Source organism: Streptosporangium sp. NPDC049644, from assembly GCF_040675205.1.
Classification (GTDB): domain Bacteria; phylum Actinomycetota; class Actinomycetes; order Streptosporangiales; family Streptosporangiaceae; genus Streptosporangium; species Streptosporangium fukuiense.
The window spans coordinates 1-54,908 of sequence record NZ_JBFAOJ010000045.1 but is presented as its reverse complement, the minus strand read 5'-3'; the positions used below and the strand labels follow the sequence as shown (position 1 = coordinate 54,908).

Annotated in this window: 59 protein-coding genes, 2 pseudogenes and 1 riboswitch (1 of these 62 running past the window's edge); of the genes and pseudogenes, 32 read left to right on the top strand and 29 right to left on the bottom strand. The window is 69.5% G+C overall.

Annotated features, from left to right (window positions below; genetic code table 11):
• From AB0J58_RS24430 to AB0J58_RS24420, 3 genes are all read left to right on the top strand, one after another.
• On the top strand, positions 1 to 1,675 hold the end of the coding sequence (locus AB0J58_RS24430; RefSeq protein ID WP_364219121.1) for a hemopexin repeat-containing protein. 11,264 nt of this gene lie to the left of the window's left edge; the window shows 1,675 of its 12,939 coding nt (coding positions 11,265-12,939); its start codon lies off the left edge, out of view; it ends in the stop codon at positions 1,673 to 1,675.
• A gap of 416 nt (positions 1,676 to 2,091) precedes the next feature.
• Entirely contained in the window at positions 2,092 to 2,298 is a 207-nt protein-coding gene (locus tag AB0J58_RS24425; protein ID WP_364219118.1) for a hypothetical protein, read from the top strand.
• Positions 2,295 to 4,748 (top strand): hypothetical protein, encoded by a 2,454-nt coding sequence (locus tag AB0J58_RS24420; protein ID WP_364219115.1) that lies wholly within the window; start codon positions 2,295 to 2,297, stop codon positions 4,746 to 4,748. Before AB0J58_RS24425 ends, AB0J58_RS24420 begins: the two co-directional genes overlap by 4 nt.
• A gap of 27 nt (positions 4,749 to 4,775) precedes the next feature.
• Here AB0J58_RS24420 and AB0J58_RS24415 read toward each other — a convergent pair whose 3' ends face one another.
• Entirely contained in the window at positions 4,776 to 5,099 is a 324-nt protein-coding gene (locus tag AB0J58_RS24415; protein WP_364219160.1) for a hypothetical protein, read from the bottom strand.
• Positions 5,100 to 5,481: 382 nt separating this feature from the next.
• Between AB0J58_RS24415 and AB0J58_RS24410 the strand changes: the two genes are divergently transcribed.
• The gene (locus AB0J58_RS24410; protein ID WP_364219112.1) at positions 5,482 to 6,003 is read left to right on the top strand and encodes a hypothetical protein; all 522 of its coding nucleotides are present in this window, start codon (positions 5,482 to 5,484) and stop codon (positions 6,001 to 6,003) included.
• 1,165 nt (positions 6,004 to 7,168) lie between these two features.
• Positions 7,169 to 8,335: a hypothetical protein gene (locus AB0J58_RS24405; RefSeq protein ID WP_364219109.1), complete on the top strand. Its 1,167-nt coding sequence runs from the start codon at positions 7,169 to 7,171 to the stop codon at positions 8,333 to 8,335.
• Here the strand turns inward: AB0J58_RS24405 and AB0J58_RS24400 are convergent.
• Positions 8,301 to 8,897 carry an ATP-binding protein gene (locus tag AB0J58_RS24400; protein WP_364219169.1) on the bottom strand — a complete coding sequence of 199 codons (597 nt, stop codon included), beginning with the start codon at positions 8,895 to 8,897 and terminating at the stop codon, positions 8,301 to 8,303. The genes AB0J58_RS24405 and AB0J58_RS24400 overlap by 35 nt on opposite strands.
• On the opposite strand from AB0J58_RS24400, the pseudogene AB0J58_RS24395 reads away from it, so the two are divergent.
• The 3 genes and pseudogenes from AB0J58_RS24395 to AB0J58_RS24385 all read left to right on the top strand — a co-directional run.
• Positions 8,818 to 9,000: pseudogene (locus AB0J58_RS24395) on the top strand (RHS repeat-associated core domain-containing protein); the annotation flags it as partial. The gene AB0J58_RS24400 and the pseudogene AB0J58_RS24395 overlap by 80 nt on opposite strands.
• 13 nt (positions 9,001 to 9,013) lie before the next feature.
• Positions 9,014 to 9,832: a hypothetical protein gene (locus tag AB0J58_RS24390; protein WP_364219166.1), complete on the top strand. Its 819-nt coding sequence runs from the start codon at positions 9,014 to 9,016 to the stop codon at positions 9,830 to 9,832.
• 162 nt (positions 9,833 to 9,994) lie between these two features.
• A complete protein-coding gene (locus AB0J58_RS24385) occupies positions 9,995 to 10,531 on the top strand; it encodes a hypothetical protein (RefSeq protein WP_364219106.1) in 537 nt (178 codons plus the stop codon).
• Here AB0J58_RS24385 and AB0J58_RS24380 read toward each other — a convergent pair.
• A complete protein-coding gene (locus AB0J58_RS24380) occupies positions 10,507 to 11,238 on the bottom strand; it encodes an HAD family hydrolase (RefSeq protein WP_364219103.1) in 732 nt (243 codons plus the stop codon). The genes AB0J58_RS24385 and AB0J58_RS24380 overlap by 25 nt on opposite strands.
• Positions 11,239 to 11,338: 100 nt before the next feature.
• Complete coding sequence (locus AB0J58_RS24375) at positions 11,339 to 11,674, bottom strand: hypothetical protein (protein ID WP_364219101.1); 336 nt, start codon at positions 11,672 to 11,674, stop codon at positions 11,339 to 11,341.
• Between the two features lie 191 nt (positions 11,675 to 11,865).
• Here AB0J58_RS24375 and AB0J58_RS24370 point away from each other — a divergent pair, with 191 nt between their 5' ends.
• Entirely contained in the window at positions 11,866 to 15,024 is a 3,159-nt protein-coding gene (locus AB0J58_RS24370) for a Tn3 family transposase (RefSeq protein WP_364219098.1), read from the top strand.
• A gap of 62 nt (positions 15,025 to 15,086) precedes the next feature.
• On the opposite strand, the gene AB0J58_RS24365 is transcribed toward AB0J58_RS24370, so the two are convergent.
• Entirely contained in the window at positions 15,087 to 16,088 is a 1,002-nt protein-coding gene (locus AB0J58_RS24365) for a tyrosine-type recombinase/integrase (protein WP_364219096.1), read from the bottom strand.
• A gap of 150 nt (positions 16,089 to 16,238) precedes the next feature.
• On the opposite strand from AB0J58_RS24365, the gene AB0J58_RS24360 reads away from it, so the two are divergent.
• The 4 genes from AB0J58_RS24360 to AB0J58_RS24345 all read left to right on the top strand — a co-directional run bounded on the left by AB0J58_RS24360 (position 16,239) and on the right by AB0J58_RS24345 (position 19,395).
• Positions 16,239 to 16,601 (top strand): antibiotic biosynthesis monooxygenase, encoded by a 363-nt coding sequence (locus AB0J58_RS24360; RefSeq protein WP_364219093.1) that lies wholly within the window; start codon positions 16,239 to 16,241, stop codon positions 16,599 to 16,601.
• 95 nt (positions 16,602 to 16,696) lie between these two features.
• Positions 16,697 to 17,356 carry a DsbA family oxidoreductase gene (locus tag AB0J58_RS24355; RefSeq protein WP_364219090.1) on the top strand — a complete coding sequence of 220 codons (660 nt, stop codon included), beginning with the start codon at positions 16,697 to 16,699 and terminating at the stop codon, positions 17,354 to 17,356.
• Between the two features lie 58 nt (positions 17,357 to 17,414).
• Complete coding sequence (locus tag AB0J58_RS24350) at positions 17,415 to 18,272, top strand: LLM class flavin-dependent oxidoreductase (RefSeq protein ID WP_364219087.1); 858 nt, start codon at positions 17,415 to 17,417, stop codon at positions 18,270 to 18,272.
• 250 nt (positions 18,273 to 18,522) lie between these two features.
• Positions 18,523 to 19,395 carry a hypothetical protein gene (locus AB0J58_RS24345; protein WP_364219084.1) on the top strand — a complete coding sequence of 291 codons (873 nt, stop codon included), beginning with the start codon at positions 18,523 to 18,525 and terminating at the stop codon, positions 19,393 to 19,395.
• 337 nt (positions 19,396 to 19,732) lie between these two features.
• On the opposite strand, the gene AB0J58_RS24340 is transcribed toward AB0J58_RS24345, so the two are convergent.
• On the bottom strand, positions 19,733 to 20,359 hold the full coding sequence (locus AB0J58_RS24340) for a LysE family translocator (RefSeq protein ID WP_364219081.1): 627 nt from the start codon (positions 20,357 to 20,359) through the stop codon (positions 19,733 to 19,735).
• Positions 20,360 to 21,147: 788 nt separating this feature from the next.
• On the opposite strand from AB0J58_RS24340, the gene AB0J58_RS24335 reads away from it, so the two are divergent.
• Together AB0J58_RS24335 and AB0J58_RS24330 are read left to right on the top strand one after the other, a co-directional pair.
• Positions 21,148 to 21,723, top strand: coding sequence for a PadR family transcriptional regulator (locus AB0J58_RS24335; protein WP_364219078.1), 576 nt, complete (start codon positions 21,148 to 21,150; stop codon positions 21,721 to 21,723).
• Positions 21,720 to 22,565 carry an SGNH/GDSL hydrolase family protein gene (locus AB0J58_RS24330; RefSeq protein ID WP_364219075.1) on the top strand — a complete coding sequence of 282 codons (846 nt, stop codon included), beginning with the start codon at positions 21,720 to 21,722 and terminating at the stop codon, positions 22,563 to 22,565. Before AB0J58_RS24335 ends, AB0J58_RS24330 begins: the two co-directional genes overlap by 4 nt.
• Positions 22,566 to 22,580: 15 nt before the next feature.
• On the opposite strand, the pseudogene AB0J58_RS24325 reads toward AB0J58_RS24330, so the two are convergent.
• Positions 22,581 to 22,793, bottom strand: a pseudogene (locus AB0J58_RS24325) (hypothetical protein); the annotation flags it as partial.
• Positions 22,744 to 23,028, bottom strand: coding sequence for a DNA-binding response regulator (locus AB0J58_RS24320; protein ID WP_364219072.1), 285 nt, complete (start codon positions 23,026 to 23,028; stop codon positions 22,744 to 22,746). The pseudogene AB0J58_RS24325 and the gene AB0J58_RS24320, both read right to left, overlap by 50 nt.
• A 116-nt stretch (positions 23,029 to 23,144) precedes the next feature.
• Here AB0J58_RS24320 and AB0J58_RS24315 point away from each other — a divergent pair, with 116 nt between their 5' ends.
• From AB0J58_RS24315 to AB0J58_RS24285, 7 genes are all read left to right on the top strand, one after another.
• Positions 23,145 to 23,369: a hypothetical protein gene (locus AB0J58_RS24315; protein WP_364219069.1), complete on the top strand. Its 225-nt coding sequence runs from the start codon at positions 23,145 to 23,147 to the stop codon at positions 23,367 to 23,369.
• 378 nt (positions 23,370 to 23,747) lie between these two features.
• Complete coding sequence (locus AB0J58_RS24310; RefSeq protein WP_364219157.1) at positions 23,748 to 26,063, top strand: xanthine dehydrogenase family protein molybdopterin-binding subunit; 2,316 nt, start codon at positions 23,748 to 23,750, stop codon at positions 26,061 to 26,063.
• The gene (locus AB0J58_RS24305; protein WP_364219066.1) at positions 26,053 to 26,520 is read left to right on the top strand and encodes a (2Fe-2S)-binding protein; all 468 of its coding nucleotides are present in this window, start codon (positions 26,053 to 26,055) and stop codon (positions 26,518 to 26,520) included. The genes AB0J58_RS24310 and AB0J58_RS24305 overlap by 11 nt, the downstream gene beginning before the upstream one ends.
• Complete coding sequence (locus AB0J58_RS24300) at positions 26,517 to 27,335, top strand: FAD binding domain-containing protein (protein WP_364219063.1); 819 nt, start codon at positions 26,517 to 26,519, stop codon at positions 27,333 to 27,335. The genes AB0J58_RS24305 and AB0J58_RS24300 overlap by 4 nt, the downstream gene beginning before the upstream one ends.
• 112 nt (positions 27,336 to 27,447) lie before the next feature.
• Positions 27,448 to 28,650 (top strand): DUF4158 domain-containing protein, encoded by a 1,203-nt coding sequence (locus AB0J58_RS24295; protein WP_364219154.1) that lies wholly within the window; start codon positions 27,448 to 27,450, stop codon positions 28,648 to 28,650.
• The gene (locus tag AB0J58_RS24290; protein ID WP_364219060.1) at positions 28,593 to 29,618 is read left to right on the top strand and encodes a Tn3 family transposase; all 1,026 of its coding nucleotides are present in this window, start codon (positions 28,593 to 28,595) and stop codon (positions 29,616 to 29,618) included. Before AB0J58_RS24295 ends, AB0J58_RS24290 begins: the two co-directional genes overlap by 58 nt.
• Positions 29,531 to 29,728, top strand: a complete 198-nt coding sequence (locus AB0J58_RS24285) for a Tn3 family transposase (protein WP_364219151.1) — start codon at positions 29,531 to 29,533, stop codon at positions 29,726 to 29,728. The genes AB0J58_RS24290 and AB0J58_RS24285 overlap by 88 nt, the downstream gene beginning before the upstream one ends.
• A gap of 13 nt (positions 29,729 to 29,741) precedes the next feature.
• Here the strand turns inward: AB0J58_RS24285 and AB0J58_RS24280 are convergent, their stop codons facing one another.
• The 5 genes from AB0J58_RS24280 to AB0J58_RS24260 all read right to left on the bottom strand — a co-directional run bounded on the left by AB0J58_RS24280 (position 29,742) and on the right by AB0J58_RS24260 (position 33,048).
• Complete coding sequence (locus AB0J58_RS24280) at positions 29,742 to 30,008, bottom strand: hypothetical protein (RefSeq protein ID WP_364219058.1); 267 nt, start codon at positions 30,006 to 30,008, stop codon at positions 29,742 to 29,744.
• Positions 30,005 to 30,397 (bottom strand): recombinase family protein, encoded by a 393-nt coding sequence (locus tag AB0J58_RS24275; protein ID WP_364219055.1) that lies wholly within the window; start codon positions 30,395 to 30,397, stop codon positions 30,005 to 30,007. Before AB0J58_RS24275 ends, AB0J58_RS24280 begins: the two co-directional genes overlap by 4 nt.
• 431 nt (positions 30,398 to 30,828) lie before the next feature.
• Positions 30,829 to 32,064: a sigma-70 family RNA polymerase sigma factor gene (locus AB0J58_RS24270; RefSeq protein WP_364219052.1), complete on the bottom strand. Its 1,236-nt coding sequence runs from the start codon at positions 32,062 to 32,064 to the stop codon at positions 30,829 to 30,831.
• A complete protein-coding gene (locus AB0J58_RS24265) occupies positions 32,061 to 32,384 on the bottom strand; it encodes a YciI family protein (RefSeq protein ID WP_364219049.1) in 324 nt (107 codons plus the stop codon). The genes AB0J58_RS24270 and AB0J58_RS24265 overlap by 4 nt, the downstream gene beginning before the upstream one ends.
• A gap of 52 nt (positions 32,385 to 32,436) precedes the next feature.
• Positions 32,437 to 33,048, bottom strand: coding sequence for a dihydrofolate reductase family protein (locus AB0J58_RS24260; RefSeq protein WP_364219046.1), 612 nt, complete (start codon positions 33,046 to 33,048; stop codon positions 32,437 to 32,439).
• 602 nt (positions 33,049 to 33,650) lie between these two features.
• Here AB0J58_RS24260 and AB0J58_RS24255 point away from each other — a divergent pair.
• Positions 33,651 to 33,899, top strand: a complete 249-nt coding sequence (locus tag AB0J58_RS24255; protein WP_364219043.1) for a DUF1772 domain-containing protein — start codon at positions 33,651 to 33,653, stop codon at positions 33,897 to 33,899.
• Between the two features lie 59 nt (positions 33,900 to 33,958).
• Here the strand turns inward: AB0J58_RS24255 and AB0J58_RS24250 are convergent, their stop codons facing one another.
• Positions 33,959 to 34,762, bottom strand: a complete 804-nt coding sequence (locus tag AB0J58_RS24250; protein ID WP_364219040.1) for a helix-turn-helix transcriptional regulator — start codon at positions 34,760 to 34,762, stop codon at positions 33,959 to 33,961.
• A 120-nt stretch (positions 34,763 to 34,882) separates the two neighbouring features.
• On the opposite strand from AB0J58_RS24250, the gene AB0J58_RS24245 reads away from it, so the two are divergent.
• The 3 genes from AB0J58_RS24245 (at position 34,883) to AB0J58_RS24235 (ending at position 37,052) form a co-directional block, all read left to right on the top strand.
• Complete coding sequence (locus tag AB0J58_RS24245; protein WP_364219037.1) at positions 34,883 to 35,305, top strand: hypothetical protein; 423 nt, start codon at positions 34,883 to 34,885, stop codon at positions 35,303 to 35,305.
• A gap of 8 nt (positions 35,306 to 35,313) precedes the next feature.
• Positions 35,314 to 36,342: an NAD(P)-dependent alcohol dehydrogenase gene (locus tag AB0J58_RS24240; RefSeq protein ID WP_364219034.1), complete on the top strand. Its 1,029-nt coding sequence runs from the start codon at positions 35,314 to 35,316 to the stop codon at positions 36,340 to 36,342.
• Positions 36,343 to 36,650: 308 nt separating this feature from the next.
• Entirely contained in the window at positions 36,651 to 37,052 is a 402-nt protein-coding gene (locus AB0J58_RS24235; RefSeq protein ID WP_364219031.1) for a hypothetical protein, read from the top strand.
• Between the two features lie 245 nt (positions 37,053 to 37,297).
• On the opposite strand, the gene AB0J58_RS24230 is transcribed toward AB0J58_RS24235, so the two are convergent.
• Positions 37,298 to 38,197 (bottom strand): LysR family transcriptional regulator, encoded by a 900-nt coding sequence (locus AB0J58_RS24230; protein WP_364219028.1) that lies wholly within the window; start codon positions 38,195 to 38,197, stop codon positions 37,298 to 37,300.
• Positions 38,198 to 38,268: 71 nt separating this feature from the next.
• Here AB0J58_RS24230 and AB0J58_RS24225 point away from each other — a divergent pair, with 71 nt between their 5' ends.
• Positions 38,269 to 39,177, top strand: a complete 909-nt coding sequence (locus AB0J58_RS24225; protein ID WP_364219025.1) for a dihydrodipicolinate synthase family protein — start codon at positions 38,269 to 38,271, stop codon at positions 39,175 to 39,177.
• A gap of 52 nt (positions 39,178 to 39,229) precedes the next feature.
• On the opposite strand, the gene AB0J58_RS24220 is transcribed toward AB0J58_RS24225, so the two are convergent.
• The 8 genes from AB0J58_RS24220 to AB0J58_RS24185 form a co-directional block, all read right to left on the bottom strand.
• Positions 39,230 to 40,105: a GNAT family N-acetyltransferase gene (locus tag AB0J58_RS24220; RefSeq protein WP_364219022.1), complete on the bottom strand. Its 876-nt coding sequence runs from the start codon at positions 40,103 to 40,105 to the stop codon at positions 39,230 to 39,232.
• A gap of 150 nt (positions 40,106 to 40,255) precedes the next feature.
• The gene (locus AB0J58_RS24215; RefSeq protein WP_364219019.1) at positions 40,256 to 41,047 is read right to left on the bottom strand and encodes an isocitrate lyase/phosphoenolpyruvate mutase family protein; all 792 of its coding nucleotides are present in this window, start codon (positions 41,045 to 41,047) and stop codon (positions 40,256 to 40,258) included.
• Positions 41,044 to 41,835, bottom strand: a complete 792-nt coding sequence (locus AB0J58_RS24210) for a cytochrome P450 (protein ID WP_364219016.1) — start codon at positions 41,833 to 41,835, stop codon at positions 41,044 to 41,046. The genes AB0J58_RS24215 and AB0J58_RS24210 overlap by 4 nt, the downstream gene beginning before the upstream one ends.
• Positions 41,836 to 42,216: 381 nt before the next feature.
• Positions 42,217 to 42,468 (bottom strand): site-specific integrase, encoded by a 252-nt coding sequence (locus tag AB0J58_RS24205; protein WP_364219148.1) that lies wholly within the window; start codon positions 42,466 to 42,468, stop codon positions 42,217 to 42,219.
• Between the two features lie 57 nt (positions 42,469 to 42,525).
• Positions 42,526 to 43,488: a hypothetical protein gene (locus AB0J58_RS24200; RefSeq protein WP_364219014.1), complete on the bottom strand. Its 963-nt coding sequence runs from the start codon at positions 43,486 to 43,488 to the stop codon at positions 42,526 to 42,528.
• Entirely contained in the window at positions 43,485 to 44,330 is an 846-nt protein-coding gene (locus AB0J58_RS24195; protein ID WP_364219011.1) for an ABC transporter ATP-binding protein, read from the bottom strand. Before AB0J58_RS24195 ends, AB0J58_RS24200 begins: the two co-directional genes overlap by 4 nt.
• The gene (locus AB0J58_RS24190; protein ID WP_364219008.1) at positions 44,327 to 44,719 is read right to left on the bottom strand and encodes a GntR family transcriptional regulator; all 393 of its coding nucleotides are present in this window, start codon (positions 44,717 to 44,719) and stop codon (positions 44,327 to 44,329) included. Before AB0J58_RS24190 ends, AB0J58_RS24195 begins: the two co-directional genes overlap by 4 nt.
• A gap of 59 nt (positions 44,720 to 44,778) precedes the next feature.
• Positions 44,779 to 45,024 (bottom strand): hypothetical protein, encoded by a 246-nt coding sequence (locus AB0J58_RS24185; protein ID WP_364219145.1) that lies wholly within the window; start codon positions 45,022 to 45,024, stop codon positions 44,779 to 44,781.
• Positions 45,025 to 45,063: 39 nt separating this feature from the next.
• Here AB0J58_RS24185 and AB0J58_RS24180 point away from each other — a divergent pair, with 39 nt between their 5' ends.
• Positions 45,064 to 45,939 carry a LysR family transcriptional regulator gene (locus tag AB0J58_RS24180; RefSeq protein ID WP_364219005.1) on the top strand — a complete coding sequence of 292 codons (876 nt, stop codon included), beginning with the start codon at positions 45,064 to 45,066 and terminating at the stop codon, positions 45,937 to 45,939.
• Positions 45,940 to 46,490: 551 nt separating this feature from the next.
• Positions 46,491 to 46,919, top strand: coding sequence for a nuclear transport factor 2 family protein (locus AB0J58_RS24175; RefSeq protein ID WP_364219002.1), 429 nt, complete (start codon positions 46,491 to 46,493; stop codon positions 46,917 to 46,919).
• A gap of 38 nt (positions 46,920 to 46,957) precedes the next feature.
• On the opposite strand, the gene AB0J58_RS24170 is transcribed toward AB0J58_RS24175, so the two are convergent.
• Genes AB0J58_RS24170 through AB0J58_RS24155 form a run of 4 tightly spaced genes read right to left on the bottom strand, consistent with a single transcriptional unit; the run spans position 46,958 to position 50,785 of the window.
• On the bottom strand, positions 46,958 to 47,821 hold the full coding sequence (locus tag AB0J58_RS24170) for a bile acid:sodium symporter (RefSeq protein ID WP_364218999.1): 864 nt from the start codon (positions 47,819 to 47,821) through the stop codon (positions 46,958 to 46,960).
• A gap of 22 nt (positions 47,822 to 47,843) precedes the next feature.
• Complete coding sequence (locus tag AB0J58_RS24165; protein WP_364218996.1) at positions 47,844 to 49,181, bottom strand: Dyp-type peroxidase; 1,338 nt, start codon at positions 49,179 to 49,181, stop codon at positions 47,844 to 47,846.
• A gap of 22 nt (positions 49,182 to 49,203) precedes the next feature.
• Positions 49,204 to 50,223 carry a hypothetical protein gene (locus tag AB0J58_RS24160; RefSeq protein ID WP_364218993.1) on the bottom strand — a complete coding sequence of 340 codons (1,020 nt, stop codon included), beginning with the start codon at positions 50,221 to 50,223 and terminating at the stop codon, positions 49,204 to 49,206.
• Between the two features lie 28 nt (positions 50,224 to 50,251).
• Entirely contained in the window at positions 50,252 to 50,785 is a 534-nt protein-coding gene (locus AB0J58_RS24155) for a hypothetical protein (protein ID WP_364218990.1), read from the bottom strand.
• Between the two features lie 454 nt (positions 50,786 to 51,239).
• Between AB0J58_RS24155 and AB0J58_RS24150 the strand changes: the two genes are divergently transcribed.
• A complete protein-coding gene (locus tag AB0J58_RS24150) occupies positions 51,240 to 52,181 on the top strand; it encodes a site-specific integrase (protein WP_364218987.1) in 942 nt (313 codons plus the stop codon).
• A 95-nt stretch (positions 52,182 to 52,276) separates the two neighbouring features.
• On the opposite strand, the gene AB0J58_RS24145 is transcribed toward AB0J58_RS24150, so the two are convergent.
• Both AB0J58_RS24145 and AB0J58_RS24140 read right to left on the bottom strand, forming a co-directional pair.
• A complete protein-coding gene (locus AB0J58_RS24145) occupies positions 52,277 to 52,804 on the bottom strand; it encodes a transposase (protein WP_364218984.1) in 528 nt (175 codons plus the stop codon).
• Positions 52,801 to 53,409: a helix-turn-helix domain-containing protein gene (locus AB0J58_RS24140; protein WP_364218981.1), complete on the bottom strand. Its 609-nt coding sequence runs from the start codon at positions 53,407 to 53,409 to the stop codon at positions 52,801 to 52,803. The genes AB0J58_RS24145 and AB0J58_RS24140 overlap by 4 nt, the downstream gene beginning before the upstream one ends.
• A gap of 218 nt (positions 53,410 to 53,627) precedes the next feature.
• On the opposite strand from AB0J58_RS24140, the gene AB0J58_RS24135 reads away from it, so the two are divergent.
• Both AB0J58_RS24135 and bluB read left to right on the top strand, forming a co-directional pair.
• Positions 53,628 to 53,792, top strand: a complete 165-nt coding sequence (locus AB0J58_RS24135) for a hypothetical protein (RefSeq protein ID WP_364218978.1) — start codon at positions 53,628 to 53,630, stop codon at positions 53,790 to 53,792.
• Between the two features lie 82 nt (positions 53,793 to 53,874).
• Positions 53,875 to 54,074: riboswitch (cobalamin riboswitch) on the top strand.
• Between the two features lie 29 nt (positions 54,075 to 54,103).
• Complete coding sequence (gene bluB / locus AB0J58_RS24130; RefSeq protein WP_364218975.1) at positions 54,104 to 54,748, top strand: 5,6-dimethylbenzimidazole synthase; 645 nt, start codon at positions 54,104 to 54,106, stop codon at positions 54,746 to 54,748.
• Positions 54,749 to 54,908: the final 160 nt, after the last annotated feature.

Here is a 54,908-nt window from a genome sequence, read left to right as displayed (position 1 = left end):
GATCAGGGAACTCCAGGTCAAGATCGCCGAAGAGGGCGTCGCCGAGGCCCGCGACGCCAGGACCGCCGCCGAAGCGCGGGTCGCGCACTACCAGAAGCTCATCAACGACGGCATGTCGCCGCTCCAGCAGGCGCAGATCGCGATGATGTCCCTCGGCGCCATAGGCCAGTTCGTCTCGGCCGGCCTGAAGATCGGCTCCGGCATCGCCGCGGCCGTCCCGCAGGCCAAGCTCGGCCCGTTCATCGTCGGCGCCGAGACCGGCGGCCTCCAGCTCAGCAAGGCCCTCGAAGCCGCGGGCGAGGTGTCCGCGAGCTTCGGCGAGGGCTTCAGCATGATCGGCGAGGTCCTCGGCCTCCGGGCCGAGTTCGACAGCCAGGTGGAGGACTGGCGGTTCCAGCTCGACACCAGCCGCTCCGACGTCGTCCAGGTCGGCCACCAGATCACCACCGCCGATCTCCAGCTCGCCATCGCCCGCCGCGAGCTGGAGATCCACGACCGGGAAGCGGCCCAGCACGCCGCCGTCACCGACTTCCTCACCGCCAAGTTCGCCGGCCCCCAGCTGTACGGCTGGATGGTCGGGCAGGTCTCGGGCCTGTACTTCCAGACCTACAAGCTCGCCCACGACATGGCCCGCGCCGCCGAACGCTCCTACGAGAGCGAGCGCGGTGCGTCCCCCGGTCTGATCCGGGCTGCGTACTGGGATTCGCGCCGCAAGGGCCTGCTCGCCGCCGACCAGCTCGCCCTCGACCTCGACCGGCTCGGCCAGGCCTACTACGAGACCGACGCGCGCGGGATGGAGATCACCAAGCGGGTGTCGCTGCTCGGCCTCGACGCGCCCGCCCTGCTCGCGCTGCGCGACACCGGACGCTGCGAGTTCGCGCTCACCGAGACCCTTTTCGACCGCGACTTCCCCGGCCACTACCAGCGGCGGATCAAGTCCGTCAGCGTCGCCTTCCTGACCGCCGAAGGCCCCGTTCCCGTCAACGCGACCCTCACCCAGATCGACAACAAGACGGTGCTCGCGGCCGACCCCAAGGCCGTCCGCTTCCTCCTCGACCCGAAGGGGCCGCCGCCGGAGAGCGTGCGCGGCGACTGGCTGCCCGGGCAGCGCATCGCCCTGTCGGAGGTCCAGGACGGCGAGGACAGCGGCGTGTTCGACCTGCGCTACGACGACCAGCGGCTGCTGCCGTTCGAGGGGACCGGCGCGGTCTCGCGGTGGCGGCTGGAAGCACGGCGCGTCCCCGCCGGGCTCGTCGACGTGGCCGTCACCGTCCGGTACACCGCGCGCGACGGCGGCGAGACCTTCGCCACGGCCGTGCGCGGCATGCTCAAGCCCTACCCGGCGGCGATCCTCCTCGACGTGGAGAGTCGCTTCCCCGAGGAGTGGGAGGCCTTCCTTGGGGACGGTGGCGAACTGCTCCTGCCGATCACCCAGAACCTCTTCCCCGGCATCTCGGGGCGGCAGGTCACCGGGATCGTCGCCCAGTACGCGGCACCGGACACCGAGGCGAGGTTCCTGCTGCACGGCGACCCGGCGCTCGCCCTCGCCGCCGGCCGTCTGGTGCAGACGCCGGGACTCAACGCGGACAACCGCCCCTGGCGGCTGACCGCCTCCGGCGACCCCGCCGGACTCGCCGGCTTCTCCCTCATCCTCCTCTACCGCGCGCTCCCCTAGGAAGGCGACCATGGCCAACGACAAGACCTCCGCGCAGCGCAAGAAGAAGAGGAAGAAGTCCTCCGACGGCGACAGGACCTCCGCACGGGCGGGCTCGCCCATGGACGTCGACGGCTCCTCGTCCGGCACGGACTCCGGCGACGAGTCCGACACGGGCGGCAGCACCGGAAGCAGCGCCAAGAAGCCGCGACTCAGCTCCACGTCCTCCTTTGGTTCCTTCGGCGGCGCAAGCCAGTCCGGATCGCCGGCGTCGCGGCAGAACACCCCGGCACAGGCCGGCGGGACGACGAGCGGCCCCACGCAACGGAGGATCCCGCAGCTCGCCTCGAAACCGACGCTCCCCGCCGCCGGTTCCCGGCCCCCGGCGAACGGCACGCTCGCGGGTCGCGCGGTCACAGGTGCCGCAGGTACCGGGGTTGCCGCAGGCGCTGTGGGCGCCGCAGGTACTGCGGGTGCGGCGGTCGCTGCGGGTGCTGGGGGCACGGCAAATGCCGCCAGTGCTGCGGGCACTGGCGGCGCTGCGGGGGCTGGAGGCGCTGCGGGGGCGGGTGCCGGGGGCGCGGGTGGCGGCGGCGGGAGAGGTGGTGGCGGGGGTACGGGGGCCGGGGCGGGGGCTCCCGTGAAGCGCAGGATCGTGATCCAGGAGGACCCGGGGCTGTCGCCCATGCGGAGGGTGAAACTCGTTCCGCGCGTCAAGCTCGGCGACGGAGTGATCAAGGGCATCCGTTTCGGCCGCGCCCGGACGCCGTCGCCCTTCGGCGGCCCCATGGGCGATCACACCAGTTCGTGGGCGAGTGTGGTGGACTCCGTGCACGCCTCCCTGTACGGCAGATCCCTCCCCGACGCGTTGCAGAAACTCTCGGCCATGCAGGACGCCGTGCAGGAGTGGATGAACAGCGACACCTCAGAAGGCAGCAAGCTGTTCGACACCCTCGCCCCGGAGGACCAGGACAAGCGCGAGAAGGCCTTGGGGCACTACGCCGCCACGGTCAAGCGGCTGGTCGGAGAAGCGAAGCAGCACCTCGGGCAAGCGCCGCCGAACGACCCCGCGGCCCAGTCCGCTGCGCAGGCCGCGGCGGCGAAGCTCCTCGCCGACGCGGTCGGGCACCACCTCGCCTACGTGAACTTCCTGCCGTTCGCCACCGTCCGCGCCGGCAGCGACCGGGGATCGATCGGATCGGGCGAAGGGGAGGCCCGCGCCGCGGTGCTGGACGCGGAATTCGCCAGCGAGGAGAACCTGGACGAGGTCGAGGCCCAGAATCCCGGCCACGGAAGGCACCGCAACTGGCGGGATTCCCTGGTCACGCTGGGAACGCAGAGTCCCGATTTCGTGCTCCGCGCTGAGATCTGGAAGCTGTTCTCGCTGGAGGCGGCGGTGCGTGCGGCCGACCTGGAGCACGTCGTCGCACCGGAGCGGGCGAAGAAGACGGCGGAGAAGCTGGATGCCCTGAAGACCATGGGCGATGGTCTGGGGGATCTGGTCGACGTCCTCCTCGTCGAGGACGGAGTGAAGGGGCCGGACGGAAAGACTTCGAGGCGAACGAAGAAAAAGGACTTCACGTTCCCCGACGGAGGGGTGAAGATCACGCTGCCCGCCCGGACAGGGCAGGGGGCGACAGGGGTGCCGAACGGGCCGGAGGTGGTGGCGATCGGTTCCCTCCAAGATCTGGCGAGAGTGCTGGACAAGATCGAGGGTCGCGCCGTGGCACAGGTGCCGGATCGCAGCGGTGCCCCCGAGCTGTGGCAGATGCGGGTCCAGGTCACCGGGCTCACGAAGAAACTGCGCGGCATCATGGGCGAAGTGACGCCCGGTCTCTCCGACGAGCTGCGCGCGTTCAAGGACGGCATCAAGAGCACGGGCGACGACATGGCGGAGGAGTCCCGCCGCCTGCGGGAGGATCCCGACCGCACGCGGGAGGACCCCGCCCGGATGCTCGCGCACCTGCTGCACGACTTCCAGTCGATCGTGGTCCGCAGCTATCCCGGCGCGGCGTCCAAGGCCGGCTTCCTCGGTGGCAGCGCGGCGGATTCGGCCGTCAACGTGCTCAAGGAGCATCTGGATAAGGCGGGGCTCGCCGTGGAGCCGGCGATGCTGGACGCCTTCCTCGACAAGGTCAAGGAGTTCCACACCGAACTCGGCGAGCCCGAATACGCCGTGGACGCGCGCTGGATCGCCGAGGCCGGCGGCGGCGGCCTCCTCGTCGCGATCCGCAACGGCAAGCTCGAATTCGGGGGCAGGCCCGACGCTCCCGTCGGCATCGCCGGCATGGGGTCGCACACCACGTCGTGGGTGACCGAGTGCGCCGCCGTCGAGCAGTGGTTCAAGGAGAAGGGGGAGGCCGGGATCGGCGACCACCTGCGCAAGCAGGTCATCAAGGATCTCAAGGGCGAGCTGATGACCGACCTCGCCCCCCTGCTGCCCAACGACCAGCTCAGCGCCGACCAGCTCACGGACATCTTCGAGGCCGCCCGGGCGGCGCTGGAGGCCGAGGCCCCCGAGGACACGATCGAGGCATACCTGAGCTTCCGCAACCTTCTGCCCTACGCCACGGTGGACGCGGGCAACCGCGACGGCCAGGGAGAGCGGGCCACCGCGTCCAAGGGCGTGAACTTCGATGAGGAATCGCTGGAGGCCGCCATGGCGCTCAAGCAGGACGAGCTCGACAATCCCGGCACGGCCATCGCCGTGCTCCAGGCCGCGGCCACCTCCCTCAGGAACGTCGCCCCCGACCTGGCCGGCCCCGCGGCCCCGAAATGGCAGAAGGACTTCCTCGAAGCGGTCGACACCACGATCGCCGGGCTCGACCACATCGTGAGGAGGCTGAAGAACTCGGTGCCGCAGAAGGCGCCTGCGGCTCCGCCGACCGACCCGACCGGAAAGACGAAGAAGAAGGAGAAGACCAAGGCCGAGATGAAGAAGGAAAGGCTGGCCAGAAAGGCGAACGACGAGCCGCCGAGCGTCGATGACATCCTTCAGATGCGCGATGCGGAGCACAACGCGGTCTGGAAGGCGGGGCATCCGGGCAAGAAGACGACGCGGCCTGCCGGTGCCGCCGCGCAGAGCCCGCCCTGAGGCCCGTTCTCGTGCGGTGGGCGCGGCTCACCGCCTGAGGGGTTTGCGTTTCCGGAGATAGTCGGTGAGGCGGACGTCGGCCTCGAAGGCCAGGTCGGCGTCCGGTTCGGGGTCGAGCCAGAGTTCGGAGACGCGGTGCCAGGCGGGCGGTCCGAGGAAGGGGCCGGCGACGGGGTCGGGCCCCAGGGCCGGTCGTAGGGGCCGGTGTCCGGATGGCCGAACTCGCCGTCTTCGAGGAACACCTTCACGAGGCCGTGGCCGGTGGCGGAGAGTCTCGCGGGCCTCCCGGACCGCGGCGGGCAGGAGGTCGATCGTGGTCACGGCACCGTCTGTGCCGACGAGGACGTCCAGGAGCGCCGCGTTGTAGCCGGTGCCCGCACCGATCTCCAGGACCCGGTGAACCTGGCCCTCGCGCTGGCCGAGGACCGGTGCCGCGACATCGTCAAGAAGACCAAGGACGGCCTTGAGTCACCCGCCGCCAGGGCAAGGTCGGCGGGTGCCGTCCGGTCGTCGACGACGACAAACGCGCCGCGATCCTCGACCGCCAGCGGCGCGGGGAGTCCATCCGGACCATCGCCGCCGGGGTCAAGGTCTCCATCGGCACCGTCCACAAGACCCTCAAGGCAGCGGCCGAGGACAACCCCACCGACCGACCACAGCCACCTGCCGCATCGGAACGGCCAGTCACGTTAAAAGCCGCCCACCGAGCTCCTTAACGTGACTGGCCGTTCCATTGCTGCTCAAGCCCCGGATCACGCTGGCATCCGGGCTGATCACCTGGGCGGAACAACCCACGCTCGCATCGACCAGCACACCCCGCTCCAGTTGGCGAGCCGACAGAGCGCTTACCCTTCTGCGATTGGTCGTGGCCGGGCTCGCGTGCGGGCTCGTGTTCGGGCCCTTGGTCGGGCCCTTGGTCGGGACCGAGATCAGGATCGGGCTCTCGACCGGGCGCTGGGACTGGGAACAGCTCATGGGCGGGCTCACGATCTGGCTCGCGTTGGGGCTCACGTTCGGGCTCGGGGCCGGGTTCGTGATGAGCAAGCATCATGCGTGGCTGGTCTGCACCATCGCGGTGGCCCGGCTAGCCCTCCAACGCCGGGTTCCCTGGCGGGTCATGGACTTCCTTGACGACGCCCACCGCCTGGGGCTGCTGCGTGCCGTCGGTCCCGTTTATCAGTTCCGCCACGCGGCCCTACACGACCACCTCGCCGCCGCCGACACCTCTGGGGGAGCCTCGAAACCACCGACATGAGGGACAACCTCTGAGCCTTCCCGCCGCATGCCGCCATCCTGGAACACGACCTGGAGGCCCACGCTCACACCGGTGGCACCCCTTCACCGCGCACAGCCTGCGCGTCGGCGGCGCCACCGTCGCCTACGCCGCGGGCGTCCCCGTCTCCGTCATCGCCAAGCACGGCCGCTGGGCCCCCGCCTCCCCGGTCGTGCTGCGCTACATCCGCGCCGTCGACCGCTGGCGCGACAACGCCATGCGAGGCGTCGGCCTGTAGTCCACGCAACAAAACCGGACGACACCACTTGGCCTTCATCGGCCAGACCAGCCAAAACATGCTTGTGACCTGCACCGGTCCGCGTGTTACCCGTTGCCGCCGGCTGGAGGGAGGACCTCGTCGTCGAACGCGAGAGCTGGAGCGAGCCGACCCCTGCGCATCGCGGGGACTTCTCTGAGCGTCCCTGAGACGCGCACGCCATCCCGTCACAGCGGCCGTCGACGCAGGAGAACGCCTCTCCCGACACCGTGCCTCACCCCGGCCCAAGGGGTCGGGTATCGAGCCTGACCAGGTGAAAAGACGGACATCCGAGCCGATGGACCACCCGTCGTCGGCGGAGGCGTCACTGACATCCTGATGACGATTTCCACTGACAGCAGGTGACGAACTCCCAGGTCAGAGCATCTTTCTCCGCGTCATGCCGTCCCGAAAACGTCACGTGACGTCAGTGCCGCCCGGCCTGTCCTGCGCCGACCTTTAGCTCTGTGCTGATGACGTAACGCGCATCCTGCCACCGTTGCCTAGGTCGTCATCGCTGAGCCAAGCCGCGCCTGGGTCATGGTCCTGGCGCTAGGTCGACGGCCGCCAGCGCGACCACACATCCCGCGCAACGCCGACCTTGTAGCCCGCAGGCGCCTCCACCGAAGTGACGCGGCCTCAGAGAAGATCACCGCAGGTGATCACCGGCAGCCGAAAAGTGCCTCTGACCTGCCTACTGACACCTCATACAGATTTCTACTGACATCTAGCTGCAGGTTTGCACACACGCGCCCTGGAAAGCCCGGCCATACCGATCGATAACTTGCGGGAATTTACATTCCCGGTAGTTACCTTCACGCGGGGGAGACGCAACGGATCTCATTTATTGATTTTGAATTTCTGGAAAATCAAAGATGCTACGCTGAGAGCATGCGAGAGTCGGGCGCGGTGACGCCGTGTAAACACTGCGGGACACCGATCGAACAGAAGCCCGGGCGGGGGCGGCCAAGGGCGTACTGCGCCCAGGGAGACTGCCAGGCGGTGGCCAAGCGCGAACGCGAGATGCGGCGGGCGACGCCGGGGCTCGAGGGAGCGCTGGCCAGAGCCGAAGAGTTCTACGAGCGCATGGAGAAGGGAATGATCGCGGCGATAGCGCCGCTGGCGCAGGTGCTGTCCGAGGAGCTGAGCCCCGCGGGAGTGGAGGCCAAGGTGAGCGCGGTACAGGCCGAGGCGCACACCCGGGTGGCGATCGCGCGCACCGAGCGGGAGCAGGCCTTCGAACAGGTACGGCTGGCGCGCGAGGCCTCCGAGCACGCCCGGCGTGAGCGGGATGCGATGACGCTTCAGGTGGAGGAGGCCAATGCCGAACGTGACATCGCGCTGGCCGACGCCGAGACCGCCAGGGAGCAGGCACTGGCCGCCCTGCACGAGGCGGCCAGCACCGAACGCCGGGCCAGGCAGGCAGAACAGGAGGCCACCCGCAGGGCACAGCGGGCCGAGGCGGCCAGGGACGCGGCGCTACGGGAGATGGCCGAGCGGGTGGAGGCCGCCGAGAACGAGGCTCGCCGGGCCGGAGCGCAGGCCGTACAGGATCGACAGCTTGCCGAGCAGGCGCACGCGGAGCGAGAACGGGCACTGGAGGAGAGCAGGATCGCCCAGGACGCCAGGGGCGTCGCCGAACGTGCCGTCGCCGCGGCCTCGGCGCGGGCCGAGGCCGCGGAGGCCGAGCGGGACCGTGCGCTGGCACGTGCCGACGCCGCGGCGACGGCACGTGCCCAGGCTCTGGCCGAAGCGGCCGAGGCACGGACGCGGGTGGAACGGGCGGAAAACCAGGCGGCCGAACTGGAGAAGCGGACGGTGCGCCGGCTGGCCAAGGCCGAGGAACGTGCCGCCGAGAAAATCGCCGAGGCGCAGGATCGCGCGGCGGCCAAAACCACCGAGGCGCTCGCCGAGCGAGACGACACGCGCATGCGGCTGGCCATGGAGCAGATGCGCCTGTCAGATCTACGTGAGCAACTGGAGGCTCTGCGCGCCGAGACCGTCCTGCTCAGGGAACGCGCGATCACCGCGGAGTTGCGAGCACGGGATGGAGGATGAGGGCCAGACGCCCGAGACGTGATCGTCCGGACTCCTGCATCGGGGTGCCGGTAAGGGACGTGTCATGAGCCCCAGTGCCCCACGAAGCGCTGATTTGTCCGTGCGGAGATGAAGGACCACCGCCCTGAGGGGCAGGCGGGGCTCCGCGTCCGTCGTCGCCGACGCGCAGCTCCAGGTCGGCGCCATAGTGAAGTGAGACGTGCGCCATTGCGGGGCCGGCGTGTTTGAGCACGTTGGTCAGGCATTCCTGAAGGATCCGGTAGGCGCACAGGTCGATTCCGGGCGGCAGGGGGCGTACGGCACCGGTGATCGACATCTCCATCGGGACGCCGGCGGAGCGTACCCGTTCCACGAGGTGGTGGAGCCGGTCCAGGCCCGGTGCCGGGTCATAGCCGCCATCCTCGTCGCCGTCGTCGGTGTCGATCCGCAGGACCGCCAGGAGCCGCCGCATCTCTGCCATGACCTCGCTGCCGGTGTCGGCGATGGTGGCGAGCGCCCCGCGTGCGGTGGCCGGGACGGAGCCGAACTGGCCCGGCCAGAAGGGCTTCGTCGGCGGCGTCATCGACGGGTCCACCGCCCTGACCCACCTCGGCGCCCGCGAATACGACCCGGAAACCGGCCGTTTCATCTCCGTAGACCCCCTCTTCGACACCTCGGACCCGCAGAGCTGGAACGGCTATGCGTACGCCGACAACAACCCCGTCACCAACGCGGACGCCGACGGCACTGTGCTACAGGACCCCGGATGGGGTCGACTGCTTCAATGGCGACGGCGGGGACCGCCGCCCCAACAAAAACGGTCACGGATACACGGTCTATCCCCGCCGCGGAAAGCCGGTGCGCTCCGGAGACAGCATCGGGTCACGGACGTTGTGCGATGTGTTCCCGACCTTGTGCATGCTCCCGCCGCCGGTCAAGTACCGGCCGAAGCCCAAGCACGAGACCAAGCTCCCCGTCATCCTCCAGCAACTGGGGCTGGGCCTCAATCCGGCGGGCCGCCACGGCCTCACCGGAGCCTCCGGCTACGTCGCCATATGGCAGTCGATATTCAAAGGGCTCGGGATCGTGATCGTCGACAACGGGCACGTCAAGTACCTGCAAAAGCTCAACAAGTACTCGAAGAGGCCACCCACGAGAGGGAACGACAGAAAGCTCGCCAAGGCCGGCCGAGAGCGCCGAGAAGTGGGGCGGGCTGCCAAGGCCGGACGCTTCCTCGGCAAGGTCGGCGGAGCTCTGACCTTCGCCGACGGTTTCCGTAGCCAATGGGTCGATGACTCAGGTGACCATGGCCTGTCCACCTGGGAAAGGATCGCGCGTGGTTCCATTCGCGGAGGTGGAGCGGTTCTCGGCGGGTATATCGGCGGCTCGATCGGAGAAGGAGTCGGATTCGAGTTCGGAGGCCCGGTCGGCGCGGTCGGAGGCTCGGCCGTCGGTCAGTATGCGGGAGCCGCACTCGGTGGATACCTTGCGGGCGCGGCACTCAGGAAGTGGTGGTGATCGACGTGCCGGCGCCGCTCCGTAACGTGGGGGCCATGGAGACGCGATGAGTCGAGCCGCGCTACTCCCTGACGCCGAGGGGATCGGCTTCCCGGTCGTCACCGTCCTGCTGGTCGGCCTGTCTCTCGCGCAGTTCGCGGGTCAGGCGTTCATCGTGAAGAGATGGCCGACCCGTACCCCCTGGATTCCTTCTTCGCCAGGCGCCGCCGCAGGCTCGTCGACGCCTACCTCGGCGGATCGGGCCAGGCCGCTGACGGGACCGCGCTCTTCGTCCAGCTTCCCGGCGCGGCCGCGACCGGGCTGTGGGGGCTCAGCGCCATCGTCGTCCAGATCGACGGCAGCGGGAACGATCGCCTCCTGCCGCTGGCGCTGGGACTGTTCGTCTTGGGACTCGTGCCGGGAATCATCGTGATCTGGCGGCGCAGGGCCGGCCCCCGGAGAGGATCAAGCCCGTGTGGCTCATCGAGGAGGAACGAGAACGGGAGGCCGCCGGAGAGATCATGCGTTGTGGGCGCGGCCGGGTCCGGACCCGTACGACGCGATAGCGGCCGAGCGGGCAGCAAGGAGGTCCGCCTCGTCGGGAACAGATCAGCCGACTCCTCCAGGCCGAGAGAGGCATCTCCAAGGCCGTCGAGGAGAAGACCGCAGACCACGCCGAGATTCGTGAGAGCCGGTCAGGCGTTCGCGCGTGATAAGTGATCGGAGAGGTCGGTGAGTCGTTCGATGCGGAGCACCGTCTCGTCCGCCGTCGGCGATGGCCCACCGGTGACGAAGTCGATGCCGCGGTCCAGCCAGATGCCGGTGAGCCCGGCGAGGGTGGCCGCGTTCACGTCGCTTTCCAGCATGTCACCTACATTGACCGCCTGCGCGGGATCCGTCCGCATCCACCGGCAGGCAGTGGCGTAGGCGACGGGCTTGGCCGTACCGAGCTCGGTCGGGGTCAGGACGGCTTCGAAGTATTCCAGGAGGCCGAAGCGGGCGAGCTTGGCACGCTGCTGCTCGGGGTCCCCGTTGGTGAGAACGGCCAGACGCGGTCCTCGGGGAAGCCGTTTCAGGGTCTCCAGGCAGGGCTGGACATCGGGATAGCACCGCCAGGACTCCTCGAACACGGTGAGGTAGCGCTCGGCGATCCAGGCGTCCAGAAGGCCGGGACTTTCAGGGACCGGCTCGCCGAGCATCGGCAGGAAGGACCGGAGCCTGCGCCGGTGGTGCTCGGTGAAGGAGCACTGACCGGCCAGGTATTCCCGCATGTGGCGCCCTTCCAGCGTCCACCACAACGTCACCAGTTCCTCCGGTGGGGCCGCCGCGTTCGGCGCGGCCTGGACGATCTGGCCGATCGTTTCCAAGACCGCGCTTCGGTGATCGACCAGGGTGCCGTCCAGATCGAAGAAAATCACATCCGCCATAGGATGATCATCTCGTGACGCCGGTCCCTGACGCCAGAAGGGCCGCGCGCCTTGGCGTCCGGCCTGGCGGACCACGTCGATCCTTCAACCGGGGGTGCCGTCAAGGAGTCTGCGATGAGCCACCGAACCTGGCCTGAGCTGGGATGTCATGACATACGCCGGTGAACACCGATCCTCCGCCGACCGGCATGAGCGCCGTACTGTCCTGGATCACCGCCACTCCGAGCAGGGCCGGCCCGATGACCAGGAGGAGCGCGGCGAGCGCCAGCCCTACCAGGCCGGTGGCCGTGTGTACGTCGACCATGGAGAACGTGTTCGCGATGACCAGGACCGAGACGAAGAGCACGACGCCGGCGAACAACAGCAGCATCACCGACAGGCTGTTCACCCTGTCCAGCTCAAGCGGGAGCACGATGTTCTCGCCCTCGGTGAGCATCGGCAGCAGGTTGAATGCCGGAGGTCCGGGGTTGAGGAACCTGCGGACAGCCGTTGGCGGTACCCGTGAGTAACTTAGCTGGCCGCTTCAGCAGGTCGTCATGCGGTTGATCATTTCCGTTCAAGATCTGGACTTGTGGCGTGTTTCCGGTTGTTACCGGGCGCTAGGTGGCGTGCCTACGGTCGTCGGTCATGCCTGCGGAGTTTTTGTCTGATGAGCAGAGGACGGCGTATTCGACGTTCGGTGAGATGCCGTCGCTGCCGGACATGGAGAAGTTCTTCTTCCTGGACGCCTTCGACCGGGAAGTGATCGGGCGCTCGCGCCAGGATTCACATCGCCTTGGCGTAGCCGTCCAAATCGGGACAGTCCGGTACAAAGGCTTGTTCCTGGAGGATCCCCTGGAGGTGCCGTGGCCGGTGGTGGACTACCTGGCCGAACAGTTGGGCATCGGGGACCCGTCGCAGGTGAAACGGTACGGCGAGCGGCCCAAGACAGTCTATGAGCACGCGTGGATGATCCGGGACGCCTACGGCTACCACGGCTTCGACGATCGGGAGTCGTGGGAGGGCCGGGTGTTGTCGAAGCGGTTCTTGACGTTCTTGCACGGGCGGACGTGGGCGCATGCCGAGGGGCCGACGGCGTTGTTCGATCAGTCGGTGGCGTGGCTGCGCCGGCATCGGGTGCTGCTGCCCGGGGTGACGGTGCTGGAGCGGCTGGTCGGCTCGGTGCGGGAGCGGGCGGATGAGCGTCTGTATGCGACGGTGGCTCGTCAGGTGGAGCGCGCCGATGCGGGGTTGCCGCAGGCGTTGGCGGGGCTGCTGGTGGTTCCTCCCGGGGCGCGGATCTCGGAGCTGGAGCGGCTGCGGCAGGCGCCCAAGCGGCAGTCGGGCACGGAGATGGCCAAGGCGCTCAAGCGGGTGGACGACATCGCGGCGTTCCGGCTGGTGCGGGTGCAGGTGGACAAGGTACCGGTCCGGCGGATGAAGACGCTCGCCAAGTACGGGGCGGGCACCAAGGCGCCGCTGCTGGCCAGACTCCACGAGCCGCGCAAGACGGCCACGATGTTGGGGGTGACCCGGTCGTTGGAGGCCGAGGCGATCGACGACGCGCTGGATCTGTTCGCGCTGCTGATGGCCACCCGATTGATCTCGCCGGCGCGGCGCAAGTCGACGGGCGAGCGGCTGGCGATGCTGCCGAAACTGGAGAAGGCCTCCAAGCTGCTGTCGCGGGCGGGCCGGGTGCTGGTGGAGCAGCTGGACCTGGTCGCCGAGGCGGACACCGATCTGGACGTTGCCGCGTTGTGGACGGCGGTCGCCGCGGAAGCGGGCGCGAGCAAGGAGCAGGTGCTGGCCGCGCTGGAATCGGTCGAAGAGCTCGTGCCGAAAGACGACGGGGCCGCGGAGGCGGCGCTGCGCGCCGCGCTGGTGGACAAGTACAACACCGTTCGGCCGTTCTTGAAGCTGCTGGGCGAGTCGAAGGCGCTGGGGGCCGCGGCGGGCGGCAGCAAGGTGCTGGCCGCGGTGCGCGCCTTGCCGGAGCTGGCGCGCCGGCACGTTTCCCGTAAGCCCCTGCTGCCGAAGGAGATCGACGCCTCGCTGGTGAGCGCGGCGTGGAAACGACCGGTCTTCGCCAACCCCGACCTGCCGGCGGGGACGGTCGATCGCGATGCCTATGTGGTGTGCGTCCTAGAAGGGCTGTTTCGTGCTCTGCAGGTGCGGGACGTGTTCGCCGCCCCGTCGCTGCGCTGGGCCGACCCGCGCGCCCACCTGCTGGACGGCGCTGCGTGGGAGGCGATCAGTGAGGACGTGCTCGCCTCCCTGTCACTCACCGACCCGCTGCAGGCGCACCTGGGCGCCAAGCTGCTGGCGCTGGATGCGGCGTGGCGGCAGATGGCCGGCCGCCTGGAAGAAGCCGGTGACGACGCCCTGGTGCGGGTGGTCACCCCGGCCGACGGGCACGCCCGGTTGTCGGTGGAAAAGCTCGGCGCGCTCGGCGAGTCACCGTCGCTGAAGTGGCTGCGCGGCGCCTGCCAGGCGATGCTGTCGCGCATCGACCTGCCCGAGTTGCTGCTGGAGGTGCACTCCTGGACCGGGTTTCTGGATGCCTATGTGCATCTGGCCGACATCTCCACGCGCATGCCCAACCTGCCGCGGTCGCTGGCGGCGCTGCTGATCAGCAAGGCCTGCAATGTCGGCCTCACCCCGGTGATCAAGGACGGGGACGAGGCGCTGACCCGCAGTCGGCTCTCGCACGTCGACCAGAACTACGTGCGTGCCGAAACCCACGCCGCGGCCAACGCGATCCTCATCAAGGCCCAGCGCGGCGTGCCGATCGTGAAACTGTGGGGCGGCGGGCTGCTGGCCTCGGTCGATGGGCTGCGGTTCGTCGTCCCGGTTCAGACGATCAACGCCGCCCCCTCCCCGAAGTACTTCGGCTACAAACGCGGCCTGACGCTCCTCAACGCGGTAAACGATCAAGTGATGGGGATCGGGCAGGTAGTCGTGCCGGGCACCCCGCGCGACTCGCTGTACATCCTGGACTGCCTGATCAACATCGACGCCGGCCCGCAGCCCGAGGTCGTCACGACCGACCAGGCCTCCGAGTCGGACATGGTGTTCGGGATCTTCTCGATGCTCGGCTACCGGTTCGCGCCGCGCTTCGCCGACCTGGGCGACCAGCGGTTCTGGCGCGCTGAGCTGCCCGACGGGAGCATGCCGGCGTATGGGCCGCTGGAGGCGATCGCCCGCAACAAGATCAACCGGCAGAAGATCCATACCCAGTGGGCGGACATGCTCCGCGTCGCCGGATCGCTGGTGACCAACCAGGTGCGCGCCTACGACCTGCTGCGCATGTTCGCCCGGAACGGCCGCCCGACCCCGCTGGGGCAGGCGTTCGCCGAGTACGGGCGGATCGACAAGACCCTGCATCTGCTGTCCATCCTGGACCCGATTGACGACACCTACCGGCGCAAGCTCAACAAGCAGCTCACCGTGCAGGAGTCGCGGCACCGGCTCGCCCGCAAGATCTGCCACGGCAATGGCGGGAAGATCCGTCAGGCCTACCGCGAAGGACAAGAAGATCAACTAGCGGCTCTCGGTCTGGTCGTCAATGCGGTCGCGCTGTGGAACTCGAAGTATCTGTCGGCTGCCGTTGACCATCTGCGGGCCCTGGGCGTGCCGGTCAAGGATGAGGACGTCGCCCGGCTCAGCCCGCTCGGCCACGCCCATGTCAACGTCCTGGGCCGCTACGCCATCGCCTCATCCGCCCCGGCCGAAGGCCTGCGCCAGCTCGGTGAGATCCCCGACCTGCCCGACGGCGAGGGCACGGTGGTGGAGGAGGAGGGCGTGTAGATCGGCCTTCGAGGAGGCTGAGTGCAGAAATTAGCGGTAGCGAATTGCGACTGCTTCGCCTGTTAATGGTCTGTGATGAGGGCATCCAGAGCGGCAGCCTTGTCGGCCTCGGTGGGCAGAGCGTACCGGCGGGTGGTGTCCAGAGAGCCGTGGCCGAGGAGTTCGGCGACCAGGATGGGGTCTTTGCCGTCGCGGATGAGCTGGGTGGCGAAGGTGTGGCGCAGGACGTGCGGGCCGAAGGGCTCGGTGGGGTCATCGTTGATGCCGCAGGCCTCGCCGAGGCCGGTGATGATGTCGCGGGCGGCGCGGTCGGTCAGGCGGCCGCCGCGCTGGTTGAGGAACACCGCGGCACTGCCGGCGCCCGTCCATTCGGCACGAGCGTCCAGCCAGTCGGTCAAGGCCTGGCGGAGGTCGGCGTGGACGGGCAGGTGGCGGATCTTGCCGCCGTCGCGACCTTTGCCGCGGATGCGTAGCTCGCCCTTACGGGCCGACAGCCGAACGTCGGCCAGGTCGAGGCCGACGACCTCGGCGATGCGCAGTCCGGCGAAGTAGGGCAGCAGCGCCAGAGCCTTGTCGCGCGGGCTGGCGGTGAGCTGGACGTGGCGGACATAGCGGCGCGCCCGTCGTTCGTCCAGGGCGCGGGGCGCGGTGCGGCGGGAGTCGCGTTCGCGCCGAGCCTGGGGCTTGCCGAGGCCGCGGCGGCTGTAGAAGTCGTCGATGGCCGACAGGTAGGTGTCGATGGTGTTGGTGGCGCGGCGGCCGTTCTTCAGATGCCGGCGGAAGTCGCGCACCGCGCCGGTGGCGGCGACGGGGTCGGTGAGCGGATCGCCGTCCAGCGCGCCGGCGTCGGCCTGGTCGGTGAGCCAGGCCAGGTAGCCGCGCAACCGGGAGTGATACTTGGTCCTGCTGGAGTCGGCCAGTGGTGAGCGCTGCAGCGCGGCGGCGTAGTCGTCGAGGATCGCCGCGTATGGACCGGGAAGCGCTACGGCTCGCGACCGCCTGGTGTTTCCGGAAGCTGATCCGGGAGTCTGCGGGATCTCTGGGGTTGTGTTTCCGGAAGTCACTCCTGGAGTCTACTTCCGGAATTGACTGATTCCGGAAGTAGACAGGATCGGTTGCGCCTTCGCCCAGGCGTTTGACCTCAACTGCGGTTGAGATTGCAGGATGGCGGCCGGGGCGTTGCCCCCTGCATCCGACCTTGAGGAGTGTGCCTGTTGAGCACGGATTCCGGCTTCTATTCGATCATCGACTACACCGTTGATGGCTTTGACACGCAGCGTGAGCTTGTGGAGGCGTTCGCGGAGATCCAGGAACGGTGGGTGCGCTTCTATCCCGGCTATCGCTCGGCTCGTTTCCATGTGAGCACCGACGGGACCCGCGTGTACAACATCGTGCACTGGGCCAGCGAGGCGGACTACCGCCACTTCGTGGAGACCTCCGACACCGATGGCCGGATGGCCGCCATCGGCAAGGCGCTGGAGGGCCTGTCCGGTAAGGCCGAACCCCGTATGACCGGGGTGCCCACCTACACCGTCGTCCGCGAGGTCGGCCCTGGGCCGCAGCGCCTCGATGCCTGATCGTCCGATCCCTGCCGGCGGACGGCGGTGCCCGCCGACAGCACGCCGGGTCGCCGAGCCCGCTCCATCAACCATGATCACTGTGCGGAACATTCATGAAGCTTGAGATATACGCCGATGTGCTGTGCCCCTGGTGCTACATCGGCAAGAGACGCCTAACGGCCGCCTTGGCCCAGCACACCGGCCGCGACAGCAACGAGATCGTCTGGCGCGCCTACGAGCTCGCACCGGACGAAGGCCGCACACCCGGCCCGACCGCCGCGGCGGCCATGGCCGGCTGGTGGGGCGAGCAGGCGCCCGCCCGCATCGACCGGATCCGGTCCCTGGGCGCGGCCGAAGGCCTGGAGCTGAACCTGCATCTGGCCCGCCCGGTGAACACCTTCGACGCGCACCGGCTGGTCAAGCTCGCCGCCGACCGCGGCCAGGCCGACCAGATGATGGAGCTGCTGCTGCACGCCTACCACACCGAGGGGCACAACGTGGCTGACGCGCAGGTCCTGCAGCGCCTCGGCGGCGAGGCCGGACTGGACGCCGGGGAGGTGCGCACTGTGCTGGACGGCGACGACTACGCCGAGGAGGTACGCGCCGACCGGCGCCGCGCCGCCGAGCACGGCGTCACCGGCGTGCCCAGCCTCGTGATCGACGGCCGCCCGCCGGTCTCCGGCGTCCAGCCGGTCGCCGATCTGCAACGGCTCCTGCGAAACGACCTGACCGGCTCACACGGCGTTCTGATCAATCCTGACCGGCCAGCCTGACAGACGACTCCGGTCACGCCATCTCGACATCTCTTTCTGGAAGGAATTCTCACCAGCAATGGACATCGGTATCGGGTTGCCCGGTCATGCTCGGTGGACCGAAGGCACAACCTTGGTGGAGTGGGCACGCCGTGCCGAAGCGCGCGGCTTTTCCACCCTCAGCGTCAGTGACCGTCTGGCCTGGTCGACGCCAGAGCCTTTGATCACTTTGGCCGCCGCGGCCGGCGCCACCTCACGCATCCGGCTCTTGACCAGCGTGCTGCTCGCACCCTTGCGCGCCAACCATGCCCTGTTCGCCAAGGCCGTCACCACCCTGGACCAGCTCGCGGGGCCCGGCCGCCTGCAATTGGGGCTCGCCCCCGGAGCCCGGGAGGACGACTTCATGCTCAGCGAGGTCGACTACGGCACCAGGGGCAAGCAGTTCGACCAGCTCTTGGTTCGGCTCGCCGCAATCACGGCAGCCGACGACCCCGTGGGCCCGCGACCGGCCACACCCGGCGGGCCCGCCCTGCTGTTCGGCGGCAACTCGAAAGCGACCCTGCGCCGCATCGCCTCCCACGGAACGGGATGGATCGCCGGCGACGCGACCGTACAGGACGTGCAGGACTTCGCCCCCCAGATCCGGCAGGCTTGGGAGGCAGCCGGCAGAGCCGGCTCGCCCCGCCTGGTGGCATCGGTGATGTACGCGCTCGGCCCCGACGCCGAGGCCGCGATCTCCGATGCCATCGGCTCCTACTACGCCTTCGCCGGCGACGAGTACGCGCAGTACGGCATCTCCATCGCCTACACCCAGCCAGAACAGATCACCGCCGCGATCGCCGCCTTCGACCAGATCGGCTGTGACGAACTGATCTTCATGGGCAACGATCCCGATCCCGCACAGGTTGACCTCCTGGCCGAGGTCATCGGCCTCTGACCGCGGGCCGGGACGGGCGAGGTGGCCAACTGACAGTTACCTCGCCCATGCGGCATCCCCTGGCCACCGAATACAGCGTCGGACGCTCCACCATCCACCGCATCATCCACGGCCCAGAAACCTCCAGGTAGAACGCGGAACCACACCAAGGAGCTGATCTCGAACTCACGGCACCGAGCTGCCCACAAGTCCCATAGCCTCGATCCTGGTCGTTTGTTGGTCGAGCGTGGCGAAGGGTGGTCGATCGGCTGTGAAGCGCGCACGCGCCATCGAGCTCGCCGAGAGCGTCATCACCAGACTGCACACCCAGCGCGACGAGCCGCCCTTGAACGTGGTCAGCGAGCTGCACGTGTCCGGGTCCTTCGCCCGCGGCGCCACCGAGGTCGGAGACCTCGACCTCGACTTCGAGGTTGACGCTCCCTCGCCGCAGTGGACCGCCCTGGTCCGCAGCCTTCCCCTCCAGGTCTTTCCCGAGACCTTGATCACCAGAGAACTGCGGCAGCGACGGCGTTCCATTCAGATCGTCGCCCGCAGGAAAGACGACGACCGATTTCAGATGACGCTCCTGTGGCGCCGCGGCGATGACCTGAGCACGGCGCTCGCCCGGCTCCACGCGATCGCCGAGGACCCGAACGCCGGCCGGGCCCAGCGCGATTACATGCTGGCTGAGTTCGAGGGCCTCGAAGACCGCATCAACCAGGCCCACCGGCAGCTCATCCTGGAAGCGGTCGAGGCCGATGCGCTGGCCATTGAACGGTTCGACCTGGCTGATCGCGAGCCGCTCTCCGAGCTCGCGCGGCTGCATCTGAAGCGGCGCTGGAAGACGACCAGCCCGCTGTTTCGCGCGGGCGCGGCGGTGCTGGCGCGCTTGGAGGAGGAGGGGGTGGACCTTCATGACGTCCACCTGCACGGCCAGGACCTCGTGTACAACGCCGACACGGCCCACTACGCCGGCTTCAACCTGAAGTACCTGCGCATCCTTCCGCTCTGGATCGCCGAGTTCGGCTGCAGGCAGCACCTGGAGGTCGTGCACCCCACCAAGACGAGCCCCTTGACCTGCCTGCGCCTTTCCGTACGCCGGCGCGAGTACTTCGACTCGGAGATGCAGACCCGATGGGAGTAGCGGGCATGGGGCAGGCGCTGTTCCTTCGACGGCACTGCAGCCCTATGCGCATCGGGACCACGAGCGAGGCCACGGTCATCCCTCCTTCGGGCACCGTCGCCGACGACGACAGGGAAGGCCAACCCCGGACCTCCACCGAAGCGTCCAGCTAAGTTACTCGCGGGTACCGCCAACGGCTGTCCGCAGGTTCCTCAACCCCGAGGTCGGCGCGGGCAAGAGCGTCTCACCCGCGTCCCTCCGGGCCGTGCGGTACTACTCGCATTCAGGCGTCGACGCGCCACCGATACCTGTCATCCGGCCGGCTGGACACCCGCCTATGATCCGTTACGCAAAACCGTCAGGCCTTTTCGCCCGCGAGCCAGGCCGCCAGTCCCAGGTAGACGACCCCGCTGCCGACGTCCATCCGGCGTCGGGCCCGCGCCGATCGCCGGACGCGATCGGCCAGCGCTGAGCTGAGCATCGCGTACGTGCCGTCGCTGGCCATGCCCAGCACCACCCAGACCAGCCCGAACACCAGCATCTGCGTGGCGACCGGCCCGGCCTCCGGGTCGGTGAAGCCCGGCAGGAACGCCAGGAAGAAGACAGCCGTCTTCGGGTTGAGCACGTTGACCACGAACCCTTCCCAGAACATGCGCCGCCCCGTCTGCCGCGGCATCTCCGCGATCTCCTCGCCGCCCTCCCGGCGTACGAGCTTGCGGACCCCGAGCCAGACGAGATAGGCGATGCCGGCGTACTTGACCACGGTGAACGCCGTCGCGGAAGCCGCCAGCAGCGCGCTGATGCCGAGCGTGGCGGCGGCCACGTGCACCAGCGAGCCCGCGTGCACGCCGAGCGCGGAGATCAGCCCGGCTGCCCGGCCTTGCGCGACGCTTCGGCTGACGATGAACACCACAGCGGGTCCCGGCACCAGCAGGATGGCGAGCGTGGCAGCGCAGAAGAGGGCGAGTGTCGCGAGATCAGGCATGGCCTCATCGTAAAGAGGTCGTCAAAGGCTTTCCCGCAGGGCCGGCAGCAGCGCCTGGGGGAGCGGCGGATGAGGCGGTTCTCCATACGAAGGCGACAACCCGCATCAGGATCCCCTGATTACAGGCGCATCCGGTGATCGACCGGCGAGTGCCGAAGGGCACCTCCGCCGACCGCAGGGGGTGCCGAACGGCATCTGGTCCACCGGCCGGCCGGACCGAGAGGCTTGACGCATGAAATCCTTCGCTTCTGGCCGGTACGGCTACCCGTCCGGGCCCCCGGTGCGGGGGAGGAGGGCCGATGATGACCTCGGCACAATGGCGGTTGACCGAGGAGCCGCATACAGATTCTCGGCAGGCTGGTCGCACGCGATCGGTAGTCGTATGCGTACCTGCAGGAATCCACGCTCGGCTTCATGACTCCGCAGGAGGTCTCCGCGATTCTCCGCCGAGTCGGCTTCAGCTCCATAGCATGGCGGAAGAGGTTCTTCGGCACCCACATGATCATATCGGCCGAAAAACGGTAAGCCTTTCGTGCACCCAGCAGAACGGGCGGAGATCTGCGGAGTATCGGGAAGGGACACCCCTGCTCACGGGAGTCCCTGACCCGCCGGTGGCGACCGAGCCCCGGCCGACCGGGTCCCGGGCCTGACCCCGCCGGGCACCGCTGTCATGGTCGTCCTGCTGGGCACGGGCCCGGCCCTGCCCTGCGTGGCAGCCCTCTGGCGCCGAGGTGCCCATCGACTTATAGTCATATCCATGATTACCCATATCCGTGAGTATTGAGCCGATGGCCCTCAGACATGCGGTGCTGGCGGCGCTGCTCGACGGCGAATACAGCGGATACCAGCTCACCAAGATCTTCGACATCGGCGTCTCCAACTTCTGGTACGCCGCCCCGCAGCAGCTCTACGCCGAGCTGACCAAGCTGGAGACCGGCGGCCTGATCACGGGCCGGGAGGTGGTCCAGCGGGGTCGCCCCAACAAGCGCGTGTTCAAGGTGACCGAGGCCGGGCTCGGCGAGCTGGCCGCCTTCGCCGCCACCCCGGCCAAGCCCTTGCTCATCCGCGACGACCTGGCCGTCAAGGTGCACGCCGTCGACCTGCTCGACCCCGCACCGGTGATCGAGCAGCTGCACGACCGGGCCCGGGAGGCCGCCGCCAAGCTGGAGGTCTTCGAGCAGCTCCTGCTGCGCCTGCGCGGCGAGCTGGACGAGGAGACGTTCCTGCGCCAGGGCGAGCACGTCGGCCCCTACCTGTCCTGCCTGGCGGGATGCAGGCTGGAGCGTGAGACCCGCGCCTGGTGCCTGGAGACGGCGCGGACGCTCGGCGAGCGCATGGCCCGCGCCGGAAGGGAGACCTCATGACCGTCTACACGCGTTACGTCGCGCTCGGCGACAGCCAGACCGAAGGCCTCGGCGACGGCGACGACGTCAACGGCCACCGCGGCTGGGCCGACCGTCTCGCCGAGCACCTGGCCCGCGCCAACCCCGACCTCCTGTACGCCAACCTCGCGGTTCGTGGCCGGCTCGCGGGCCAGATCCGCTCGGAGCAACTGGCCCCCGCGCTGACGCTGCGTCCCGACCTGGCCACCGTCATGGCGGGCATGAACGACCTCATCCGCCCCGGCTGCGAGCCCGCCGCTGTGGCGGAGGTGCTGGAAGAGATGTACGCCGCCCTGACCGAATCGGGCGCACACGTGGTTACCGTGACCTTTCCGGATATCGGGAAGATCGCCCCGATGGCTCGGCCGCTCCGGCCCAAGGTGCTCGACCTCAACGCCCGCATCCGCGCCGCCGCGGCCCGCCACGGGGTCACGGTGGTGGACACGTTCGCGATGGAGTTCGTCACCGACGCGCGCATGTGGGGCACGGACCGGCTGCACGCGAGCCCGGCGGGCCACGCCCGCATCGCCGCCGCCATGGCCCACTCCCTCGGCCTGCCCGGCAGCGACGACAGGTGGATGCTGCCCTTCCCGCCTTTGCCCCCGGCGGCGGCGTGGCGGGTGGCGGCGGCCGAACTGCGCTGGTTCGCCACGTTCGCGGGCCCGTGGATCGGCCGCCGCATCCGCGGCCGCTCCTCGGGCGACGGCCGCACGGCCAAGCGCCCGGAGCTCACGCCGCAGGCCGGGCCGGCCACGCATTCCAGCGCGCCGGGGCCCTCGGCCGGTCCGGGGGGCGAGGAGCATCCCTGTCGGACCGTGCGCTAAGGCTTCATCGTTTCCGAGCGCCCGCCGGATGGAGACCGCTTCGCCTACGTCGCCCACGACGGTGGACGTCACATGGCGGTTGACGTGGTCAATATCCGCAGGCTGGAGTCCCGTGGCCGAGACGGCCTCGGCATCGGCTCGATCGGTGCGGGCGCTCGCGTGCAGGCCTGGTCCGCGATCAGGGCTCGGTTCTGCCGGTCGCCCATGCCCAGGCCGCAATGGCGACACGGTTTCTGCTGCCGGTCTTGCGCTGGATGGCCGCGATGTGGTTCTTCACGGTACCCGGGGCGAGGAAGAGTTCCGCAGCGATCTCGGCGTTGGTCCTGCCGTACGCGAGCAGTGCCACGACCTCGTCCTCCCGCTCGGTGAGGATGCCGCCGGCTCCTGGCATCCGGATGTCGGCGAGCACGACGTCAGGTTCGATCGCCTTGGCGGTGTCGATCGCGGTGCGGGTGTCGGCCACAGCGCGGGCCTGCCGTGCATCGAGAAAGCGCAGGTCCCCCCCCCACCGCCGCGGCAAGGACCGCACCCGCCCCCCAGAACGCGCACACGCCCAGCCCTTCCAGCGGCGAGGCCGGCGTGAAGAAGCGCAGCAGCCAGGTGGCCGCGGCCATACCCGCCGCGGGCGCGGCCGGCACCACCCGCCGAGCCGGCGCGTACCGGGTGATCAGGCCGGCCGGCGCCATGAGCGCCAGGCTCTCGATCATTCCCAACGCGGCGACACCCGGCTCGGACGACGCCGATGACGTGAGCCAGCGTGACGGCCAGCGAGCCGGCCGCGCCCACGCACGTCAGCGCGGGTAAACGCGACCGCGGCGCCGAGCGCGACAGCGCCACCACCACCACTGTCACGCAAACCAGCAGCGACAGCGGCACGACGATCCACATCAAACCCGCCGGACCGACGATACGTGCCCCCGCGCCCCGGCCACAGGTGCCGTTCGGCACTCTCACCGGCGGCCGGGGGCCGACTCGACAAGTACACCGGACTCGACCTGCACCAGCCGCGCCACAGCGCCGTCACCTGCCTGGGCGACGCCGAGGTACCGGTGTCCACCCCGTTATCAGATCGACCGCCTGAGATCACGCCGGGGTCTTGCCGTGGCGGCCGCACACCGGACAAGATAAGTCGCTATACGTCTAACGACGCGCACCTGGCACCAATGGAGGTGGCCTGTGACGATGGTCGGCTCGGCACTACCGCGCAAGGAGGACGCCGCGCTGCTGACCGGGCGCGGCACGTTCGTGGACGACATCCATCGTCCCGGACTGCTCCACATGGTCTACGTGCACAGCACCGAGGCCCACGCGCTCATCACCGGCATCGACGCGGAGGCCGCCCGGGCACTGCCCGGCGTGCTCGGCGTGTGGACCGCGCGGGACTTCGCCGGACTTCCGCCCAGACCCTCGGTCCCCGGACTGGAACGTGGCTACCTGGCCGGCGAGAAGGTCCACTACGTCGGCGAGCCGGTGGCCGTGGTGGTCGCGGCCGACCGGTACACCGCCGCGGACGCGGCGCGCGCCGTGCGGGTGGAGTACGAGCCGCTGGCGGTGATGGCCACGGTGGCGGACGCGCTCGCGCCGGACGCCGTGCCCATCTACGCACCGCTGCCCGGCAACCTGGCCCTGGAACAGCAGGTGACATCGGAGGAGGTGGCGGCCGAGGTGGCGGCCGGCCTGGCCGCCGCCTCGCACCGCCTGCGCGCCCGCCTGGTCAACCAGCGCTGCGCCGGCGCGCCGATGGAGCCGTACGGGGTACTCGCGGACTGGACCGGGGCCGGGCCCACCGTGTGGGCCACGGTGCAGGCGCCGCACCGGGTACGGGCGGAGATCGCCGAGCGGTTCGGGCTCGCCAGGCACCTGGTCCGCGTGGTCGCGCCCGACGTCGGCGGCGCCTTCGGAGTGAAGTCCTCGTTCATGCCCGAGCTGTTCCTCGTACCCGAGCTGTCGCGTAGGCTCTGCCGGCCGGTCAAGTTCGTCGAGACCCGCAGCGAGCACATGGTGCACACCTACCACGGCCGCGACCAGCAGCAGGACATCGAGGTGGGCTTCGACGGCGAGGGCCGGATCCTGGCCCTGGACGTGACGCTCACCGTCAACATCGGCGGCGTGCCGGACCCGGTGGGCATCGGGCTTGCCACGCTCACCTCGTACATGCTCGGCGGCTGCTACAGGATACCGAAGATCGCAGCCCGCTATCGAAGCGTCGTTACGAATACCACGCCTACCGCCTCCTACCGGGGAGCGGGACGGCCCGAGGCGAGCTTCCTGATCGAGCGTGTCATCGACCTCGTCGCCCGTGAGCTTGGCAGGGACCCCGCCGATGTCAGGAAGGCGAACCTGATCCAGCCGGGCGAGATGCCGTACCAGACCTCGTTCGAGGGGATCGTGTACGACGAGGCCGACTACCCGGCCGCGCTCGACCTGCTGCTGGATGAGCTGGACTACGCCGGGCTGCGCGAGGAGCAGGCGCGGCGGCTCGCGGACCCCCGCGCGCCCCTGCTCGGCGTCGGGCTGTCGACGTTCGTGGAGATGGGCGGCTTCGGGCCCACCCCGCTGTTCGAGCAGTTCGGCTACCTCGGCGGCTGGGAGTCGGCCAACGTCCGGATGCAGCCGGACGGCTCGGTGATCGTCCTGGTCGGCACCGCTCCGCACGGGCAGGGTCACCAGACCGCGCTGTCCCAGATCGCCGCCGACCAGCTGGGCGTGCCCTTCGAGGCCATCAGCGTGCTGTACGGCGACACCGCGGTCGTACAGGAGGGCACCGGCACCATGGGCAGCCGCGGGATGCCGGTCGCGGGCAACGCCGTGCGACAGGCCTCGGCGGAGGTGGCCGACCAGGCCAGGCGCGTCGCGGCGCACATGCTGGAGGTCGACGCGGACGACCTGGTGCGGACCGGGGACGGCTACCAGGTCAAGGGCATGCACGACGCGACGGTGTCCCTGGCCGAGGTGGCCGAGCGCGCCTTCAAACCGCACCTGCTGCCCGAGGGCACCGCGCTCGGCCTGGAGAACACCTCGTACTTCGAGCCGAAGAACCTCAGCTACCCCAGCGGCGCGCACGGCTGCGTGGTGGAGATCGACCGGGACACCGGGCAGGTGCGGATCCTGCGCTATGTCTGCGTGGACGACTGCGGCACCGTCATCAACCCGATGACGGCACGCGGGCAGATCCACGGCGGGGTGGCTCAGGGCATCGCGCAGGCGCTGTACGAGAAGGTCGCCTTCGACGCCGACGGCCGACCGCTCGCCGCCTCCCTGGAGGACTACATGGTGCCGGGCGCGCTCGACCTGCCCCCGTACGAGACCCACCACATCGAGACGAGGTCCAGCTTCAACCCGCTCGGCGCCAAGGGGCTCGGTGAGGCGGGCGCGACGGCCGCGCCGCAGGCCGTGGTGAACGCCGTGGTGGACGCGCTCGCCCATCTCGGCGTGCGCGATGTGGAGATGCCCTGCACGCCGGAACGAGTCTGGAAGGTCATGCACGATGCGAGTTGAGATCACTGTCAACGGGCAGCCGCACACCCGGGAGGTCGAGCCGCGGCTGCTGCTCGTCCACTTCCTGCGCGACGTGCTTTCCCTGACCGGCACGCACGTCGGCTGCGACACCTCCAGCTGCGGCGCCTGCACGGTCCTGCTCGACGGCATGGCGGTGAAGTCCTGTACCGTCCTGGCCGCGCAGGCCGACGGCTGCGCGGTCACCACGATCGAGGGCCTGGCCGGGCAGGACGGGCTGTCGCCCGTACAGGAGGGCTTCCGGCAGTGTCACGGCCTGCAGTGCGGGTTCTGCACGCCCGGCATGGTCATGGCCGCCACCGCGCTGCTCACCGAGCGGCCCGACCCTTCGGAGCAGGAGATCCGCAACGGGCTGAAGGGCAACATGTGCCGGTGCACCGGCTACCAGATGATCGTCGAGTCGGTCCAGTGGGCGGCAGCGAACGGAGGCGCGCGATGATCCCGGCGGGCTTCTCCTACGTGCGCGCGGGCTCCGTCCAGGAGGCGCTCGACGAGCTCTCCCGGCACGGTGGCGCCGCCAGGCTGCTGGCGGGCGGCCACTCACTGCTACCGGCGATGAAGCTGCGGCGGGCCGAGCCGGGCGTTCTGATCGACATCGGCAGGCTCGGCGAACTGGCGTACGTCAGGGCGGACGGCGACCGGATCGCGGTCGGCGCGCTCACCCGCCATCGGACGCTGGAACGCGACCCGCTGGTGGCCGAGCACGTGCCGCTGCTGGCCGCCGCCGCGGCCCGGATCGGCGACCAGCAGGTGCGCAACCGGGGCACGATCGGCGGCTCGCTGGCGAACGCGGACCCGGCCGCCGACCTGGCCGCCGCGGTGCTCGCCCTGGACGGCGTGCTGGTGGCCCGCGGCCCGGCGGGGGAGCGGGAGATCCCGGCGCGGAAGTTCTTCACCGGCCGCTGCCGGAGCGCGCTGGCCGCGGGCGAGATGCTCACCGAGATCCGGTTGCCGGCCGCCACGGACCGGTCGTACGCGTTCGAGAAGTTCAGCCGCCGCGCCCTGGACTGGGCCGTGGTCGGGGTCGCCGCCCAGGCGCGGCCCGGCGGCGTGGCGGTCGCGCTGATCGGCATGGGGCCGACGCCGGTGCGGGCGACGGCGGTGGAGGAGGCGCTGGCGGCGGGCGTGCCCGCCGCCGAGGCGGCGCGGCTCGCGGCGCGGGGCTGCGAACCGCCGGACAACGCGGCCGCGAGCGCGTCCTACCGCGCCCACCTCGCCGAAGTCCTGGTCGGCCGCGCACTGGCGGCGCTGTGAGTGCGTGATGGCAGGTCGGCGCGGCAGGCCCCAGCGACTGCGTCATCCCGGTCGTCACATACGGCATTCCGCTCCCGAAGTTGGCCCCAGCCCCAAAGTAGCGATGAGTTAGATCACGGTTGCGACTCGTGGTCGTCGCGAATCCCGCGTACCGGGATGTAGGGGATGTTCCCCGTTCGATCGTGTTGCCCTGTTCTCGGGGGTCGGTCGGGCGAAGGAAGCGGCGGAGATACGTCGAGAGTGGGAGCCGGAGGAACTGATCGCGGCCTGGACGCTGCTGGATGGCGACTGGGACCTGGTCGGGAACAAGACGGGCGCGACGCGTCTGGGCTTCGGTGTCTTGCTGAAGTTTTTCGAGCAGGAGGGCCGGTTCCCTCGGTACGCGGGCGAAGTGCCCAAGGCTGCCGTCGACTACGTGGCGGGGCAGGTGAAGGTCGATCCGGCGCTGTTCGCGGAGTATCGGTGGTCGGGGTCGACGATTGAGTATCACCGGGCGCAGGTGCGGGAGGCCCTGGGGTTTCGGGAGTCGACCCGGGCGGATGAGGATGTGCTGGCCGGGTGGCTGGCGGACAAGATCTGTCCGATGGTGTTCACCGACGAGGGGCTGCGGGCGGCGCTGCTGTCCCGCTGCCGGACGTTGAAGGTCGAGCCGCCGGGCAGGGCGGAGCGGATCGTGGGTGCGGGCAGGGCGCGGTTCGAGCGGGACTTCTGCCTGCACGTGTTGAACGGGTTGTCGGCGGACTCGGCGCGGTCGCTGTGGGAGCTGGCCATCGGCGAGGACAGGTTCCTGCAGGAGCTGAAGTCCGATCCCGGAAGGCTGGGCCTGGAGACGTTGCTGGAGGAGATCCGGAAGCTGCGGCGGGCAAAGGCGCTCGGGCTTGCGGCGGATCTGTTCGGCGGCTATTCGGATCAGCTGGTGGCCTCCTGGCGGGCCCGGGCGATGGCCTCGCATCCGTCGGACTTCGCGGCGAACCAGCCGCCGGTCCGGTTGACGTTGGTGGCCGCGTTGGCCTGGTCGCGGACGACGGAGATCACCGACGCGCTGGTCGATCTGTTCATCGGCCTGGTTTCGAAGATCAACACCCGGGCGGAACGGAAGGTCGAGCGGGCAATCGAGGCCGAGGCCAAGAAGGTGCACCGCAAGACCGAGAAGCTGTTCTCGATCGCCGAGGCGTCGCTGCAGGCCCCGGAGGGCACGGTCCGGCAGGTGGTGTTCCCGCGGTACCGGCGGGCGGGGAGACGACGCTACAGGCCCTGGTGGCCGAGGCCAAGGCGGACGCCAGCGCCTACAAGGCCCGCGTGCGGACGGTGCTGACCAGTTCCTACACCTCCTACTACCGGCGGATGCTGCCCAAGCTGCTGGCCGCGATCGAGTTCAAGTGCAACAACACCGCCTACCGGCCGGTGATGGACGCGCTGGACCTGCTGCAGCGCTACGCCGACATCCCGAACACCACCCGCCACTACGACGCATCCGAGAACGCCCCCATCCAAGGGCTGGTGCCGGACGGCTGGCTGGAAGCGATCGTCGACAACAACGGGATCATCGAGCGGGCCTCCTACGAGCTGTGCGTGATCGTGTCGCTAAAAGATGCACTGCGCCGCCGCGAAATCTACGTCGCAGGCGTCCGCCGCTGGCGCAACCCCGAGGAGGACCTGCCGGCCGACTTCGAGGACAACCGCGACGTCCACTACGAGAACCTGCGCCAACCGCAGGACAGCAGCGTGTTCATCGCCACGTTGCAGGAGGCGATGCGCGCCTCGATGGCGGCATGCGGCCAGGCGATCAACAGGAACAAATCCGGCGGTGCGAAGGTGAAGACGCACCGCGGCGAGCCGCGATGGCATATCCCCGACCTGGGCAAGCTGAAGGTCCCGGAGAATCTGCGGGCACTGCATACTGAGGTTGCCGCCCGCTGGGGGATCATCGACCTGCTGGACTTCTTGAAGGAGTCGGACTTCGTCACCGACTTCACCGACGCGTTCACCACGGTCGCAACTAGGGAGGCGACTCCGCGGGACGTGATCCGCAAACGCCTGCTGCTGGTGCTGTACGCGCTCGGTACGAATGTGGGGATCAAGCGGGTCGCCGACGGCGGCCGTCACGGCGAGAGCGAGGCGGCCTTGCGGGCCACCCGGCATCTGTTCGTCAACCGCGACAACTTGCGAGCGGCGATCGCGACCCTGGTAAATGCCTGCACCTGCTCCAGTCGGCGCTGGTCTTCATCAACACCCTGCTTGTCCAGTCCGTCCTCAAGGACCCCGCCTGGCAGAAGAAGCTGACCGACGCCGACAAGCGAGGACTCTCGCCACTGTTCTGGTCCAACGCCAACCTCTACGGCACCATCGACATCGACATGGGCCGCCGTCTTGACCTCGACCTGGTCGCCTGACCCTTCCCGTCGATCACGCCGATGGCCGGGGCAGGATGCCCTGGCCGGGTAGCAGGTCGGCCAGGGCGGTTCGCACGGCCGCCCGGCTTACCCCATGAGCCCGTGCCAGGGCCGCGATCGAGGCGCCCTCGTGGAAGGCCGCCCGGACATCCTCGCGCCGGTCACCGTCCAGCGCGGGCGGCCGGCCGCGGTAGCGGCCTTCGGCCTCGGCGGCGGCGATCCCCTCGACGGTGAGCTCGTTCTGGATGTCACGTTGAAACTGGCCGACGGCGGTGATCACGTTGATGATGACGGCGGTGGTGGCGTCGCTTGCGGCCAGATCGTGGAAGTTCGACGCGGTCCGGACAGGACGCGCAGGGAGACCCCGCGGGCTTGGCACCAGTTGCGGACGGCGTGGATGTCGAGCAGGTCGCGGCAGAGCCGGAACAGCTCCGAGACCGTCAGGGTGTCGCCGGGGTGCGCCTTGGCGGCGACCTTGCCGAACGCGGGCCGGTCGAGGGCGGGGATCTTGGAGGTGGTGGCGGGGTCCTCGAAGAGGAGGACGCCGTCGGCTGGCCGGAATCCCTCGGCGACGCCTTCGGTGCGCATGAGAAGGCCGGCCTCGGTGAGGATGTGGCGCTGCCGCAGGGACTGGGTCGCGGTGGAGACGCGGGAGTAGACGATCTGCACCGAGTTCTCCTCGGGATGAGGGTTGGAGCCCGATTCTCCTGTCGGGAAATCCTGTCGTCAATTCGTGTGCGGAACCGGCCATCTGACGTCAGGGTTTGTCGCTCGATGTCCGGTTTTCGTGAGGGCTTGCGGGGCCCGGTCAGGGGTGTCGTCAAATCTTCTAATCCCGACACCCCAGAGCCGCCGCTCCGAGCGCCCACATCGGCCCTGGGCGCAGCCGGGCCAAGGTCCTCCGGGGCCCGCGCAGAAGCACAGAAGACCTTTCGTTCGGCTCTGTCCTCGCCGACGGGAAGTGTGGATGGGGCCGGGCTGGGGTCGACCGTGCCGAAGAAGCAGAGACCGTCGTGGGCGCGACAGGTTGCGGGATGCATCGGCAGGGCGCCCGGGGTCGGCCGTCGCTGCGCGCGAGGTTTGATCGGGGTCTGTGGGAGCTATCGCAGTTGGTCGCGGCGGCGGGTGAGGTAGGCGGTCTCGGCGGTGTTGCCCGCCAGTTCGATGGCTTTGTCGTAGGCCGCGCACGCCTGCCGGGTTTGGCCCAGCCGGCGCAGCAGGTCGGCGCGGGTGGCGTGGTAGGCGTGATAGCCGGCCAGCGTGTCCTCAAGGCGGTCGACGGCCGCCAATGCCACCTGCGGGCCGTCGAGTTCGGCGACCGCGACGGCCCGGTTGAGGGCGATGATCGGCGAGGGATCAAGGCGGACGAGCTGGTCGTAGAGGGCCAGGACCTGTGACCAGTCGGTGTCGCGGATGTCGCGGACGGAGGTGTGCACGGCGTTGATCGCAGCGAGGATCTGATAGCGGCCCGGAGCCACGCCGGCGGCGGCAGCGGCGAGACGCTCGCGCACCAGGTGGTGGCCCTCGGCGATCAGGCCGGTGTCCCAGGCCCCGCGGTTCTGCTCGGTCAGGGGGACCAGTTCGCCGCTGGCCGAGACCCGGGCGGTGCGGCGGGCCTCGGTGAGGAGCATCAGCGCCAGCAACCCGGCCGCCTCGCCGTCGCCGGGCATGAGGGCACGCATCAGGCGGGTGAGCCGGATCGCCTCGGCGGTCAGGTCGGGACGCAGGGGATCGGCGTCGGGGCCGGTCGCCAGGTAGCCTTCGTTGAACACGAGGTACAGGACGGCGAGTACGCCGGAGACGCGGGCCGGTAGATCCTCGGCGGATGGCACCCGGTAGGGGATGCGGGCCGCCTTGATCTTGGCCTTGGCGCGGGTGATCCGCTGTCCTATGGCACTCTCGGCCACCAGGTAGGCGCGGGCGATCTCGGGCACGGTCAGACCGCCGACCATGCGCAGCGTCAGCGCTACGCGGGTCTGCATCGCCAGCGCCGGGTGACAGCAGGTGAAGATCAGCCGGAGCCGGTCGTCGTCGATGGCGCCGACAGGCTCGGGCGGGTCGTTGCCGTACACCGTCTGAGCCTCCTTGTGCTTGTCGTCGCGCTTGTTCTCGCGGCGGATCCGGTCGATGGCCTTGCGGTTGGCGGTGGTGGTCAGCCAGGCGCCGGGGTTGGGTGGTACGCCGTCGGCCTTCCACCGCTCGACGGCGGCCGCGAACGCCTCGGCGGCCGCCTCCTCGGCGATATCGAGGTCACCGAAACGCCTGGTCAGGGCGGCAACCACCCGCGCCCACTCATCATGGTGGGCCCGGGTGATCGCCCTCTCGACGTCGATCAAAGGAACGGCCGCACCTCGATCTTCCGGTCGCAGACCTTCGACGCCTCGGCGGCGAGCTTGAGCGCCACATCCAGATCGGGGGCCTCCCACACCCAGACGCCGGCGAGGTACTCCTTCGACTCCACGAAAGGCCCGTCGCTGAACACCGCCTGCTCGCCCCGGTTGTCGATGACCGTGGCCGCGTCGGTGTCCGCGAGTCCGCCTGAGAAGACCCAGTAGCCCTCGGCGATCAGTCGTTCGTTGAACGCGCTGATAGCAGGCCGCCTGTCCGTGCTGCCGGGATTGCTCTTGTCATCGATCACGGAAATCAGGTACCGCATCTGAAGATCACCTCCTGGGTGTCAAGACAGCGTGGTTCGGTCGTCAGGGACTTCAAGCCGTTGGCGCATACTGCGGGCGCCCGGCCGGCCGGTAAACCTGGATCGACACACCCTTCGAGTCGACCCGTGACTCGACCAAGTCGAGCGCAAGATCCGGACCGGACTCCGGGAACAGTCTCGCGCCCTGGCCGACGATCACCGGGATCACGATCAGAGTCATCTCGTCGACCAGGTCGTTCTCCAGCAGCCACCGGACCAGGATGCCACTGCCGTGCACCTGCAGCTCCCCCCCGGGCTTGGCCTTCAGCTCACTGATGGCCGCCGCGAGGTCACCACGGAGAACGGTCGTGTCCTGCCAACGCGGGGCGGTGAGCGTGGTCGAGGCAACGTACTTGGGGGCCTCGTTCAAGGCCACGCCGATGGGATGTGCGCGCATCTGGTCGAGTGATCCCCAAGAGCCGGCGAACAACTCGTAGGTGCGCCGGCCGAACAGGAACGCCTCCGCGCGCTGATAGGTCTGCGTGATGTACGTCCTGGTCTCGTCGTCGCCCTTCCCCAGGGCCCATCCGCCGCGCTCGAATCCGTTCCTGCGGTCATCCGACGCGGCGCCGTTTCCCTGCATCACGCCATCGAGGGTGACCTGAGTCATGGTCGTCAGCTTCATGATCGCGGTTCCTTTGCCTTGGCGCCGCCCCTTGCGGGCGGCCTCACCCCTGCTACGAACACCACCGCCCCGATCCGACACCGCCTCCGGATTTCTTCGAAGAATTTTCCGGGACGCCGGTCGTCAGCGATCCGGGCTGCACGACGGCTTCGCGGCGACGGCGCTCCGCCTCCTTGACCGCACCCAGCGCGGGCGGGGCTCTGGGACCAGATCAATCGCGAAGACCTGAGAAGACGAGTAGCCCGGCCTGGCGCTAGCTGGGGTGTTGGTCAGTTGCCTGGTGACAGTGGCTGATCGACGGCGGCGATGCGGGGCGGCGTACACACGGTGCGCCTTGCGGACAGCCGGTCAAGGCGAGCATTCCGAGCAAGGCCGACCGGGACGCCCACCGCAAGGCCGCGGGATCGAGGTTGCGTCCACGGAAGTGGTGTACGAGTTTGACCTGGTCAAGAGGCGTGGCGTCGTGAATTGGTGACGGCCATCGCGTGACGCTCCTTCGAAGGCGCAAACCAAGACCGGGGTAGGTGACGCGACGTTCGTCGAGGTAATGAACCAGATCAACGTCGCCATCGTGAATCCGCTGTTCTTGCTGATGTTCCTGGATGGGCCGGTGCTCGGCCTGGTGGCGCTCATCCTGGAGCGCCGCTGGGCGGTTGCGGTCGGGGTTCGCGCTGTCGGTGGTGATGCTGCTGGTCACCATGGCGGCGAACGTGCCGCTCAACGACGCGCTCGCCGCGGGCGAGGTGACGCGGTCCGGGTTCGAGGGGTCCTGGAACACCTGGAACGTGGTGCGGGCGGTGGCCGGCACCGGCTCGCTGGTGGCCTTCAGCTGGGCGCTGCTGACCAGATGATCAATCCCAGGGGTCAGTGGCTTCGTACGCGGTGAGCGAGCGCATGACGGGCGGATCGGTTACCGGTCGAGGAGTTCGGCCAGCATGGCACTGGTCGCTTGGTCAGCCGGTAGGAACGCCTCGAGTCGTAGTTCGGCGATGGTGACGTCGATAGCGGTGCCGAAATGGGTGAGCGTGGTGATGAGCGTCAGCTCCCTGCCGTCGGCTGGATCAGGTGCCCGCAGGCGCAGCGGTACGGCGAAGCCGAGGTGGTGCGGTGACTCGCGCGGACGTGGTGGTGCCAGGTCGGTGAGTTCGGAGGCCAGGCGCTGGAGCTGGTCGTCCGGGTTGCGCACGCTCTCGGCCTGGATGCGGTCGATGATGTGCCACGCCCACTCGTCGAGGTTGACGATGCGTGGCGCGAGGCCCTGCGGATGCAGCAGCACCCGGGGAACGCTCACCGGCGGTACGAGCAGATGCGCAGCCACGCCGGCGGTGAGGGCGTGGAAGGCGGTGTTGGCCAAGGCGAGGTCACCGTGCCGGTCGACGACCACCGCCGGGTAGGGCAGGTGGCCGTCCAGGATCCGTTCGAGGGCGGTGCGAATCGGTTCGAGCTGGGGGGCGTCCAGGCGGGTCTGCGGGTAGACCGGCGCGAATCCGGCGGTAAGGAGCAGGTCATTGCGCTCGCGGATCGGCACCTCCAGGGATTCGGCCAGCCGGATGATCATTGATCGTCCGGGGGTCGACCTTCCGCTCTCGATGAAGCTGACGTGCCGCTGCGTGGTTCCGGCACGCATGGCCAGTTCCAGCTGGCTGACACGCCGCCGGGTGCGCCACTCACGCAACCCTCCGGCGAGCCCGCCTCGGGTCGATTCGCTGATCACCCCTCTTGTGTAACCCGATCGGCTGCTGGTCCGCCATTCCCTACGAGGAATTGCCGCACGACGGCCAGCGCAGCAAGGTCGTTGCCGCACGCCGACCATGCGCAACCAAGGAGATCAACCATGGCTGACATTGACATCCACGACCTCACCGACCGCTACGTTGCCGTATGGAACGAACCCGACGCCGAGCGCCGCCGCACCGCGATTGGCGAGCTGTGGTCCGCCGATGCGGTCCATGTGCTGCAGCCTCCCCAGGAGATGCTGCAGACCGCTGAAGGGCTGGGCTTCGACCGCGTCCTTCTGGAGGCACGCGGGCACCACGCGTTGGAGTTCCGGGTGACTCGCGCCCACGAGGAGTTCGTCGCGCCCGGCACCTTCGTCTTCCGGTCGCGCGGCAACACCGACCGGCTCCACGACGTCGTCAAGTTCAACTGGGAGATGGCACCCCGGGACGGGGGTGAGGTCGCCGGCGTCGGGCTGGAGATCCTCATGCTCGGCCCCGACGGCCGCATCGTCAGCGACTACCAGTTCATCGAGGGATGACCGCGGTGATGGCGATACGCCCATCGATGGTGGGCAGCTACCACGTCACCACCGGCGGCGGTATCGACGGCCTGGCGCTGCGCACGCACAACCCACGCACACCTGGGGAGGGGGAGGTCGCGGTCGCGGTCCACGCCACCTCACTCAGCTTCCGCGAGCTTCTGGTGCTACGGGGGCAGTACATGCTGCCCGTCAGACCGGACGTCATACCGGTCTCGGACGGGGCCGGCGAGGTCGTCGCCGTCGGGCCGGATGTCCGGCGGGTGCGCCCAGGCGACCGCGTCACCGCCGCGCTGTTCCCACGGTGGCTGGACGGCCCGCTGGAACCGGCATACCTGCCGCAGCTGGGTGGCTCGCTCGACGGAATGCTGACCGAGCTGGCCATCCTCCCCGAGGGCGCGCTCGTGCACATCCCCGATCACCTCTCCTACGCCGAGGCGGCGACTCTTCCCTGCGCCGCCGTCACGGCATGGAACGCCCTGACCGGCGACGGCCGCGGGATCCAGCGCGGACAGAGCATGCTGGTCACCGGCTCGGGCGGCGTGTCGCTATTCGCGGTGCAGTTCGCAAAGCTCCTGGGCGCGAGAGTGATCGCCACGACAAGCCGGGCGGACAAGGAACAGCGCCTTCGCGATCTGGGAGCCGACGAGGTGATCAATTACCGCGACATCCCGGACTGGCACACCGCTACCCGTGAACTCACCGCCGGGCGAGGGGTCGACCGCGTCGTCGACACCGCCGGAACGCTGGAGCAGTCGCTGCAGTCGGTCGCCGTCGACGGGCACATCGCCTTCGTCGGGTCCGTCTCCGGCAACTGGCCACCGGTCGACCCTCGTCTGCTGTTCGGTGTCGCGGCTACGGTCCGCGCATTGGCCGTTGGCAGTCGCGCACAGTTCGTCGCCATGAACGACGTCATCACCGCGCATCGGCTCCGGCCAGTCCTCGACCGGGTGTTCCCGTTCGAAGAAGCCGTGGCGGCGTACAGGTACTACGAATCGGCCAGCCCGTTCGGAAAGGTGATCATCAAGACCAGATAGCCGGCGAGCATGCGCGGCTGGGCGAATCCCGCGTACGCTCGATCATGGGCAGACCAGTACGCGGCGTGCGAGCTGGATGATCTATCCCAAGAGGTGTCTGCAGAGACGAGAACGAGGGTGTCGAAGATCGTTCTGTGACCAACAACCTGAACACCCTCGCGACCGCACTCTACGCACCGACGGATGACCTTGTTGAAGGAGCATCCCGGCCTGGCGCCTCGGCGTCCCCAGGCCGGCATCGCTCCCCGCGCACGCCACCGGGTTCGAGCCCGGCAAGCGCGCCGTGGTGAGCTGGCTGTGGCGTGGCCATGCACCTGACGCCGGAGGCGATCGCTGCCACATTGGCGGCCGTTGGCCGCCTTGCCCCGGGCAGTGAACTGATCATGGAGTACGCCCTGCCGTCGGGCCTGCGCGACGCGCGGGGCAGCGTCTTCGCCGAGTTCGCCCTGCCCGCCGCCGCCGAACGCGGTGAACCCTGGCCGTCGTTCTTCACCCCCGACGACCTGTCGACCCTGCTGGGGCAGCACCGGCTGGAGCCGGTCGAGCAGCTGCGACAGGCCGCGATGGACTTCTACCGTTCTTGCTCCGACGCCCGCGGCCTGCGGCCGGACCTGGCCGTCTTCGCTCTCCACGACGCGATACGGCGGGCCCGGGAGCGTTATCGCCAGGCACCGCGGGCTTGGGCGAGCCACGTCCACCTGGGCATCTGAGCCGACCGCCCTAGCGCAAGGCGCAACAGCACGACGGGAAGCTCCTGACTCAGGCCGCGCGACTCATGGCCGTCAGGGCAAGCAGCAACCCGGTCACGACCTACTTTGGGGCTGAGGACACGCTCGGGAGCGGATGGCCCATACCGGCTGCCCGGGCTCTCCGGCGCACGGATGTTCCTCGTCCCCGATGGCGGGCTTCGCTTTGCGATCAGGGTCGGCTGACAGCCAGGACGGACCCGGTGTGTTCAGCGGCCGAGGAAGGCGCCGGTGGAGGCGCGGATCGCGGATACGAACGCGGCTATGGCCGGGTGGGTGGCGGCGCCTTGCCGGTAGGCGATGTGGGTCCGTCTGCGGATGGACAACGGGATGAGGCGGACACCGGCCGGGGGCTGCGCGGCGGCCAGCTGCGGTACCAGTGAGACGCCTTGCCCGGCCGCGACCAGCGCGAGCACCGCGGCGAAGTCGTCGGCGTGGTGACGCGCCCGGGGGGTGAAGCCCGCGCTGCGGCAGACGTGCAGCGTAACGGTGTGGCAGAGGGTGCCGGGGCTGGCCATGATCCAGGCGGCGTCTCGCACGTCTCGTAGCGGGCCGGTCTCCTCGGCCGCGGGTGCGGTGCCGGGCACGGCGAGGAACACCGTTTCGTCCAGCAGCGGAACCGTGTCCAAAACGGGATCCGGCTCGATCGGCACGACGTCGTAGTCGTGCAGCAGCCCGACGTCGAGCCGCCGCTCGCGCAGGGCGTCCGGCACCGTGACCGGGTCCAGCTCGGTCACCGTCAGCTCGAGCTCGGGGTGCCGGCGCCCCAGTGCGACCAGCGCCGCCGGGAGGAGGGTACGGACCGCGGTGGGGAAGGCGCCGATGCGCAGTGGGCCGGACAGGCCGGTGGCCAGCGCGGCCAGCGCGGCCGTCGTCTGTTCCAGAGCGGTGAGGACCACCTCGGCGTGCTGTACGAGAATCCGGCCGGCCGCGGTGAAGGTGACGCGCCGGCCGGTGCGTTCCAGCAGTGCCACGCCCGCTTCTCGTTCCAATGCGGACAGCTGCTGGGAGACCGCCGAGGGTGTGTAGGTGTGCGCTTGCGCGACGGCGGCGATCGTGCCGAGGCGGGAAAGGTCGCACAGCAGGCGTAGACGGCGCACATCGAGCATCAGCACAGCTTACGGTTCTGTTCAGGGATGTGAACTGGACCTTACTGATTGGCCTGCCGGATGCTGAGACCATGACGCTCACCGGTGTGTACGTACCGCTGATCACCCCGTTCGACGCCACCGGTGCCGTGGCCCTCACCGCACTGGAAGCCCTGGCGCACGAGGTGCTGGACGCCGGCGCGTCGGGGGTCGTGGCACTGGGCACCACCGCGGAACCGGCATCGTTGACCGCCGCGGAACAGCGTGGCGTCGTCGATGTGATCGCTCGGGTGTGCCGTGAGCGTTCGGCGCGGCTTGTGGTCGGCGCCGGCACGGTGGAGGCGGCGCAGGCATTGCGCGGGCGATCAGAGGTGGTCGCCGCGCTCAGTGTGGTGCCGCCGTTCCTGCGGCCCGGCGAGGCGGGGATCATCGCGCACTTCGCGGCTCTGGCCCTGGCCAGCCCCGTCCCGCTCGTCGTCTACCACGTCCCGTACCGGACCGGGCAGCACCTGTCCGCCGACACCGTCCGGCGGCTGGCCGATCTCGCCGGTGTGGCCGGCATCAAGTACGCCGCCGGCGGGATCGACGCCGATGCCATCGAGCTGCTGGCGGACCCGCCGGCCGACTTCGCGGTGCTGGGCGGCGACGACGCCTTCATCTCGCCTCTGCTGGCCTTGGGCGCGCACGGTGGCATTCTGGCCTCGGCGCACTTGGCCACGGCACGATTCGTCGAGCTGGTCGACGCATGGCACACCGGCGCCACCTTCCGGGCCAGAACGCTCGGTCACCGCCTCGCCGCCATGTCGAGCGCGATGTTCGCCGAACCCAACCCCACCGTCATCAAGGCGGTCCTGCACGCACAGGGGCGCATCCCGACCGCCGCGGTACGGCTGCCGCTCCTGCCGGCCGGTCCCGGCAGCGTGCGGGCGGCGTTCGGCACATTGACGCCGCCACACGGGGCTGACGACCGCGCGGATTCGCGCCGGGCACGTGGTGCGTGAGCCGTGAGGTCACCCGGCCCCACCCGGGCTCGGCCGGATCCGAGGTCGCCTCTCAGGACGCCGGTCGTCCGAGGTAGGTGCGGGTGCGGGTGTAGGCGGTGAAGCCCATGGACTCGTAGAGCCGTTTGGGAACGGGGTAGCCGGCGTCTCCGCGGGAGTAGACGATGGCGCGCCGGCCGCCGGCGTCGGAGAAGGCGTGCATCACCGCGGTGCAGACGGCGCGGGCCAGGCCGAGACGGCGGTGGCCGGGATGTGTGCCGACCGGTTCGAACGCGCCGACCCCATTGACCTCGTCGTACCAGCCCTGGCAGTAGGCGACGACGTCACCGTCGGGAGACACCGCGACGAGATCCAGTTCGGGACGATAAGGCCAGGTCTCCCTCATCCGGGCGTGGCGTTCGGTGGTGATCCGGGTCGATCCGAAGGCGGCGCGGTGCGCCGACGCCCGGCCGGCCACGTCGGCGTGGTCGCGCTGGGCTCGGATCGTGTAGCCGTCCGGCAGGCAGGGCACGTCCTGCAGGCCGATGAGCGGGCGGCCGAGGCACACCATGAACGGGCCGTCGACGACAGGGGTGTAGTGACGTCGCTCCAGCGCCGTGACCAGGTGCGGTTCGGTTTCGGCGACCTCGACGCTCAGCGGGCCGCCGGCCGTTCGCCCGGCCCAGGCGAGCACCTCGTCGGCCAGTTCCGGGTGGTCCGGGTCGACCTGCAGCATCAGGCTGTCAGGTGGTTCCAGCCAGCCCCAGGCCAGTGTCCGCTCTCCTTGCGTCCAGGTCGCCGTCGGACACTTCTCGGCCCGGTCGAGGGACAGGCACCAGTTCCAGGTGAGATCACCGATGTGCCGGAATCCGGTCGCCGGGAAACTGCGGGAGGCCAGGCTCTGCATGGCGCGTAGCGCCGTGGGATCGGTGTACTCACGGCGTCGCATGGCCGCCATGCTGCCCGCTCCGCCCTCGATCGGGCAACGGGATTATCCGGCGCCCGACGGTCTGCGCACCGCCGGGCTCGTGGCCGGCGGGCGGTGCGGCAACGCCGTCGGGCGCCGGCTCACGCCCCTTGGAGCGGGGCTCCTGCACCGCTACCGGCCGGATGCCGGCCGGTAGCGGTGCAGTGCCTCGACCTGCTCGTAGGACGGGACGCCGGCGGTGACCGGTTCGCCGTCTGCCACGCCCAGCGCCGTGGTGACGGCCGCGTGCAGTGCCGCCCGGAACAGCAGTGACCCGTAGCTGATCCGGGCCACGCCCAGATCGGCCAGCCGCCGCACCGGCACGCCGGGCCGGACGAGCACGTTCAACGGCACCCCGGCTCCCGCCACCAGCGCCTCGATGTCGTGCTCGGTGCTCGCCCCCGGCACGAACACCCCGTCGGCGCCCGCCTCGGCGTAGGCGCGGGCCCTGGCCAGCGCCAGGGCCCGCGCATCCGGCAGGCCCAGCCAGAACGCGTCGGTCCGGGCGTTGAGGAACACCCGGGGAACCCGTCGCTTGACGGCGGCGATCAGTTTCGCCTGCGCCGAGGCATCCGCCAGGCCGGTGCCGCGCCCGTCTTCGAGGTTGATCCCCGCCATCCCCAGCCCGGCCAGCCGCGCCACCAGGTCGGCCACCTGGCCGGGCGTCCTGCCGAACCCTGCCTCGATGTCCACGGTCACCGGGATCCCCAGCCCCGTGATCGTCCGTGCCAGTGCCAGCGTCTCCTGCCGTGTCGCCCGCCCGGCGTCCGGTTTGCCCGCGGCGGCGGCCACTCCCAGGCTTGTCGTCCCGATCGCGGCGAACCCCGCCCGTGCCAGCGCCGCCGCGGAGGCGTGGTCCCATGCGCAGGGCAGCAGCAACGGCTCATCCGCGTGGTGCAGTGCCCTGAACCGCTCGAACGTCATCGGGCCACCGCCTCGACCGTTCCGGCCGCCAGCGCCAGCGCCACCCGCCTGCCGGGGCAGGCCCGTGGCCCCGCGCCGAACGTCAGGTGCGACAGGGCCCGCGGGTCCCGGTTGGCCGCCGCGATGTCGAGCACCACGGCCCTCCCGTCGCCGGGCGCCCTGCGCCGCAGCGTCCGGACCGGAGGGTCGCGGCGCAACGTCTCGTCGAGCAGTTCCTCCACCGTCCGCTCCACCGGCCGGGGCGCCGCTGCCCTGGCCAGCGCGCCGCGGACCAGTCCGGCCGTGGGGCCACATGCCTGGGCGAGCAGTCCCGCCAGCACGGCCAGCCGCTCAGGAGCCGGGTCGCCCAGGAGCCGCGCCAGCCGCGCCAGTCCCTCATCGGCGGCCTCGGTGTCCACTTCTTCGGGTCCCGGCAGGTAGGCCGGGGCGAGCGCCGTGACGGCCTCCACCGCCGACGGCCCGTCCTGGACCGGCACTCCCAGTGCGAGGGCCAGCACCAGCACCGGGACCAGTTCCGGGGGGCAGGGCGGCGGGCCGGTCTCCTGTGAGGCGAGCCGGACCGCCTCGGCGCGTAGCGCGTCGGGGTCCAGCCCGGCCAGCACCGCCTCGCCGGCGGCCCGGCGCCCGGCGTGTGTGGATCCCTCGGCGAAGCGGCCGACGGCACCGCGCAACCATGCCACGCTCAGCGCGAACGGCGGCCGCGGTACGGGGTCGACGGTGAACCGGGGATCGGCCAGCACGGCCCGTACCTGGGCGTGGCCGCTCACCACCAGCGGGTCAGATGTCATGACCGGCAGGCTAGATGCCGGACGCTTCGGCACTCACCGAAGCGTTCACGTGGCCCGACGGCGGTTGCGGGACTTCGGCTCCTTGCGGGGCGGCCTTCGCGGCAATCCCGAAATCCAGTGAACCCGTTTCCTGGCCAGCGGCGATTTTCGCGGCTGGTCAGGTCCGAGAACTCCTCGCCGCCGTCTTCTTGGTCAGCGGGCAGGTGGCTGCCTGCCGGCGTCAGGTGAGGCGAAGTAGGCGGCACTCTCGGCGTCCGTCGGGTAATACGACTCGATCGCGACCTCGTCCAGGGCTCGGCCGCAAACCGGGCGCCGCGGCTGTGAACACCGGGGCATCGGGGACGGCCCGATGCCCTGCGGGCCGGTCCGGCAACCAGACGGTCACCGCCGCCAAGCTTCGCAGGCCCGTGGACGCTGCACCGGCTGATCCTGTGGCCCACCGTTCGATCGGCGCGCCACTCGGTCAGGGCGCCACCGGGCGGCACGAATCTCGGCGTCGGCGACCTTGTCGTCCAGCAGCGCGTACAGCTGGGTGGTTTCGGTGCCGGCGTGGCCGAGGCGGCGGCGGACGGCCTCGATCGATACCCCGGCGTTGATCAGCTCGGTGGCATGCGCGTGGCGCAGCCGGTGGATATCGAGACCGACCCTGGCTGCGGCGCAGTAGCGCTGTCGGCTGACAGAACTGGCCTGTTAGCCGGGGTGGCGGAGGGTGCGGCGCACGGCCAGGCCGCCGAGGGCCGCCGACGCGAGCGTCAGGATTCCCGCCTCGGTCCATTGGAAACGCCAGAACCTGGACGGCGGATGATGGTACACCGCGTACCGGTAGCCTTTGCCGAACATGCACGCCTGCCACACCCTGGCGTTCTTGTCGCTCTGCCCCACGTCCACCCGGCGCGGGCAGCCGCTGTCCGACGGCTCGGCGACCTCTCTTCCCGACGGTTCCACCCAGGCGGTGCTCACCAGCCGGGCGTCGTGGTCGTCCAGCACCACGGTGCCGGACAGCTCTGTACGTGCCGGCTCGGCGTAGTGGTCGCTCAGCTGGAACAGCGTGAACATCGTCGCCGTCACCCCGGCCACGACCAGTGCCATCGCGGGCAGCGTCCGCCGGAACAGGGTGCCGGCCGCGGTGCCGAGCGCGAACGCGTACAGCCACCACGCCGCCGGCTCCACCCCGACCATGTTGAACACGCCGATGTTGCCGAATGTGGAGTCGACCCCCTCCCTGAACACCGGCCGCCAAAGGCTCACCATGAGCGACAGCAGCAGCCCGCCCGCCACGACCGCGCCGCCCAGGGCAGACAGTTTGACCGCCAGCCACCGCCACACGGGTACGGCCTGGGTCCAGGCCAGGCGGTGGGTGCCGCGCTCGTACTCGCGGCCGAGCAGCGGTGCGCCCCAGAACGCCCCGATCAACGCCGGCGCCACCAGCGGCATCCAGCCGAACATCGAGTAGACCGCGTCGTAGCGCTGCCCGAGCGCCACCACCAGGTCGCCGCACGCCAGGGCGGGCCCGGGGCAGCCCAGCGGGGCGTGCTCGGCCACGTACCAGCTCGCCTCCACGGCCGAGCCCAGCAGCAGCGCCCCCAGCAGCGCCAGGAAGCCCGCCGTTACGAGGATCTGCGCCCGGTGCTGGCGCCACGTCACCCAGATCACGCGCCCACCCCCGTCAGTTTCGGCAGTGCCGCCGACTCGGGGTTGCGCAGGTAGCCCATGACGAACTCCTCCAGCCCGGGGCGCCGCGCCTGCCAGCGGGGATCGAGCGGGGGCGCGCCCCTGACCAGCATGCCGACCTGCCTGCCGGTACGGCTCGCGCTCACCACCTGCGTTCCCGCCGTCGACGCATCGTCCGGCCCGGTGAGCACGAGATGCCCGTCGAGCAGTTCCTCGGTGTCACCACTGACCTGTAGCCGGCCCCCGTTCAGCACGACCAGCCAGTCGCACGTCTCCTCCAGGTCGGAGACGACGTGCGAGGACAGCAGTACGGTCAGCTCCCGCCCGGCCACCTCCGCCATGATCGAGCGCATCACGTCGTGGCGGGCGAGGGGGTCGAGGTTTGCCAGCGGTTCGTCCAGCACGAGCAGGTCGGGCCGGCTGGCCAGTGCCAGCGTGACCGCCACCTGTGCCTGCTGCCCGCCCGACAGCCTGCTCACCTTCCGCTCCAGCGGGATGCCCAGCCCGGCGAGCCGGTCAGCGGCGGCGGCGTCGTCCCAGTGGGTGTTCATGCGGCGGCCGAAGGTGAGCATCTCGGCGACGGTGAAGTTTTCGTACAGCGGCTTGTCCTGTGCCACAAATGCCGCCTGGCCGGCCACGCGGATGCTTCCCAGCGCGGGCCGCAACAGGCCGACGGCCGCGTGCATGAGTGTGGTCTTGCCCGCGCCGTTGGGGCCGACGAGCGCCGCCACGCGTCCCGCTGGCACGGACAGCGAGCAGTCGCGCAACACCCACGTGCGGCGATAACGGACCCCGAGCCCGGTCGCCTCCAGCGCGGAACTCATGCCACGTCCTCCTTCGCGGTGTCGGCCAGGACCACGGTGAACAGCGCCCGCAGGTCCTCCTGATCGAGCCCGGCCGCGCGGGCCTCGCGCACCCAGGCCTCCAGATCGCGCCGCAGCCGCGTGTGCTCGGCGAGCGTCGCGCCCGCGATGCCCTGCCGGACGAACGTCCCCATCCCCGGCCGCCCCTCGACCAGCCCTTCGCGCTCCAACTCCCGGTACGCCTTGAGCACGGTGTTGGGGTTGATGGCCAGGCTCTCGACCACCTCGCGGGCGGTCGGCAACTGATCGCCGGGCCGCAGCGTGCCGAGCCGGAGCGCCTGTTTGACCTGGTGAACGAGCTGCAGGTACGTCGAAACCCCCGAGCCGCGATCCAGGTTGAACTCGATCAACCAATATCACCCCTTCACTATTTGATTAGTGAAAGGGTGTTGCATTCGGCTGCCCGGTGTCAACTCCTGGTCGTCGGCTTCGTCCAACGGCAGGGCGTGCGGCGTACGAGCCGGCCGGCCGGCGTGGAGGAGGAGACGGAGTAGCGGTCCAGGACGTCGAGGTGGGCGTGGCCGAGCGGCAATGGCCGGACGGCGCCCTCGTCCTTGACCGGGACGCCTTGGGCGCGCAGCTGGTCGACCGCAGCCGGCAGGTATTTCGAGTTCCACAGCGCGACAGCGTTGACGACGGGACCAAGAGCCGCCAGTTGATCTTATGGATATTCCGGTGGCTAGAATTTTCGGATATGGAACTGAGGCAGCTCGAATACTTCGTCGCGGTCGCCGAGGAGCGGAACTTCACCCGTGCGGCCGAGCGGGTGCACATCAGCCAGTCCGGTGTCAGCGCCCAGATCCGCCAGCTGGAACGTGAACTCGGCGCTGAGCTCTTTGACCGGTCGGCGCGCACCGCCACCCTCACTGTCGCGGGAAAGGCCGCGCTCGAACACGCCCGCGCCGCGCTCGCCGCCGCCGGAGCCCTCGGCCAGGCGGTGAGCGAGGTGACCGACCTGATCCGGGGCCGGCTCACCGTCGGCATGGTCATCGGCTGCACCCTCACCCCGCTGTTCGACGCCTTGGCCGCGTTCCACCGGGCGCACCCCGGCGTGGAGATCTCCCTGCTGGAGGACAACTCCGACCGGCTCGTCGAGGAGGTGCGCGCCGGCGCCGTCGACCTGGCTCTCACCGGGACCGCGACCGCCGCCCCGGAGGGGGTGAACGCGTTGACGATCATCAGCGAGCGGCTCGTCGCGGCGGTCCCCGCCGGGCATCCCCTGACCGGGCGGCGGCGGGTCACCCTGCGCGACCTGGGCGCTCACCCGCTCGTGTGCATGCCACCGGGCACCGGCCTGCGCACGGTGTTCGACCAGGCCTGCGCCGCGCAGGGCCTCCAACCGGTGATCGCGCTGCAGGCCAGCGCCGCCGACGCCATCGCCGACCTCGCCACCCGCGGGCTCGCCGTCGCCATCCTCAGCGAGTCGATGGCCGCGCACTACCGTGACCGGCTCACCGCCCTGCTCATCGACGACGTCGAAGCACCCGCCCTGCTCACCCTGGTCTGGAGGAGCACGCACAACCCCGCCGTGCGCGAGTTGCTCGCCCACAGCAGGCGGGCGTTCACCTGAACCTCCCGAGGATGCCCCGGCCTTCAGGCCGGGGCGGAATCGGGAGCGGAAGAGCCGCGCAGGCCCGGGTGTGCCCTGACCGGTCAGTCATTTCGATCGACTTCTTTCTGAGTCGTGTAGAGGAAACGCAGAACGGCGAAGCACTGAATGGGGTCTCGGCAGCAATGAAGAAATTTCCAACGAAGTAACGTCTGACCTGTGCAAACAGCTGCATTTGACTGATCGGTGATCACTGCCGCTAGGTTCGTTCCGGTTTTGTCCGGTACAGCAGGCAGGGGTGGTGCTTTGTCCGAGAAGATGTTCTCCAAGGAGCAGCTGGAGCAGCTGCGCTCGTACCCGGAGATCACCGGCGATGATCTGATCCGGTATTTCACACCGACGGCGGCTGATCTAGCGTTTGTGAGTCCCGGCGGGAGAACGCCCCCGATGAGATGTGCGCACGGCTGTCACCGATCCAGTACGACCACATCAACTTCCTGGGCCGCTACGCCTTCACCCGCGCAGAGGCCGAAAAAAGAGCGCGGGGAGCTCCCAGAGGGAAGGGACCTGTCGTGTCGAACGATCCCATGGCGGCGGTGCTCCGATACGTTGCTGCCTTCAATCGCGGTGACGCGAAGGCGATGGCCGCGACCTGCGCTGACCCGATGCAGATCCTTGACGGTATGTCGCCGCATGTGTGGCAGGGGCCGACAGGCTGCGAAGATTGGTGGAGAGACGTCCTAGCCGAAGCTGAGCATGTGGGGGCTTGCGGCTACCACATCGTTCTCGATGAGCCACGGCATGTCGACATCACCGGCGAGTACGCCTATGTCGTGGCTCCCGCGAGCATGACGTTCACCTTTCGAGGCGAGCAGATCACCCAGACCGGCTCAGTCTTCACGGTGGCGCTTCGCAAGATCGGCGCGGAGTGGCGACTGACGGCCTGGGCGTGGGCGAAAGGCGGCCGGCCCGCTTGCAGCGACATGAACGGCCCCCGCTGAGGAGTAAGCGGTTCTCGGGCGTGCCCGGCTACACGTCTTCACGCGGGGGGGCGGCGACGGCTCAGGACCGCCGCGACGGGTATGGCTGCGGCCAGGCCGCTCAGCAGTACGGCGGCCAGCGCTCCGAGGATGGCCGGCTCGTTGCCGAAGGCGAGACCCACGGCGGCGAGTGCCGGCCCAGCGTTGCGCACCGCCGCGACCGAGCCCATGGTGGTGCGGCGTGCTGGTGCTCCGGTGGCGAGGGCCGTGCCCAGCGTGAAGGCGATGGCGGAGAAGACGAAGCCGGCCAGCAGGCTCAGTGAGCCGATCAGCGCGACGACATCGCGCCAGTTGCCCGCGAGCATGCCCGCCAGCACGATGAGGAAGGTCACGTTCGACGTCCTGGCGGCCACCGGATGCCAGGACAGGGCTGTGGACGGCGCGTAGTGGCGGACGATCAGCCCGACGGCGAACGGCACGAGTTGGAGCACCGCCACGGTCAGCATCAGCGCCGGGACGTCGAGCGCGACTTCGCCGCCCACAGCCGCCGCCTTGAGCAGGACGTTCGCGGTCGGTCCGAAGGTGATGCTGCCGATGGCGGCCAGCAGCACCTGCATGGCCGCGCCCGCGACCACGTCGCCGTTTTGCACCATGCCGAGTTTCGCGCCGAACGGCCCGCCGGGTGAGGACGCGATCAGGAGCAGCGCGACGGAGGCCGCCGCGGGCAGGCCGAACAGCGCGGCTACACCCCAGCCAAGGAGCGGGACGATTACCAGGTTGGTCAGGAGCACGAGCACGAGCAGCACGACGTTCGTCAGGACCGCGCGCAGGGCCGACAGCGTCGTCCCGAGACCGGCGGCGAACATGGTGGCCGCGATGAAGACGATCGTGATGGCGTTGAACAGCAGTTGCGGCGCGTTCATGTCGCTCCTGGCGTCGGTTCGGTCAGTCTGAGAGGTCGCCGAGCCAGCGCAGCGCGGTCAATCCGGGCATGAAGCAGTATTCGCCACCGCGCGTGACGACGAAGCGCGGCAGGGCGAGCAGGCGCCGCCGTACGGGACGCTGGGGGATCGTGAAATCACCAGAGCCGTCGCCGGAGCCGACGACAGGGTCCTTCGCGTCCCCCGCGCCGAAGAAGACGCCGTCGTTCATCCATTCGGATTGGACGAACTCGAACTGCCGCCCGAGATGGGCTCCGACGAAGGCGAACATCAACCCCCGGTCAGCGCCGTCGTCCTCCAGCACGCCATCGGGCAGCGGCGGGCCGTACACGGTGCCTCGCCTGATCATCCGGTGCAGCCTCGGCACCCCGGCCACAGCCGCGTCCCGGGGGTTGCCCCGGCGGATGTGGCTGCCGCAGGGAGTGATGAATCCCGCCGGGTCGTCCCGCTGGTAGAGGAAGCTGTTGCGGTACGGGTCGGCGTCGAGGCAGGGATCGTCGTGCGATGGGCTGAGGGCCAGGGGCGCGCCGCTGCGCCAGCGCCCCATGATCTTCGCTGCCAGCAGTTCCTCGTCCTCGGGACCGGTGGCGTTGTCCCTGAGGTAGCGCCGGAAGGCGCCGACGCGCTGGTGGAGCTTGCGGAAGGCCACGTAGCTGCCGTTGTGCCCCAGCACCTCAGGCTGAGTGGTCTGGATGCCGCCGAGCTCGTCGGGGTAGCCGAGTACGAACTCGCCGGCCTTGAACGGCGCCTCCAGCGTGTTGGACCCGGCTATGCCGCTGCCCTCGACGGCGGGGTGACTGATGCCGTCACGGTAGCCGAAGGGTTCGGTCTCGGTGGGCAGCGCGTGGCAGTTCTGCCGCCAGATCGCCGTCACACCGGGAAGCGCGTCGTAGACGGTTCGGGCACGGTCGATGGCGGCCTCCAGTTGCGCGCTGTCGGGTGCGAGCGCCACCAGAACCACGTGGACGTCAGATGTGCCGAGCGGGGACTCCCAGCTTTTGGGGCTGTTCTCGCCAACATCGCCCAGCGCGCCGGCCCGTGCCGCCATGCCCTGCCGGAACTCCCAGGCGAAGGTGTCCAGCCACTCCTGGCGAAGGCCGAGCGCCCTGAGGCCGTGGTAGGTGAGCGCGACGCTGACCCAGGTCTCGCCCAGCGGACTGACCGCGTCGGCGGCCGAGGTCACCACGGCGCTCACGCGCCGCATCAGCTCCCGCCCGTGGTCGCGGTCGTCGATGCGGAACAGGATGTAGGTCGCCGCGTACGGCGTCGGCCTGGGGCTGAGAACGCCGCGCTGGATGTCGTCGAGGTCGAGCTCGACCTGGGCGTGGGTGCGCTCACTCACCGGAATCCGCCTTCCCGTTGTCCTACTTCGCCGAGACGAGGTTGTTCCAGAAGGTGCGCAGGCTCTCGTCGACCCCGAACAGCGAGCTGAAGATCGTGGTGTCGGCGAAGATGATGTCCCCCGCCCGATCGCCGGCGGGTGGCATCCACAGGAACATGTTGAACTCGGTGTTGCCTGCCTCGGTGAACGGGTGCGGCGGCCTGGACATGTCGATCGGCTGCCTGCCCAGCACATGAATGATGTTCGGGTCGTCGGTGGTCACGGCGTAGTGGGGCAAGTGCATGTGGAAGTTGAAGCTGGAGACCCCTTCCAGCCACCCCTTGGTGTCCAGGTCCCTGGCGATCGACAGCGGGGCGCTCTTGCCCGTGTCCGTCACGGCGGGACGGAGACCGTAACGGTTCTCGACCGGTATCCCCAGCCCTTCCATCAGCGACCGGGTGTACCTGCCGAAGCGTTGCCGGCGGGGCACCAGCGCGTCGCCGTGATGGTGATATTCCATGTTGCGGACCGCCATGTCGTCCGAAGCGCCGACGTCATGATGCGGCCCCAGGGCCAGGCAGGTCCCTTCACGGGTGAGCCAGTCACGCAGCGCCTCGACCTCCGAGGGCGTGGCGTCCTGCCCGGTGATCATGTGGTCCAGCCCCCACACGAACAGGGTGTCGGTGTCGGCCAGCACCCGCTCGTCCAGCGGGGTGTGGAAGCCCGCCTGGTCGACGCGCTGGTACACGGGGACCTGAAATCCGGTCCTCTCCTCGACGAACTGCTGGAACGGCAGCCAGCCCCAGAAGAACAGCTCCAGCCCGCCCGCGATGCCCTGCTGGAAGCGCAGCGGATCCGACCATTGCGGGTCCTCGTAGGCCGGCCACTGCACGCGCCGCACCTCGGTCATCGTGGAGAACCGGTCGTCCAGCCGGGTCACGTCTGCGCTGGCCTCGGCGGGATAGCTCCACGCGACGTAGATGCTCAACCGGCGCCGGCCGGGGGCGTACGGCCGCGGCACATGGTTCTGGTTGTAGGTCCGCGCGGTCATGGACTGGCTCATGTCGAACTCCGCAAAGCGCTGGTCGATGTCACTGCAACTGGTCGAGCATCTCCGCCAGGGCGCTCTTGATCCGCAGGGCCTTCTTGATCTCGTCGGCGCTGACGTAGGGGTACTCGCCGTACTCGATGAAGCTCGGGCACTGGTGCTCGCGCACGTACCTGACGAACGCCTCGGGGTTGCTCTTCCAGTCCTCGGGGAACCCCACGAGGTTCTCGAAGACCGTGCTCACCCCCACCTTGCTGAACAGTGCGACGGCGTCCTCGGTGTACTTGTCGAAGTCGGTGTCGAAGATCCCCTGGTACATGAAACGGGTGTCGTCGTCGAACAGCACCCAGCGCAGATAGTGCAGTTTCAGCGGCGCGAGCAGGTGCGGGTCGTCCTCCAGCGCCTTGGCCAGCACGTGGCCGTGGCTACGGATCGCCTCCGCCCGGCCGGGCTTGATGTCGGCGATGATGGTGAACCCGTAACACGCCGGGGTCCGCGAGTAGATGGGGCCGTACTTGCCCTGCTCCAGGTGGTCGGTCTCCTTGGGGATGGCGACAGCCTTCGGCGTGATCTCCATAGCCGTCCCTCTCCATCGTTCTGCTCGAGGGGGAAGGCTGAAGCAGCCTGACCTGCCCTATTGTCCCATACGGAGATGCTAGGTGGAAGTTATGACTGAATGTCGCATTTCCGGCGCTGTGGTGGTGGAGCTTCAGCCGGGGGCTTGTACGGCGGTCCGTCCGCCTCCCCGCTCAGCCGGCGGACGGCGACGGAGGAGGCGCGACCCACGACGCCAACGTAGGAGGGGTACTCCTCACCCACTGAGGAGGACCGAAGCCTCCATCGCGTCACGGCGGCCCGTGAGCGTGCGAAGAGGGCAGCCACTACTACCGCTCATGTACATGATAACGATCTATTATCACGTACATGAGCGATCATGGCGGCGCGGCGACCAGGAGAACCGTCCGCCGGGGCGGTGCGCGACTCCGGCACGTTACCCGGTACATCGCCGCCGGGGTCGCGCGGCGGCCGGCATGAGCGCCGCGCCGAAGATCACCGCCCTGCGCGGCGGAGGCGTCAGCCTCGCCGCGGCCGCCGACGCCTTCCTCGCCACCCCGCGCACCGCCAACCCCAACACCCACCGCGCCTACGCCTCGGCCATCGACCGCACCATCGCCCTGCTCGGCCGGGATCGGCCGCTCGCCGACGTCACCGACACCGAGATCGGCGCCGCGCTCACCGAACTATGGGGCCAATGCGCGCCGGCGACCTGGAACCGCAACCGCGCCGCCATCACCTCCTGGCTGCTCTGGTGCCAGACCAAGAAGCACTGGGCCGCCCCGTCCGTCCCGGCTGATGCCGAGCGCCGCAAGGAGAGCGCGGATGAGACCCGCGCGGTGGCCAAGAGCACCATCCACCGGCTGCTGTCACGCCGTGACATCCCGCTCCGTGAGAAGACCCTGTGGCGGATGCTCTACGAAACGGCGGCCAGAGCCGCGGAGATCTTGGCGCTGAACCTCGAGGACCTCGACCTGGAACACCGCCGCGCCCCCGTCCGCTCCAAGGGCGGCGCCATCGAATGGGTGTACTGGGACAGCGGCACCGCCCACCTGCTGCCCCGGCTCCTGCGCCTGCCCGACGGCAGCACGCGCACACATGGTCCGCTGTTCCTGTCCGAACGGCGCCCGGTCCCGGCACGCCGCCCGGCGGCCGCCGACATCTGCCCGCACACCGGCCACGCCCGACTTGGCTACGACCGCGCTCGCGTCCTGCTGGAGAAGTACGCCGGGCTCGATCTGCACCAGCTGCGCCACAGCGCCGCCACCCATCTCGGCGAAGCCGAGATCCCGCTGCAGCTCATCATGGGCAAGACCCGGCACAAGAACCCCCGCACCGCCATGCGCTACGTCAAACCCGGCGCCGAAGCCATCGCCAAGATCACCGAGATCCTGGCACCCCGCCGCCGTACCCACTGATCAACAAATCACGGATCGCTAACAAGCGAAGAAGTCACAGGTCGCTACCGCTAATTCCTGCACTTAGCCTCCTCGAAGGCCTAGTGCTGCGTTCCTCATAGCAGGTAGACGAATTTGCGGCGTAGGGTTCGGGGCTGTGGCGGTGGTCGCCCCCAGACCCAGGGGTGGGCGCGGGCGTTGAGTTGCGCGGTGGCGAGGGTGACCGCGTGGGCGATCTCGGTGGCATCAGCGAAGGTCTGCCCGGCGAACGCGGCCCGGCGTAGCAGCCGCCACCAGCCCTCGGCCAGGTTCAGCCAGCAGGCCTTGATCGGGATGAACACCTGGCGGATCCGTGGATGGCGCAGTAGCCATTGGCGGACCTTCCAGCTGGAATGGCTGGAGAGGTCGTCGGTGATGACCACGATCGGGCCGCGCCGGTTGGCCTTGCCGATCTGGGTCAGCAGCTGGATCCAGCCGTCGCTGTTGCGCGAGGGCGCACAGAAGGTGAGTTCGGTGCCGTCGCGGATGCGCAGGCCGCCGTATACCCAGCTCTTGTCGGTGCCGCGGGAGTAGGTCAGCGGCGCTTTGATCCGGTGTCCGTCGGGCGACCAGGCGGGCGCGGGTGCGAAGGTGCGCGGGGTCACCGGTCCCAGCTCGTCGGCGCAGATGACCGTGGTGCCGGGTGGCGGCTGGGCGTAGAGGCCGATGACCTCGGCTCTTTTGGGGCGAAGTCCGGATCGGTCGAGGTGGTCCAGGAGCGGGGATGGCGCCAGCGGACCTTCTCCGCTCGCAGGATCCGGCGGACCTGGCTGCGCGCGATGACGATGCCTTGGGCGCGGGCGGCGGCGGTCAGACTGTCCAGCGTCCACTCGGCGGGGCCGGCCTCCTCGTCTGCGGCCAGGTCCCCGGCCTCGTCGCGGACCAGCCGTCCGGGCGGAGTCGAGCGCGCCAGCGCGATGAGCTGCCCGCGTTCGAGCTCGGTGATGCGTGGCTTGCGGCCTGCCCCGGGCCGATCGCCCAGCCCGGCCAGGCCTTCGGCGTTGAACCGCTCGATCCGCTCGCGCACGGTCTGCATGTGACAGCCCAGCTTGGCCGCGATGGCACTGGTGCGCAGCCCTTGCCAGCTGAACACGATGATCTGCGCTCTCCTGATCCAGTCGGCCGGGGCATGACGAGCCCCGGCCAGCTTGCGGATCTTCCGCTCCTCTTCAGCGTCCGTCGGCGGACGCGCATGCAGCAGTTTCGGCATGACAATCCCCCTGAGACCATCATTACCCCCAGGTCAGCAGGGATCTCCGCCCTCATTCAGGAACGCAGCACTAGGCCCTCGACAGCCGGTTGCCGAAAAGAACGCGAGCCCTCCCGACGACGAGGACCAGGAGCACGCCGAGGTGCCGGCGTCTCGCGGCGCCGAGCTGGTCGACGCGATTGCCGAAAGAATCCGAGCCACCCGGGTAGGCCCAGGACATGAGCAAAGACAAGCCCACACCGTGGGACGAGGGCGCCAAGGCGCGCATCATGTCCAACACCGCGAAGAACCCGAACAGCCCCAGCGCCAAAAGCGACCTGGGCCGCAAGGCCCAGTCCGGCGCGGACAAGAACGCTCACCGGCAAGGCGGCAAGCGTCGCTGAGAATTGCCGAATTGTTCTTGTAAGGGGTCAAGGACCCGGCCCGGCCACAATCGCAAGCGGTGAGGTGATCAACTACCATACTCTCGGCGAACTGTTGCGAGGTGCCTTGCGGTCGCGAGGAGAATCGGGAAGCCGGTGTGATTCCGGCACGGGCCCGCCGCGGTGACCGGGAAGCCGCCGTCCACGTGCGAAGCACAGCCACTGGCTCGTAAGGGCTGGGAAGGCGGGCGGTCAGGCGTTGATCCGGGAGTCCGAAGACCGGCCTCGCGCCCATCGCCCCGCCAGGGGCACGACGCAGCGGGAGCCTGCCCATGAACAGCCAGCTTTACGATGTCATTCATCGCCGCCGCGACGTGCGAGGCCAGTTCACCGGCGGACCCGTGCCGGACGAGGTGCTGCACCGCGTGCTGTCGGCGGCTCACGCCGCCCCCAGCGTCGGGCTGTCCCAGCCGTGGGACTTCGTCGTGGTGCGCGACGCCGAGATCCGCGGCGCCTTCCACGACCACGTCCAGCACGAGCGGGCGACCTTCGCCGCCACCCTCGATGGCGAGGCCGCCCGGCGGTTCGCCCAGATCAAGATCGACGGAGTGCGCGAGTCGACGCTGTCCGTCGTGGTCACCTATGACCAGGACAGGGGCGGTCCCGCGGTGCTCGGCCGCCACGCCATCGCCGACGCCGGCCTGTACTCGGTGTGCCTGGCCATCCAGAACCTGTGGCTGGCCGCGACCGCCGAACGGCTCGGCATCGGCTGGGTGTCGTTCTACCGTGAGCCTTTTGTGCGGGACCTGCTCGGTATCCCCGTTCGGATCCGTCCGGTCGCGTGGCTGTGTCTCGGTCCCGTCACCCACCTCGAAGAGGCCCCTGATCTGGAACGGCACGGATGGCGGCGACGGCGCCCGCTGGCCGCCGCCATCCATCACGACCAATGGGGGACGAGCGGCCTCGGCCACCGTTAACTCACCCAACCTGACGCCACCATCGCCTCGAGCGCCCGACTGCTGGGCGCAGCCGCGCCACCATCTACTGACCATGAAATCTCGGCGTGACGATGTGCACGGGGCCGCTTCCAGTTCGTTGTTCGCGTAGGTGTAGACCTGAAGGTATGAGATACGCGGA

Coding starts and splice junctions, on each gene's coding strand:
- AB0J58_RS24405 (WP_364219109.1), top strand. CDS start 7,169: ATGCGAGAGTCGGGCGCGGTGACGCCGTGTAAACACTGCGGGACACCG.
- AB0J58_RS24400 (WP_364219169.1), bottom strand. CDS start 8,897: ATGACGCCGCCGACGAAGCCCTTCTGGCCGGGCCAGTTCGGCTCCGTC.
- AB0J58_RS24390 (WP_364219166.1), top strand. CDS start 9,014: ATGCGTACGCCGACAACAACCCCGTCACCAACGCGGACGCCGACGGCA.
- AB0J58_RS24385 (WP_364219106.1), top strand. CDS start 9,995: ATGGCCGACCCGTACCCCCTGGATTCCTTCTTCGCCAGGCGCCGCCGC.
- AB0J58_RS24380 (WP_364219103.1), bottom strand. CDS start 11,238: ATGGCGGATGTGATTTTCTTCGATCTGGACGGCACCCTGGTCGATCAC.
- AB0J58_RS24375 (WP_364219101.1), bottom strand. CDS start 11,674: ATGCTCACCGAGGGCGAGAACATCGTGCTCCCGCTTGAGCTGGACAGG.
- AB0J58_RS24370 (WP_364219098.1), top strand. CDS start 11,866: ATGCCTGCGGAGTTTTTGTCTGATGAGCAGAGGACGGCGTATTCGACG.
- AB0J58_RS24355 (WP_364219090.1), top strand. CDS start 16,697: ATGAAGCTTGAGATATACGCCGATGTGCTGTGCCCCTGGTGCTACATC.
- AB0J58_RS24350 (WP_364219087.1), top strand. CDS start 17,415: ATGGACATCGGTATCGGGTTGCCCGGTCATGCTCGGTGGACCGAAGGC.
- AB0J58_RS24340 (WP_364219081.1), bottom strand. CDS start 20,359: ATGCCTGATCTCGCGACACTCGCCCTCTTCTGCGCTGCCACGCTCGCC.
- AB0J58_RS24335 (WP_364219078.1), top strand. CDS start 21,148: ATGGCCCTCAGACATGCGGTGCTGGCGGCGCTGCTCGACGGCGAATAC.
- AB0J58_RS24330 (WP_364219075.1), top strand. CDS start 21,720: ATGACCGTCTACACGCGTTACGTCGCGCTCGGCGACAGCCAGACCGAA.
- AB0J58_RS24310 (WP_364219157.1), top strand. CDS start 23,748: ATGGTCGGCTCGGCACTACCGCGCAAGGAGGACGCCGCGCTGCTGACC.
- AB0J58_RS24305 (WP_364219066.1), top strand. CDS start 26,053: ATGCGAGTTGAGATCACTGTCAACGGGCAGCCGCACACCCGGGAGGTC.
- AB0J58_RS24300 (WP_364219063.1), top strand. CDS start 26,517: ATGATCCCGGCGGGCTTCTCCTACGTGCGCGCGGGCTCCGTCCAGGAG.
- AB0J58_RS24265 (WP_364219049.1), bottom strand. CDS start 32,384: ATGCGGTACCTGATTTCCGTGATCGATGACAAGAGCAATCCCGGCAGC.
- AB0J58_RS24260 (WP_364219046.1), bottom strand. CDS start 33,048: ATGAAGCTGACGACCATGACTCAGGTCACCCTCGATGGCGTGATGCAG.
- AB0J58_RS24255 (WP_364219043.1), top strand. CDS start 33,651: ATGGGCCGGTGCTCGGCCTGGTGGCGCTCATCCTGGAGCGCCGCTGGG.
- AB0J58_RS24245 (WP_364219037.1), top strand. CDS start 34,883: ATGGCTGACATTGACATCCACGACCTCACCGACCGCTACGTTGCCGTA.
- AB0J58_RS24240 (WP_364219034.1), top strand. CDS start 35,314: ATGGCGATACGCCCATCGATGGTGGGCAGCTACCACGTCACCACCGGC.
- AB0J58_RS24235 (WP_364219031.1), top strand. CDS start 36,651: ATGCACCTGACGCCGGAGGCGATCGCTGCCACATTGGCGGCCGTTGGC.
- AB0J58_RS24230 (WP_364219028.1), bottom strand. CDS start 38,197: ATGCTCGATGTGCGCCGTCTACGCCTGCTGTGCGACCTTTCCCGCCTC.
- AB0J58_RS24225 (WP_364219025.1), top strand. CDS start 38,269: ATGACGCTCACCGGTGTGTACGTACCGCTGATCACCCCGTTCGACGCC.
- AB0J58_RS24220 (WP_364219022.1), bottom strand. CDS start 40,105: ATGCGACGCCGTGAGTACACCGATCCCACGGCGCTACGCGCCATGCAG.
- AB0J58_RS24215 (WP_364219019.1), bottom strand. CDS start 41,047: ATGACGTTCGAGCGGTTCAGGGCACTGCACCACGCGGATGAGCCGTTG.
- AB0J58_RS24210 (WP_364219016.1), bottom strand. CDS start 41,835: ATGACATCTGACCCGCTGGTGGTGAGCGGCCACGCCCAGGTACGGGCC.
- AB0J58_RS24195 (WP_364219011.1), bottom strand. CDS start 44,330: ATGAGTTCCGCGCTGGAGGCGACCGGGCTCGGGGTCCGTTATCGCCGC.
- AB0J58_RS24180 (WP_364219005.1), top strand. CDS start 45,064: ATGGAACTGAGGCAGCTCGAATACTTCGTCGCGGTCGCCGAGGAGCGG.
- AB0J58_RS24170 (WP_364218999.1), bottom strand. CDS start 47,821: ATGAACGCGCCGCAACTGCTGTTCAACGCCATCACGATCGTCTTCATC.
- AB0J58_RS24160 (WP_364218993.1), bottom strand. CDS start 50,223: ATGAGCCAGTCCATGACCGCGCGGACCTACAACCAGAACCATGTGCCG.
- AB0J58_RS24155 (WP_364218990.1), bottom strand. CDS start 50,785: ATGGAGATCACGCCGAAGGCTGTCGCCATCCCCAAGGAGACCGACCAC.
- AB0J58_RS24150 (WP_364218987.1), top strand. CDS start 51,240: ATGAGCGCCGCGCCGAAGATCACCGCCCTGCGCGGCGGAGGCGTCAGC.
- AB0J58_RS24140 (WP_364218981.1), bottom strand. CDS start 53,409: ATGCCGAAACTGCTGCATGCGCGTCCGCCGACGGACGCTGAAGAGGAG.
- AB0J58_RS24135 (WP_364218978.1), top strand. CDS start 53,628: ATGAGCAAAGACAAGCCCACACCGTGGGACGAGGGCGCCAAGGCGCGC.
- bluB (WP_364218975.1), top strand. CDS start 54,104: ATGAACAGCCAGCTTTACGATGTCATTCATCGCCGCCGCGACGTGCGA.